The organism is Pseudomonas sp. LBUM1641, assembly GCF_059716235.1.
On the sequence record NZ_CP166815.1, the window covers coordinates 6,869,367 to 6,925,442 of the forward strand.

At 61.4% G+C, this 56,076-nt stretch carries 54 protein-coding genes and 1 pseudogene (2 of these 55 running past the window's edge); 33 read left to right on the top strand and 22 right to left on the bottom strand.

Features of this window, described 5'->3' with window-relative positions; all coding sequences use genetic code 11:
• Positions 1–216, bottom strand: partial view of a cyclopropane fatty acyl phospholipid synthase gene (gene cfa, locus ACA046_RS31780; protein ID WP_497675598.1) — the 5' end (the start) only. It extends 897 nt beyond the left edge of the window; 216 of the gene's 1,113 nt are visible here — the first part of the coding sequence; it begins with the start codon at positions 214–216; its stop codon lies beyond the left edge, outside the window.
• Positions 217–450: 234 nt separating this feature from the next.
• Between cfa and ACA046_RS31785 the strand changes: the two genes are divergently transcribed.
• Positions 451–1,359, top strand: coding sequence for a LysR family transcriptional regulator (locus ACA046_RS31785; RefSeq protein ID WP_076013130.1), 909 nt, complete (start codon positions 451–453; stop codon positions 1,357–1,359).
• Between the two features lie 97 nt (positions 1,360–1,456).
• On the top strand, positions 1,457–2,953 hold the full coding sequence (locus ACA046_RS31790; RefSeq protein ID WP_497675599.1) for a YifB family Mg chelatase-like AAA ATPase: 1,497 nt from the start codon (positions 1,457–1,459) through the stop codon (positions 2,951–2,953).
• On the opposite strand, the gene ACA046_RS31795 is transcribed toward ACA046_RS31790, so the two are convergent.
• Complete coding sequence (locus ACA046_RS31795) at positions 2,940–3,524, bottom strand: TetR/AcrR family transcriptional regulator (RefSeq protein WP_459024705.1); 585 nt, start codon at positions 3,522–3,524, stop codon at positions 2,940–2,942. The two genes, ACA046_RS31790 and ACA046_RS31795, sit on opposite strands and share 14 nt — an antisense overlap.
• 114 nt (positions 3,525–3,638) lie before the next feature.
• Between ACA046_RS31795 and ACA046_RS31800 the strand changes: the two genes are divergently transcribed.
• Positions 3,639–4,562 carry an ABC transporter six-transmembrane domain-containing protein gene (locus ACA046_RS31800; protein ID WP_497675600.1) on the top strand — a complete coding sequence of 308 codons (924 nt, stop codon included), beginning with the start codon at positions 3,639–3,641 and terminating at the stop codon, positions 4,560–4,562.
• 117 nt (positions 4,563–4,679) lie between these two features.
• Here the strand turns inward: ACA046_RS31800 and ACA046_RS31805 are convergent, their stop codons facing one another.
• A complete protein-coding gene (locus tag ACA046_RS31805; RefSeq protein WP_497675601.1) occupies positions 4,680–6,656 on the bottom strand; it encodes a methyl-accepting chemotaxis protein in 1,977 nt (658 codons plus the stop codon).
• A gap of 178 nt (positions 6,657–6,834) precedes the next feature.
• Positions 6,835–7,755, bottom strand: coding sequence for a LysR substrate-binding domain-containing protein (locus ACA046_RS31810; RefSeq protein ID WP_459024710.1), 921 nt, complete (start codon positions 7,753–7,755; stop codon positions 6,835–6,837).
• A 152-nt stretch (positions 7,756–7,907) separates the two neighbouring features.
• On the opposite strand from ACA046_RS31810, the gene ACA046_RS31815 reads away from it, so the two are divergent.
• A complete protein-coding gene (locus ACA046_RS31815; protein WP_459024712.1) occupies positions 7,908–9,311 on the top strand; it encodes a NorM family multidrug efflux MATE transporter in 1,404 nt (467 codons plus the stop codon).
• Between the two features lie 128 nt (positions 9,312–9,439).
• On the opposite strand, the gene ACA046_RS31820 is transcribed toward ACA046_RS31815, so the two are convergent.
• Positions 9,440–11,110 (bottom strand): putative bifunctional diguanylate cyclase/phosphodiesterase, encoded by a 1,671-nt coding sequence (locus tag ACA046_RS31820; RefSeq protein ID WP_076013137.1) that lies wholly within the window; start codon positions 11,108–11,110, stop codon positions 9,440–9,442.
• 267 nt (positions 11,111–11,377) lie between these two features.
• On the opposite strand from ACA046_RS31820, the gene rep reads away from it, so the two are divergent.
• Both rep and ACA046_RS31830 read left to right on the top strand, forming a co-directional pair.
• Positions 11,378–13,387 carry a DNA helicase Rep gene (gene rep / locus ACA046_RS31825; protein WP_431035740.1) on the top strand — a complete coding sequence of 670 codons (2,010 nt, stop codon included), beginning with the start codon at positions 11,378–11,380 and terminating at the stop codon, positions 13,385–13,387.
• Positions 13,388–13,444: 57 nt separating this feature from the next.
• On the top strand, positions 13,445–14,017 hold the full coding sequence (locus ACA046_RS31830) for a xanthine phosphoribosyltransferase (RefSeq protein WP_008439415.1): 573 nt from the start codon (positions 13,445–13,447) through the stop codon (positions 14,015–14,017).
• A 110-nt stretch (positions 14,018–14,127) separates the two neighbouring features.
• On the opposite strand, the gene ACA046_RS31835 is transcribed toward ACA046_RS31830, so the two are convergent.
• The 6 genes from ACA046_RS31835 to dadA all read right to left on the bottom strand — a co-directional run bounded on the left by ACA046_RS31835 (position 14,128) and on the right by dadA (position 20,232).
• Entirely contained in the window at positions 14,128–16,050 is a 1,923-nt protein-coding gene (locus ACA046_RS31835) for an acetyl-CoA hydrolase/transferase C-terminal domain-containing protein (protein WP_497675602.1), read from the bottom strand.
• Between the two features lie 135 nt (positions 16,051–16,185).
• Positions 16,186–16,602, bottom strand: coding sequence for a c-type cytochrome (locus ACA046_RS31840; protein WP_076013140.1), 417 nt, complete (start codon positions 16,600–16,602; stop codon positions 16,186–16,188).
• A gap of 182 nt (positions 16,603–16,784) precedes the next feature.
• A complete protein-coding gene (locus ACA046_RS31845) occupies positions 16,785–17,333 on the bottom strand; it encodes a cupin domain-containing protein (RefSeq protein WP_003208755.1) in 549 nt (182 codons plus the stop codon).
• A 116-nt stretch (positions 17,334–17,449) separates the two neighbouring features.
• Positions 17,450–18,526, bottom strand: a complete 1,077-nt coding sequence (gene alr / locus ACA046_RS31850; protein ID WP_307521875.1) for an alanine racemase — start codon at positions 18,524–18,526, stop codon at positions 17,450–17,452.
• Positions 18,527–18,605: 79 nt separating this feature from the next.
• Positions 18,606–18,959, bottom strand: coding sequence for a RidA family protein (locus ACA046_RS31855; RefSeq protein ID WP_497675603.1), 354 nt, complete (start codon positions 18,957–18,959; stop codon positions 18,606–18,608).
• Complete coding sequence (gene dadA / locus ACA046_RS31860) at positions 18,931–20,232, bottom strand: D-amino acid dehydrogenase (RefSeq protein WP_497675604.1); 1,302 nt, start codon at positions 20,230–20,232, stop codon at positions 18,931–18,933. Before dadA ends, ACA046_RS31855 begins: the two co-directional genes overlap by 29 nt.
• Before the next feature lie 156 nt (positions 20,233–20,388).
• On the opposite strand from dadA, the gene ACA046_RS31865 reads away from it, so the two are divergent.
• Positions 20,389–20,877, top strand: a complete 489-nt coding sequence (locus tag ACA046_RS31865; protein WP_003206849.1) for an Lrp/AsnC ligand binding domain-containing protein — start codon at positions 20,389–20,391, stop codon at positions 20,875–20,877.
• 3 nt (positions 20,878–20,880) lie between these two features.
• On the opposite strand, the gene ACA046_RS31870 is transcribed toward ACA046_RS31865, so the two are convergent.
• A complete protein-coding gene (locus ACA046_RS31870) occupies positions 20,881–21,234 on the bottom strand; it encodes a YkgJ family cysteine cluster protein (protein ID WP_008439419.1) in 354 nt (117 codons plus the stop codon).
• Between the two features lie 115 nt (positions 21,235–21,349).
• Here ACA046_RS31870 and ACA046_RS31875 point away from each other — a divergent pair, with 115 nt between their 5' ends.
• Positions 21,350–22,642, top strand: a complete 1,293-nt coding sequence (locus ACA046_RS31875; RefSeq protein WP_497675605.1) for an NAD(P)/FAD-dependent oxidoreductase — start codon at positions 21,350–21,352, stop codon at positions 22,640–22,642.
• Position 22,643: 1 nt separating this feature from the next.
• On the opposite strand, the gene ACA046_RS31880 is transcribed toward ACA046_RS31875, so the two are convergent.
• A complete protein-coding gene (locus tag ACA046_RS31880; protein WP_459024723.1) occupies positions 22,644–22,880 on the bottom strand; it encodes a DUF1127 domain-containing protein in 237 nt (78 codons plus the stop codon).
• 165 nt (positions 22,881–23,045) lie between these two features.
• Between ACA046_RS31880 and ACA046_RS31885 the strand changes: the two genes are divergently transcribed.
• A complete protein-coding gene (locus ACA046_RS31885) occupies positions 23,046–24,470 on the top strand; it encodes an aminotransferase-like domain-containing protein (protein WP_497675606.1) in 1,425 nt (474 codons plus the stop codon).
• A gap of 62 nt (positions 24,471–24,532) precedes the next feature.
• Entirely contained in the window at positions 24,533–26,095 is a 1,563-nt protein-coding gene (locus tag ACA046_RS31890) for a phospholipase D family protein (protein WP_459024725.1), read from the top strand.
• 90 nt (positions 26,096–26,185) lie between these two features.
• Here ACA046_RS31890 and ACA046_RS31895 read toward each other — a convergent pair whose 3' ends face one another.
• The gene (locus tag ACA046_RS31895; protein ID WP_497675607.1) at positions 26,186–27,328 is read right to left on the bottom strand and encodes an MFS transporter; all 1,143 of its coding nucleotides are present in this window, start codon (positions 27,326–27,328) and stop codon (positions 26,186–26,188) included.
• A gap of 163 nt (positions 27,329–27,491) precedes the next feature.
• Entirely contained in the window at positions 27,492–28,985 is a 1,494-nt protein-coding gene (locus tag ACA046_RS31900; protein WP_497675608.1) for an aldehyde dehydrogenase, read from the bottom strand.
• A gap of 230 nt (positions 28,986–29,215) precedes the next feature.
• On the opposite strand from ACA046_RS31900, the gene ACA046_RS31905 reads away from it, so the two are divergent.
• A complete protein-coding gene (locus ACA046_RS31905) occupies positions 29,216–29,578 on the top strand; it encodes a cupin domain-containing protein (RefSeq protein ID WP_003213261.1) in 363 nt (120 codons plus the stop codon).
• A 71-nt stretch (positions 29,579–29,649) separates the two neighbouring features.
• Here the strand turns inward: ACA046_RS31905 and rpmG are convergent, their stop codons facing one another.
• Complete coding sequence (gene rpmG / locus ACA046_RS31910) at positions 29,650–29,805, bottom strand: 50S ribosomal protein L33 (RefSeq protein ID WP_003176906.1); 156 nt, start codon at positions 29,803–29,805, stop codon at positions 29,650–29,652.
• Positions 29,806–29,816: 11 nt separating this feature from the next.
• Positions 29,817–30,050, bottom strand: coding sequence for a 50S ribosomal protein L28 (gene rpmB / locus ACA046_RS31915; protein WP_003213263.1), 234 nt, complete (start codon positions 30,048–30,050; stop codon positions 29,817–29,819).
• A 458-nt stretch (positions 30,051–30,508) separates the two neighbouring features.
• Here rpmB and ACA046_RS31920 point away from each other — a divergent pair, with 458 nt between their 5' ends.
• Positions 30,509–32,101: an ABC transporter substrate-binding protein gene (locus ACA046_RS31920; protein ID WP_459024733.1), complete on the top strand. Its 1,593-nt coding sequence runs from the start codon at positions 30,509–30,511 to the stop codon at positions 32,099–32,101.
• A 27-nt stretch (positions 32,102–32,128) separates the two neighbouring features.
• On the opposite strand, the gene radC is transcribed toward ACA046_RS31920, so the two are convergent.
• On the bottom strand, positions 32,129–32,803 hold the full coding sequence (gene radC, locus ACA046_RS31925; RefSeq protein WP_459024735.1) for a RadC family protein: 675 nt from the start codon (positions 32,801–32,803) through the stop codon (positions 32,129–32,131).
• A gap of 130 nt (positions 32,804–32,933) precedes the next feature.
• On the opposite strand from radC, the gene coaBC reads away from it, so the two are divergent.
• The 4 genes and pseudogenes from coaBC to argB all read left to right on the top strand — a co-directional run bounded on the left by coaBC (position 32,934) and on the right by argB (position 37,204).
• Complete coding sequence (gene coaBC / locus ACA046_RS31930) at positions 32,934–34,142, top strand: bifunctional phosphopantothenoylcysteine decarboxylase/phosphopantothenate--cysteine ligase CoaBC (RefSeq protein WP_010168193.1); 1,209 nt, start codon at positions 32,934–32,936, stop codon at positions 34,140–34,142.
• Positions 34,143–34,147: 5 nt separating this feature from the next.
• The gene (gene dut, locus ACA046_RS31935; RefSeq protein WP_459024738.1) at positions 34,148–34,603 is read left to right on the top strand and encodes a dUTP diphosphatase; all 456 of its coding nucleotides are present in this window, start codon (positions 34,148–34,150) and stop codon (positions 34,601–34,603) included.
• A gap of 258 nt (positions 34,604–34,861) precedes the next feature.
• A pseudogene (locus ACA046_RS31940) lies at positions 34,862–36,277 on the top strand (phosphomannomutase/phosphoglucomutase); the annotation flags it as partial.
• A 21-nt stretch (positions 36,278–36,298) separates the two neighbouring features.
• Positions 36,299–37,204: an acetylglutamate kinase gene (argB, locus tag ACA046_RS31945; protein WP_003213275.1), complete on the top strand. Its 906-nt coding sequence runs from the start codon at positions 36,299–36,301 to the stop codon at positions 37,202–37,204.
• A 63-nt stretch (positions 37,205–37,267) separates the two neighbouring features.
• On the opposite strand, the gene pyrE is transcribed toward argB, so the two are convergent.
• Positions 37,268–37,915 carry an orotate phosphoribosyltransferase gene (gene pyrE / locus ACA046_RS31950; RefSeq protein ID WP_497675609.1) on the bottom strand — a complete coding sequence of 216 codons (648 nt, stop codon included), beginning with the start codon at positions 37,913–37,915 and terminating at the stop codon, positions 37,268–37,270.
• A gap of 82 nt (positions 37,916–37,997) precedes the next feature.
• Between pyrE and crc the strand changes: the two genes are divergently transcribed.
• Positions 37,998–38,777, top strand: a complete 780-nt coding sequence (gene crc, locus ACA046_RS31955) for a catabolite repression control protein Crc (RefSeq protein WP_003176915.1) — start codon at positions 37,998–38,000, stop codon at positions 38,775–38,777.
• A gap of 58 nt (positions 38,778–38,835) precedes the next feature.
• On the opposite strand, the gene ACA046_RS31960 is transcribed toward crc, so the two are convergent.
• Entirely contained in the window at positions 38,836–39,204 is a 369-nt protein-coding gene (locus ACA046_RS31960) for a DUF4870 domain-containing protein (protein WP_497675610.1), read from the bottom strand.
• A 22-nt stretch (positions 39,205–39,226) separates the two neighbouring features.
• Positions 39,227–39,949, bottom strand: coding sequence for a ribonuclease PH (gene rph, locus ACA046_RS31965; RefSeq protein WP_003213280.1), 723 nt, complete (start codon positions 39,947–39,949; stop codon positions 39,227–39,229).
• 217 nt (positions 39,950–40,166) lie between these two features.
• On the opposite strand from rph, the gene ACA046_RS31970 reads away from it, so the two are divergent.
• From ACA046_RS31970 to ACA046_RS32000, 7 genes are all read left to right on the top strand, one after another.
• Entirely contained in the window at positions 40,167–41,030 is an 864-nt protein-coding gene (locus tag ACA046_RS31970; RefSeq protein ID WP_093203689.1) for a YicC/YloC family endoribonuclease, read from the top strand.
• An 11-nt stretch (positions 41,031–41,041) separates the two neighbouring features.
• Positions 41,042–41,662: a guanylate kinase gene (gene gmk, locus ACA046_RS31975; protein ID WP_010168203.1), complete on the top strand. Its 621-nt coding sequence runs from the start codon at positions 41,042–41,044 to the stop codon at positions 41,660–41,662.
• Positions 41,663–41,829: 167 nt separating this feature from the next.
• Complete coding sequence (gene rpoZ / locus ACA046_RS31980; RefSeq protein WP_003176920.1) at positions 41,830–42,093, top strand: DNA-directed RNA polymerase subunit omega; 264 nt, start codon at positions 41,830–41,832, stop codon at positions 42,091–42,093.
• Positions 42,094–42,153: 60 nt separating this feature from the next.
• On the top strand, positions 42,154–44,259 hold the full coding sequence (gene spoT / locus ACA046_RS31985) for a bifunctional GTP diphosphokinase/guanosine-3',5'-bis pyrophosphate 3'-pyrophosphohydrolase (protein ID WP_076013153.1): 2,106 nt from the start codon (positions 42,154–42,156) through the stop codon (positions 44,257–44,259).
• 24 nt (positions 44,260–44,283) lie between these two features.
• On the top strand, positions 44,284–44,664 hold the full coding sequence (locus tag ACA046_RS31990; RefSeq protein ID WP_003213288.1) for a RidA family protein: 381 nt from the start codon (positions 44,284–44,286) through the stop codon (positions 44,662–44,664).
• A 63-nt stretch (positions 44,665–44,727) separates the two neighbouring features.
• Complete coding sequence (locus tag ACA046_RS31995; protein ID WP_459024744.1) at positions 44,728–45,471, top strand: hypothetical protein; 744 nt, start codon at positions 44,728–44,730, stop codon at positions 45,469–45,471.
• A gap of 171 nt (positions 45,472–45,642) precedes the next feature.
• Positions 45,643–46,377: a hypothetical protein gene (locus ACA046_RS32000; protein ID WP_497675611.1), complete on the top strand. Its 735-nt coding sequence runs from the start codon at positions 45,643–45,645 to the stop codon at positions 46,375–46,377.
• A 43-nt stretch (positions 46,378–46,420) separates the two neighbouring features.
• Here ACA046_RS32000 and ACA046_RS32005 read toward each other — a convergent pair whose 3' ends face one another.
• On the bottom strand, positions 46,421–47,272 hold the full coding sequence (locus tag ACA046_RS32005; RefSeq protein ID WP_497675612.1) for an SDR family oxidoreductase: 852 nt from the start codon (positions 47,270–47,272) through the stop codon (positions 46,421–46,423).
• Positions 47,273–47,460: 188 nt separating this feature from the next.
• Between ACA046_RS32005 and exbB the strand changes: the two genes are divergently transcribed.
• The 9 genes from exbB to ACA046_RS32050 all read left to right on the top strand — a co-directional run.
• The gene (gene exbB, locus ACA046_RS32010; protein WP_076013157.1) at positions 47,461–48,447 is read left to right on the top strand and encodes a tonB-system energizer ExbB; all 987 of its coding nucleotides are present in this window, start codon (positions 47,461–47,463) and stop codon (positions 48,445–48,447) included.
• Between the two features lie 6 nt (positions 48,448–48,453).
• On the top strand, positions 48,454–48,879 hold the full coding sequence (gene exbD / locus ACA046_RS32015; RefSeq protein ID WP_017476711.1) for a TonB system transport protein ExbD: 426 nt from the start codon (positions 48,454–48,456) through the stop codon (positions 48,877–48,879).
• Positions 48,876–49,625: an energy transducer TonB family protein gene (locus tag ACA046_RS32020; RefSeq protein WP_076013158.1), complete on the top strand. Its 750-nt coding sequence runs from the start codon at positions 48,876–48,878 to the stop codon at positions 49,623–49,625. Before exbD ends, ACA046_RS32020 begins: the two co-directional genes overlap by 4 nt.
• A gap of 167 nt (positions 49,626–49,792) precedes the next feature.
• A complete protein-coding gene (locus tag ACA046_RS32025; RefSeq protein WP_076013159.1) occupies positions 49,793–50,128 on the top strand; it encodes a cupredoxin domain-containing protein in 336 nt (111 codons plus the stop codon).
• 3 nt (positions 50,129–50,131) lie between these two features.
• A complete protein-coding gene (locus tag ACA046_RS32030) occupies positions 50,132–50,950 on the top strand; it encodes an FTR1 family iron permease (RefSeq protein WP_459024751.1) in 819 nt (272 codons plus the stop codon).
• A gap of 19 nt (positions 50,951–50,969) precedes the next feature.
• Positions 50,970–51,500 carry an iron transporter gene (locus ACA046_RS32035; RefSeq protein ID WP_459024753.1) on the top strand — a complete coding sequence of 177 codons (531 nt, stop codon included), beginning with the start codon at positions 50,970–50,972 and terminating at the stop codon, positions 51,498–51,500.
• 114 nt (positions 51,501–51,614) lie between these two features.
• On the top strand, positions 51,615–52,535 hold the full coding sequence (locus tag ACA046_RS32040) for a hydrogen peroxide-inducible genes activator (RefSeq protein ID WP_003213305.1): 921 nt from the start codon (positions 51,615–51,617) through the stop codon (positions 52,533–52,535).
• An 8-nt stretch (positions 52,536–52,543) separates the two neighbouring features.
• Positions 52,544–54,619 carry an ATP-dependent DNA helicase RecG gene (gene recG / locus ACA046_RS32045; protein ID WP_088422055.1) on the top strand — a complete coding sequence of 692 codons (2,076 nt, stop codon included), beginning with the start codon at positions 52,544–52,546 and terminating at the stop codon, positions 54,617–54,619.
• A gap of 213 nt (positions 54,620–54,832) precedes the next feature.
• Positions 54,833–56,076 carry the 5' portion of an aminoacyl-tRNA deacylase and HDOD domain-containing protein gene (locus ACA046_RS32050; protein ID WP_076013163.1) on the top strand. The gene runs 157 nt beyond the window's last position, so 1,244 of the gene's 1,401 nt are visible here — the first part of the coding sequence; the start codon lies at positions 54,833–54,835; the stop codon falls past the right edge of the window.

The window sequence follows — 56,076 nt, forward strand, 5'->3', positions numbered from 1 at the left end:
CACCCCGGAACGCATAAGCCGGTAGAAAAACTCATCCAGCGCCTCTGCGTCCCAACCGCCATCCATGTAATCCTCGCCAAGGCCAAGGTTGCCTTTGGCCAGGGCCAGGTCGAACGTGCCACCGTGGTACAGCTGCATATCCGCAGCCGACGGCCCGTTGACCTCGATCTGCGCCTGCGCCAGCAACTCCTTAACGAAGCGCGCTCCCTGAGACATCTCATCAGAACCGGAAAAAGAATGACGCGTTTTGTTAAGCACAATTGCTCTCCAGAAATAGCGTTGCCTTTGATTCATACACTGCGAGAAATCTGGCCATGGAAGCGTCTGGAAAGGCCCTTACGGCATCACCGGGAACGCTGGCTGGGAACAGATGTAACAAATCTTATCCAGCCATTTTTTAAAGATATAATGAATTAATCTTATGAAAACCATGCGAAATTGGAATGCAAGATGGACATCAGGGCGCTTCGTTATTTCGTAGAAGTCGTGGACCAGCAGAGTTTCACCAAAGCCGCAGTGAAGCTGCACCTGACCCAGCCAACGGTCAGCAAAATGGTGCAGCAACTGGAGGCGAGCCTTGGGCTGAAGCTGCTGGACCGTATGGGAAAACGCTTCACCCTGACGGACGCCGGGGAAATTGTGCTCAAGCGCGCCAGGGAAATGATCGCGCTGCACGATGAGATGAACGTGGAGTTGCAAGACCTCCAGCAGGTCGAGCGCGGCGCCCTGCGCATGGGGCTTTCGCCTTCCACCCACCTCGCATTGGCGCCGATCTTTGCGGCGTATCACGCCCGTTATCCGAAGATCGAACTGAAACTGTTCGAAAGCGGCGGCAACATCACCATCCAGGACCTGCGCCAAGGCACCCTGGAGTTCGGCACCATCCTCGACTCGCCGCGCGTGGCGGACATCTGGTCCGAATTTGAATCCATGCCCTTGTTCGAATCGCCACTGTGCCTGCTCGCACCCCATGATTCGCCCTGGCAGGGACGCAGCTCGGTGGAGCTGAGCGAACTGCAAGCCTGCGAATTCATCTTTTACGATGACACCTTCACCCTGAACCAATTCGTACTCGATGCCTGCGCCCTGGCCGGTTTTGAGCCGCGTATCAGTGGCCGCAGCAGCCAATGGGACTTTATCGCCTCCCTGGTGCGCCTGGGCGTGGGCATCACCCTGCTGCCCCGGGCGTTCTGCGACACCCTTGACGCCAGCCAATTCAGCATCGCGGAAATACAATCGCCGGCCCTGAACTGGCGGCTGATGCTGGCGTGGCGTAGGCAGTGCAAGCTGTCGTTTGCGGCGCAGGCGTGGTTGACGTTGGCGAAGGAGTTCTTGTGTGTGCCACCGCCCAGCCAGTAGCCCGATACGTTCTGTAAAACCTCGCCGCTGCGTTGCACCAGCGCTGAACTACCCTTGAAAAACCGCAGGAAGCAGCCACTCATTTCAAGGAACGAGCATGTCCCTCGCCATCGTCCACAGTCGCGCCCAGATTGGCGTTGAAGCCCCCGCCGTCACCGTCGAGGTGCACATGGCCAACGGCTTGCCCTCGCTGACGCTGGTAGGCCTGCCGGAGACCGCCGTCAAGGAAAGCAAAGACCGCGTGCGCAGCGCCATTCTCAACTCTGCGCTGCAATACCCGTCCCGCCGCATTACCCTCAACCTCGCGCCCGCCGACCTGCCCAAGGACGGCGGGCGTTTTGATTTGGCGATTGCCTTGGGGATTCTTGCCGCCAGTGTACAGGTGCCGACGCTGACCCTCGACAACGTGGAATGCCTGGGCGAGCTCGCGCTGTCCGGCGAGGTGCGGGCGGTGAAAGGTGTGTTGCCGGCAGCCCTGGCGGCGCGCAAGGCCGGGCGCACCTTGATCGTGCCGCGGGCCAATGCGGAAGAGGCGTGCCTGGCCTCGGGATTGAAGGTGATTGCGGTGGATCATCTGCTGCAAGTGGTGGCGCACCTGAACGGTCACGTGCCGATCGAGCCCTTCGTTTCCAGCGGCCTGATGTACTTGAACAAGCCCTACCCGGACTTGAGTGAAGTGCAGGGCCAGCTCGCAGCAAAACGTGCGCTGCTGATTGCCGCCGCGGGCGCCCACAACCTGTTGCTCAGCGGGCCACCGGGCACCGGCAAAACCTTGCTGGCCAGCCGTCTGCCGGGGTTGTTGCCGCCCTTGAGTGAGCAGGAAGCGCTGGAGGTGGCGGCGATTCAGTCGGTGGTCAGCCTGGCGCCGCTGAGCCATTGGCCGCACCGGCCGTTTCGCCAGCCGCATCATTCGGCATCCGGTCCGGCGCTGGTGGGCGGTGGCTCGAAACCGCAGCCAGGGGAAATTACTCTGGCCCATCACGGTGTGTTGTTTCTCGACGAGCTGCCGGAGTTTGATCGCAAGGTACTAGAGGTGCTGCGGGAGCCGCTGGAATCCGGGCATATCGTGATTGCCCGCGCCCGCGACCGGGTGAGTTTCCCGGCGCGCTTTCAGTTGGTGGCGGCCATGAATCCATGCCCTTGCGGCTATGTGGGCGAGCCGAGCGGGCGCTGTCGCTGCACGCCGGAGCAGATCCAGCGCTATCGCAACAAGCTCTCGGGTCCGCTGTTGGACCGGATCGACCTGCACGTAACCGTCGCCCGGGAAAGCACTGCGCTGAATCCCGGCAAACAGTCAGGTGACGATACCGCCAGCGCTTCCATGCTCGTCGCCGAGGCCCGGGAACGCCAACAACGGCGCCAGGGCTGCGCCAATGCCTTTCTGGACCTGCCCGGGCTACGCCAGCACTGCAAGCTGGCGAAGGCCGATGAAGGCTGGCTGGAGAGCGCGTGCGAACGACTGACACTGTCATTGCGGGCAGCCCATCGCTTGCTCAAGGTTGCCCGGACCCTAGCCGACCTGGAACAGGTGGAGGCCATCGCTCGCCATCATCTGGCGGAAGCCTTGCAGTACCGGCCGGCTAGCGCTTCTTAGGCAACGCTAGGAGCAGCCCTGCCACTTCCATCACCTCATCCATTACCGCTTCAGCGGATTCAACGGAGGGTTTGAGCATCAAGTCATCGGCATAGCCCATGGCGACGGCGAACAGCTGCCGCGCCGCGCGTTTGGGCGACTCACAGCGGAACACCTGGGCCGCCACACCTTGCTCGATGATCTCGGCGAGCATGGCCTGCCATTGGGCGTTGATCACCAGGTAAGCCTGGGCCAGTGGCTCGTCATGCATGGCTTCGTCCCAGGCATCCAGCCACAGCGCCCAGCCGGCGTCTGCCGTGGAGGGCAAGCAGTCACGCAGGAACCCTTCGAGCGCTTGCAGCGGCGGCAGACCTTCCAACGGCACCCGCACCTCGTCCAGTTGCTCGTTGGCAAACCGCACAAAGGCTTCGCGGCGCAAGTCTTTCCAGTCGCTGAAGTAGTGATAGACATGGCTGCGGGACAGCCCGGCATGCTCCGCCAGATCGCGGGTGGAGACATCGGCGAAGCCTTTGCTGCGAAACAGCTCCAGGGCGGCGGCGATAATCTGGTCTTTACGGTCGATACGCGACATGAGGCTTTTCCTTCAGGCACCGGCAGATCGACGGCGCTTGCTTTTTGAGCGGTCGCTCAAGGATACTTGAGCAGTCGCTCAATGCTAGCGTTTATCTCACCCTTGGTGCACCCCATGTCATCCGTAACACCGCAGATTCTGATCGAAGAAAGCAAAAAGATCGGGCAACAATCCGCCAGCCAAACCCTCAAGGCGATCGCCAGGGCCTATCCCGGGAAACTGTTCTGCACCTTGTCGCTGGTGGCGCTGGAGAACGCGTTGCTGCTGGCCTACCCGCTGTTTGCCGGGTTCGCGGTGGACTCAATTATCCGCGGCGACGCCGGCAGTGCGCTGTTCTACGCCGCCGTGGTACTGGCGTTCTGGGTGGTCGGGGCGGCGCGAAGGGCGCTGGATACGCGCACCTTCACCCGTATCTACGAAGACCTGGCGGTGCCGGTGATTCTCAACCAGCGCCTGCAAAACCACAGCACCTCACGGGCGGCGGCGCGGGTGGTGTTGGCGCGGGACTTTGTGGATTTTTTCGAAAAACACGTGCCAATCATCGCGACGGCGCTGGTGTCGATCGTCGGTGCGGCACTGATGCTTTTGGTGATCGAGCCGTGGATCGGCCTGGCCTGCCTGACGGCGCTGGTGCTGTGCACAACCTTGTTGCCACGTTTCGCCCGGCGCAATCAGGAGCTGCATGAGCGCTTGAATGACCGCCTGGAAAAGGAAATCGGCCTGGTGGAAAAGGTCGGCGCGCTGACCTTGCGGCGCCACTACCAGGTGTTGTCACGCCTGCGGATCTGGCTGTCGGACCGCGAGGCTGCCGCGTTCCTGTTTATCGGTACGCTGGCGGCACTGCTGTTTGTGGTTGCGATCAGCCAGTTGGCGCTGTCGCCGGCGGTCAAGGCCGGCCACGTGTATGCGGTGATGACCTACCTGTGGACCTTTGTCAGCAGCCTGGATGAAGCGCCAGGAATGGTCGACCAACTGGCGCGACTCAAGGACATTGGCAAGCGTGTGGACCCGGGGCTGGGCGACCGATCCGAAGCTTGAGGCGTCGAATCGTCCGTCATCGCGGGCAAGCCCGGCTCCCACGTTGAACCGGTTTCTTCAATTGAACACGGTCAACTGTGGGAGCGGGCTTGCCCGCGATGAGGCCCGAACAGTCAATCAACGAAAACGGTCAACCTCATGCCGCAATCCCGCAGCCAGGGTCTCCAGTTCCTTGGCGGTAATCGCCAGGTTCGACACCACTTCACGCTGCTCGCTGTTGGCCAGGGCGATGCTCTGCAAGTTGCTGCTAAGCAAGGTCGCGGTGCTGCTCTGCTCTTGGGTAGCGGTGGTAATCGCCGCAAACTGCTGGCCTGCCGAGCGGCTTTGCTCGTCGATCCGCGCCAAGGCTGATGCTACGTCAGCATTGCGTGCCAGGCCTTCCTGCATCAGCACGTTGCCTTGTTCCATGGTGCTGATGGCGTTGCCGGTTTCCTGCTGGATGCTCTGGATCATTCCGGATATCTCATCCGTGGCCTGACGGGTGCGCGACGCGAGGTTGCGCACTTCATCGGCCACCACCGCGAACCCGCGCCCTTGCTCACCGGCCCGCGCCGCTTCGATAGCGGCGTTGAGCGCCAGCAGGTTGGTCTGTTCGGCAATCGCGGTGATCACACCGACGATCCCGCCGATTTCCTGGGAGCGCTGGCCCAAGGTATTGATCACCGTGGCCGTGCTGTTCAGCGCGGTGGCGATGTGTTCCAGGGACGAAGACGCTTCTTGCATCGAGGTGCGGCCGATCTTGGTTTGCTGGGCGTTGTCCTGGGCCAGGCGCTCGGTGTTACCCATGTTGTCGGCGATGTTCAGCGAGGTGGCGCTGAACTCTTCTACCGCGCCGGCCATGCTGGTGATTTCGCCGGACTGTTGCTCCATACCTTCGTACGCACCGCCGGACAAACCCGACAGCGCCTGGGCGCGGCTGTTCACGTCTTCTGCCGCCTTGCGGATATGCGACACCATGGTCGACAGGGCTTCGCCCATCTGGTTGAAACTGCGGGCTAGCTGGCCGATTTCATCATGGCTGGAAACGTTCAAGCGCACGCTCAAATCACCGGCGCCCAGGGCTTCAGCCTGACGCACCAGGTCGCCCAACGGCTGCAATTTGCTGCGCAGCAGCCAGACCGCCGCGCCCACCGCCAGCAGCATCGCGAGCAAACTGCCGATCGCCAGGCGAATCCCCACCGACCAGGTCACCGCGCGAATTTCGGCTTTCGGCATGCTCGCCACCACCGACCACGGGCCGCCTTCAAACGGCACCGCGACGCTGTAGAAGTCTTCGTTCTTGTCGCTCCAGAAACGGCCTTTTCCAGGCTTGGCGGCCAGGTCGAGCATGACCGGAATCGACTGATCCAGCGCCTGCACCCCAGCTGGCGGGACCAGCCAGTGCTTCTGTTCGTCCAGCAGCGCCAGGGAACCGGTCTGGCCGATGCGGAAGCGCTTGAGGTTGTCGAACTGGGCGTTCTGCGCGTCGGTGTAGTCGAAGCCGACAAACAGCACCGCAATCACTTTGCCGCTGGCATCACGCACCGGGCTGTACTGGGTCATGTAGAAGCGATCAAACAACACCGCGCGGCCGACATAGCCCTGCCCGCCGAGCAAGCGTTGATAGGCCGGGTGCTGATGATCCAGCGCCGTACCGATGGCGCGGCTGCCGTCCTGCTTGGTCAGGGACGTGCTGACGCGGATAAAGTCCTCCCCGCTGCGTACGAATACGGTCGCCACGCCGCCGGACATCTGCTTGAACTCATCAACTTCAGCGAAATTGTTGTTGAGCACTTCCTCGCCCAGGTACAGGCCCGGCGTCTGCACGCCCGCCACCGTCACCGGTTGCTCGGGGCGCGTACTCAAGCCAGCGCTGAAGCGCTTTTCAAACAGCCCGCTCAAACGCTGAGTGCTCTCGCGCAAGGTGCTGTGGAAGGTATTGAGTTGGTCAGCCAGCAAGCGAGCCTCGCTGGCCAGATGCTCCTCGCGGGTGTCGAGGTTGGCTGAGTCCAGCGAACGCAAGGCGAACACCGTGCTGCCGCTGATGACGACAGCCAGTATCACGGCGAGGGCAAGCCCCAGTTGAGAGGCGATCCGGGCGCGAGGTTGAGACATGAAGGCTCCTGGCCGAGGCCAGGATCATCCTGATCTCATAGCGCTGCTCGGCAAAATTCTAATAGGGGAAACGTTGTAGAACGGTGGTTCCAACAACCCTACTTCGGCGGGCAGGCTCAATACTTGAGCGAATCACAGGGGTATCACGCAAACGATTGCTCGCCAATGCGCAATCCGCTCAATCCAGCCGCTCTACCTCGGGCAATTCCATCGCCTGGACCTCGCTCTGAAGAAAGTCCGCCAGCCGGCGCAAACGCTCACCACCGGGCCGGGTTTTCGGCCACACCAGATAGTAATTTTCCCCACTGGCCACGGCGGTTGGCCATGGCAGGCTCAGGCGGCCTTGAGCAACGTCTTCAGCCACCATCAGCAAGTCGCCCATGGAAACGCCGTAACCCCGGGCGGCCGCGATCATGCCCAATTCCAATGTGTCGAACACCTGCCCGCCCTTGAGCGAGACCTGGGATGACAACCCCATGCGCTCCAGCCAATAGCGCCAGTCACGCCGGTCGGGTGTCGGATGCAGCAACTCGGCGGTAGCCAGCCGTGTGACATCCCAGGGCCCGTCGCTCAACAGGTTGGGGGCGCCCACCGGAATCAACAGCTCAGGAAACAGGTAACTGGCTTCCCAGTCCGGCGGGAAATGGCCATTGCTCAGTAACACGGCGCAATCGAACGGCTCCTGGTTGAAGTCCACTTCATCGATGCTCATCCAGGCGCTGGTCAGTTGCACTTCATTGCCCGGCTGCAAATGCCGGAAGCGACTGAGCCGCGCCAGCAGCCAGCGCATGGTCAGGGTGGACGGCGCCTTCATGCGCAGGATGTCGTCCTCTGCGTTCAACGTGTGACAGGCGCGCTCCAGGGCCGCGAAGCCTTCGCGCACGCCCGGCAGCAACAGGCGCGCCGCCTCGGTGAGCTGCAAGGTGCGGCCGCTGCGCTGGAACAGGCGGCAGGCGAAATGCTCTTCCAGGGTACGAATGTGCCGGCTCACCGCGCTTTGGGTGATCGACAACTCTTCCGCCGCCCGGGTGAACGAGTTGTAGCGGGATGCGGCTTCAAACGCGCGCAAGGCGTAAAGAGGAGGAAGACGACGAGACATGGCGAAAGCTCCGACGGCGCAATCTCGAAACCCTACCAGAATCATTCAGGCATGAGTTTTAATCATGCGTGCCATCGGATTTATCCCTTTGTGCAACGCGCTGTGAGCGCCGAGAATCAACCCTTCCACCCTTCCCTGACTTTTTGAGCGTGATGATCATGCAGCATCCGGCACGTACCGAACTCTGGGCCATTCTGCGGCTGTCAGGGCCGCTGATTGCCTCACAGTTGGCCCACATGCTGATGGTGCTAACCGACACCCTGATGATGGCACGCCTGAGCCCCGAGGCCCTGGCCGGCGGTGGCCTGGGTGCCGCAAGCTATTCGTTCGTGTCGATTTTCTGCATCGGCGTGATCGCCGCCGTGGGCACGCTGGTCGCGATCCGCCAGGGCGCGGGCGACATTGAAGGCGCCACCCGCCTGACTCAGGCCGGGCTGTGGCTGGCCTGGTTGATGGCGCTGGTGGCCGGCTTGTTGCTGTGGAACCTCAAGCCAGTGCTGCTGATGTTCGGCCAGACCGAAACCAACGTCGCGTCCGCCGGCCAGTTCCTGACCATCCTGCCGTTCGCCCTGCCCGGCTACCTGACGTTCATGGCCCTGCGCGGCTTCACCAGCGCCATCGGCAAGGCAACGCCGGTGATGGTTATCAGCCTGGGCGGCACGGTGATCAACTACCTGCTCAACCACGCGTTGATCGAAGGCATGTTCGGCCTGCCGAAACTTGGGCTGGTGGGCATTGGCCTGGTCACGGCCATCGTCGCCAACTGCATGGCCCTGGCGCTGATCTGGTACATCAAATACAACCGCGCCTACGACGCCTACCCGCTGCGCAAGGGCCTGCTGCGCCCCAACCTGCATTACCTGCGGGAACTGTGGCGCCTTGGCCTGCCGATTGGTGGCACCTATGCGGTGGAAGTCGGGCTGTTTGCTTTCGCGGCGCTGTGCATGGGCACCATGGGCAGCACGCAATTGGCCTCGCACCAGATTGCCCTGCAGATTGTGTCGGTGGCGTTCATGGTTCCGGCGGGCATGTCTTACGCGATCACCATGCGCATCGGCCAGCATTACGGGGCCGGGAACCTGCTGGACGCACGGCTGGCCGGACGGGTTGGCATCGGCTTTGGCGCATTGGTGATGCTGGGCTTTGCAGCGGTGTTGTGGTTGTTCTCGCACCAGTTGATCAGCTTGTTCCTCGACCAGAATGACCCGGCGTTTCGCGACGTGATCAACCTCGCGGTCAGCCTGCTGGCGGTGGCCGCTTGGTTTGAGCTGTTCGACGGCGTGCAGACCATCGCCATGGGCTGCATTCGCGGGCTCAAGGATGCCAAGACCACGTTCCTGGTCGGGTTGGGTTGCTATTGGCTGATCGGCGCACCGGCCGCCTGGCTGATGGCGTTCAACCTCGGCTGGGGGCCGACCGGCGTGTGGTGGGGCCTGGCTTTGGGCCTGGCGTGCGCGGCAGTCAGCCTGACCTGGGCGTTTGAACGGAAGATGAAGCGGATGATTCGCCAGGAGCCTGAAGCCCACCTCGGATTTCAAGCCCCGCAGCCTGAGTAACGGCTGTACTCGGTCAAATGTGGGAGCGGGCTTGCTCGCGAATGCGGTGGGTCAGCTATGAATTGGTTGCCTGAAATACCGCATTCGCGAGCAAGCCCGCTCCCACATTTTTGATCGGGTTCACAATATTAGATCACGCCGCCCACCAACTCCTGGCTGTCACCAAACGTCAGGTAGTCCACCAGTTCCGACAGCGGCAACGGTTTGCTGATCAGGTAACCCTGGGCCTGGTCGCAGCCGAACAACCGCAGCAACGCCAGTTGCTCTGCGGTTTCCACGCCCTCGGCCACCACTTCCAGATTCAGGTTGTGGGCCAGGTTGATCATCGCGTGGACCAGTTTGCGGTTCTCTTCGCGCTCTTCCATACCGCCGACGAAGCTCTTGTCGATCTTCAGCAAGGCAATCGGCAGGCTGTTGAGGTGCACGAACGACGAGAAGCCGGTGCCAAAGTCATCCAGGGAAAAGCGCACGCCCAGGCGGCCAAGGGCGTCCATGGTCTGCTTGACCAGGTCGCTGCGGCGCATCACCGCAGTTTCCGTCAATTCAAATTCCAGCCACTGGGCTTCCACGCCACGCTCGGCAATCAGCCGGCTAAGGGTGCTGAGTAATTGGCTGTCCTGGAACTGGCGGAACGACAGGTTGACCGCCATGTGCAACGGCGCAATCCCGCGTTCGCGCAGGTCCTGCATGTCGCGCAGGGCCCGGGAAATCACCCAGTAGCCCAGCGGCACGATCAAGCCGCTCTGCTCGGCCAGGGGCACGAACTCGCTCGGCGGCAACAGCCCGCGCTCACCGTGGCGCCAGCGCACCAACGCTTCAAGGCCGACGATATGCCCGTCGTCGAGGTCCAGCCGCGGTTGGTAATGCAGTTCCAGCTCGTCACGGCGCAACGCCCGGCGAAGTTCACTTTCCAGGTCGGCGAGGCTGCGGGCGTTGCGGTTGATGCGTTCGTTGAAGATATGAAAGGTGCAGCCCTGGGTGCTCTTGGCTTGCTGCATGGCGATATGGGCGTGCCACATCAGCGGGTCGGCGCCGGCCCTGGCCCGGGCATGTGCCACGCCGAGGCTGCAACCGATCAGCAGGCTTTCGCCATCGACCCAATACGGTTCGGCCATGGCTTCGATGATGCGTTCAGCCATCCATTCGGCGCGCTGGGGCGCGCGGCGGGTGTCGATCAGCAGGGCGAATTCATCGCTGCCCAGGCGCGCCAGTTGATCACCCGCCTCCAGCTGGCTCTTGAGCCGCGAGACTACTTGCAGGATCAGCCGGTCGCCGGCCTGGTGGCCGAGGGCGTCGTTGGCGTGGCGGAAGTTGTCCAGGTCGAGGTGACCGAGGGCGACGCCACGGCCTTCGTTTTCCGCCAGGCGGGCGGTCAGCAGGGTCTGGAAACCCTGGCGGTTGGCGATACCGGTCAGCGGGTCCTGCTCGGCCAGGCGTTGCAGGGTGTTTTCCAGCACACCGCGCTCGCGCACATGCCGCAGGCAACGGCGCAATGTATCGACATCCAATGCATTCAGGATCAGCCAGTCGCTGACGCCAAGGGGCGAAACCAGAGGTTCCTCTTCCAACAGCAATACCGTTGGCAAGCTGCAACGACCGGGGCCGGGCTGAAGGCTGGCCGTGGTCAACAACACCGCACTGTGATCGTCGTCGAACAGATTGCTCACAGACTCCCAGTTTGGCGCGCTGATCAGCACAGCTCCGTCGCCCATCGGCGCCAGGCACTCGCGCAATAACGCTGCCCACGCTGGCTCATCGGCCAGTAGCAGCAAACGCAAGGGTTCGACAGGCGTAGACAAGCTAGCTCCCTAGACTCTGCAAAATTTCGTTGGCGGCGGGCATTATGACGTGCGGCCAGATAATGACCAATGATATGGGTTATCAAATACGCACTGCGCGGCTCTAGACCGAACAATAGTCCTAAATACCCTATACATCCTGCGGCAAAGTAACAAAACCGGCAAATTTAGATCGAGTGGTACGTCACACTGTCGTTCAGAGGCAGCAGAATCTTGCCAGCCTGTTAAAATGCCCGCCCTTTTGATCAATGACTCCCTGAATTCTGTATGTCCCGACTCAATCCCCGGCAGCAAGAAGCCGTGAACTACGTCGGCGGCCCTCTATTGGTGCTCGCCGGTGCCGGTTCCGGCAAGACCAGCGTGATCACCCGCAAGATCGCGCACCTGATCCAGAGCTGCGGCATCCGCGCCCAGTACATCGTCGCCATGACCTTTACCAACAAGGCGGCGCGGGAAATGAAAGAGCGCGTCGGCACCCTGCTCAAGGGTGGCGAAGGCCGTGGCCTCACTGTGTGTACCTTCCACAACCTGGGGCTGAACATCATCCGCAAGGAGCATGTGCGGTTGGGCTACAAGCCGGGCTTCTCGATCTTTGACGAGACTGACGTCAAGGCGCTGATGACCGACATCATGCAAAAGGAATACGCGGGCGACGACGGCGTCGACGAAATCAAGAACATGATCGGCTCGTGGAAAAACGACCTGATCCTGCCCGCCGAAGCCCTGGAAAATGCGCGCAACCCCAAGGAACAGACCGCCGCCATCGTCTACACCCACTATCAGCGCACGCTCAAGGCGTTCAACGCGGTGGACTTCGACGACCTGATCCTGCTGCCGGTGAAGCTGTTCCAGGAACACGCCGACATCCTCGAAAAGTGGCAGAACAAGGTCCGCTACCTGCTGGTGGACGAATACCAGGACACCAACGCCAGCCAGTACCTGCTGGTGAAGCTGCTGATCGGCACGCGCAACCAGTTCACCGTGGTGGGCGACGACGACCAGTCGATCTACGCCTGGCGCGGCGCCCGCCCGGAAAACCTGATGCTGCTCAAGGACGACTACCCGTCCCTGAAAGTGGTGATGCTGGAGCAGAACTACCGCTCCACCAGCCGCATCCTGCGTTGCGCCAACGTGCTGATCTCCAACAACCCCCACGAGTTTGAAAAACAACTGTGGAGCGAGATGGGCCACGGCGACGAGATCCGCGTGATCCGCTGCCGCAACGAAGACGCCGAAGCCGAACGCGTGGCCGTCGAACTGCTCACCCTGCACCTGCGTACCGACCGGCCCTACAGCGATTTTGCGATCCTGTACCGCGGCAACTACCAGGCCAAGCTGATCGAGCTGAAGCTGCAGCACCACCAGATTCCTTATCGTCTGTCGGGCGGCAACAGCTTTTTCGGACGCCAGGAAGTGAAAGACCTGATGGCCTACTTCCGGCTGATCGTGAACCCGGACGACGACAACGCCTTCCTGCGGGTGATCAACGTCCCACGCCGGGAAATCGGTTCGACCACCCTGGAAAAGCTCGGCAACTACGCCACTGAACGCAAGATCTCGATGTACGCCGCCACCGACGAAATCGGCCTGGGCGAACACCTCGACACCCGCTTCACCGATCGCCTGGCGCGCTTCAAGCGTTTCATGGACAAGGTGCGCGAGCAGTGCGCCGGCGAAGACCCGATCAGCGCCCTGCGCAGCATGGTCATGGACATCGACTACGAGAACTGGCTGCGCACCAACAGCTCCAGCGACAAGGCCGCCGATTACCGCATGGGCAACGTGTGGTTCCTGATCGAGGCGTTGAAAAACACCCTCGAGAAGGACGAAGAAGGCGAGATGACCGTCGAGGACGCCATCGGCAAGCTGGTCCTGCGGGACATGCTTGAACGCCAGCAGGAAGAGGAAGACGGCGCCGAAGGCGTGCAGATGATGACCTTGCATGCGTCCAAGGGCCTGGAATTCCCCTACGTGTTCATCATGGGCATGGAAGAGGAAATCCTCCCGCACCGCTCCAGTATCGAAGCCGACACCATCGAAGAAGAACGGCGCCTGGCCTACGTGGGCATTACCCGCGCGCGTCAGACCCTGGCCTTCACCTTTGCCGCGAAACGCAAGCAGTACGGCGAGATCATTGATTGTGCACCGAGCCGGTTCCTCGACGAGCTGCCGCCAGATGACCTGGCGTGGGAAGGCAACGACGACACACCAACCGAAGTCAAAGCCGTTCGCGGCAATACCGCACTGGCGGATATACGCGCGATGTTAAAGCGCTAGAATCGACTACTTTTTAATCTACTTTCGGCGCGTGTTGCGCCAACAGAGGAAGCTTTCGTGGAAGCACTGCACAAGAAAATTCGCGAAGAAGGCATCGTGCTTTCCGATCAGGTACTCAAGGTCGACGCCTTTCTGAACCACCAGATCGACCCGGCGCTGATGAAACTGATCGGTGACGAATTCGCTGCGTTGTTCAAGGATTCGGGCATTACCAAGATCGTCACCATCGAAGCCTCGGGCATTGCGCCGGCGATCATGACCGGCCTGAACCTCGGCGTACCGGTGATTTTCGCGCGCAAGCAACAGTCCCTGACCCTGACTGAAAACCTGCTGTCGGCGACGGTGTATTCCTTCACCAAGAAAACCGAAAGCACCGTGGCGATTTCCCCGCGCCACCTGACCAGCAGCGACCGCGTGCTGATCATCGATGACTTCCTGGCCAACGGTAAGGCGTCCCAGGCGCTGATTTCGATCATCAAACAAGCCGGCGCGACCGTTGCAGGTTTGGGGATTGTGATCGAGAAGTCGTTCCAGGGTGGCCGTGCAGAGCTGGATGCGCAGGGTTATCGGGTTGAGTCGCTGGCGCGAGTACAGTCGTTGGCGGGTGGTGTGGTTACCTTCATCGAGTAACCGACACCCACATACTGTAGGAGCGAGCTTGCTCGCGAAGAACGTTAACGATAACGCTGGCATTCTGGATGAACGCGTTGTCTGGACGTTTTTCGCGAGCAAGCTCGCTCCTACAGTGACGTCGCCCGAAGCCCTGCCAGCAGCAGCCGCTGATACAAGTCCTCTTTCAACCCCTCCGGCTTATCCAGCCGCATCCGCACCAAATGCTCGGGAAACGCCTCCGGCTCCGGTGCATCCAGCGCCGCCTTGCCCAGTTCCAGAATCTCCGTTAGCTTGAATTTGCTCTTGAGCCAGTTCAACGCCCGCAACAAATCCCGCTCTTCATCGGTGAAGTCACAGCCCAACGGATACTCCGGGAACAACCGGGGATGCCGCGCCTGAATCGCCTGCAAACGCTCCGGCGTATTGTCGGCAAACCGCGGATCCAGCTGGAAATCCTTCGGCAACTTCCCAGCCTTCTGCGCCTGTTCGATCAAGTCTTCCTGGAATCGTGAGTCGGTGATATTCAGCAGCCGCTCAATCACCTTGGCATCCGTCTGCCCACGCAAATCCGCGATCCCGTATTCGGTGATGACGATGTCCCGCAGGTGCCGGGGAATCGTGCAGTGGCCGTATTCCCAGACGATATTGGAGCTGACATCACCCCCCGATTCGCGCCAGCTGCGCAGGATAAGGATCGAGCGCGCGCCTTCCAGCGCATGGCCCTGGGCGACAAAGTTGTATTGCCCGCCGACACCGCTGAGCACCCGGCCGTCTTCCAACTGGTCGGCCACGCCCGCGCCCAACAGGGTCACGGTAAACGCGCTGTTGATAAACCGCGCATCCAGGCGCTGCAAGCGCTTGAGTTCTTCCTGGCCGTACAGCTCGTTGATGTAGCTGATGCGGGTCATGTTGAATTCCAGGCGCTTGCTCTGGGGCAAATCCCGCAGGCGCTCGTAGAAACTTTGCGGGCCGAGGAAGAAGCCGCCGTGCACCGAAATGCCGTCGGTCTGCGCTGCTTCGTCCAGGGTGCCGGCGTTGGCCCGCTCCTGGGTCGCCACGTCCGGGTACACCTTGCGCCGCACAATCCCGGCGTCGGCCAGCACCAGCAGGCCGTTGACGAACATTTCGCTGCAACCGTACAGGCCACGGGCGAAGGGCGCGACGCCGCCTTCATGGCTGATCAGCGGCGCCCATTGGTACACATCCAGGTCGGTGAGCAACAGGCGATACGCCTCGTTGTCCGCCTGGCGCGCCAGCAAGGCGGCGGTCAGCGCGTCGCCCATGGAGCCGATGCCGATCTGCAAGGTGCCACCGTCGCGCACCAGGGTGCTGGCGTGCAAACCGATAAAGTGGTCCTGGAAACCTACAGGCATGTTCGGGGTGGAGAACAGCGTAGTGCTGTCCTTCTCGTCGATCAGGAAGTCGAATTCGTCCATGCCCAGTTCGGCGTCGCCGGGCATGTAGGGCAAATCACTGTGAACCTGGCCCACCACCAGAATGGTCTCGCCGGCCTCGCGGCGCTTGGCGATCATCGGCAACAGGTCGAGGGTGATGTCGGGGTTGCAGCTCAGGCTCAGGCGGTCCGGATGTTCGGCGTTGCTGGCCACCAGTTGCGCGACGAGGTTCAGGCCGGCGGCATTGATGTCGCGGGCGGCGTGGCTGTAGTTGCTGCTGACGTAATCCTGCTGGGCCGAGGCGCTGTGCAATAAACTGCCGGGCTGCATGAAAAACTGCTGCACATGAATGTTGGCCGGCAGATTGTCCTTGTGCAGGGCGGCGAGGAAATCCAGCTCGGGATAGTCACCGAAGACCCGTTCGATAAAGGGTTCGAGGAAGCGCTTCTGCAAACCATCGCCCAAGGTGGGCCGACCCAGGGCCAGGGCGGTGTAGATGGTCAGCGCCCGGTCCGGCAGCTTGGCGATACGCCGGTACAGCGCGTTGACGAACAGGTTGGGTTTGCCCAGGCCCAAGGGCATGCCCATGTGAATATGCGCCGGCAGCCGTGCTAGTACGTCGTCGACCGCTTGCTCAATTGAACACAACTGCACCATCCGACTTCTCCCGAACATTCCATGAATTGGGGTTGGACCGAGCTTGCCGGGTCTTTGCTGCAAAGAACAGCCTCAAAAGGCAAATTTCAGGCACAAAAAAGCCGCTGGTCAGCGGCTTTTTTGGCGAAGATCGGTTTATTTAAGACCCGACATCTTCTCGATCGCACCTTTAAGCTCGTCATCCGAGCAGTCGGCACAGGTGCCTTTTGGCGGCATGGCGTTCAGGCCGGTGATGGCCTTCGCCAGCAGGCCGTCGAGGCCACCCTGGTGATCCGCACGGTCTTTCCAGGCAGCGGTGTCGCCAATTTTCGGTGCGCCCAACAGGCCGGTACCGTGGCAAGCGTTGCAGTGCTTGGCGATTACGTCATCCGGCGATTTAGCACCGCCGCCGCCGCCCGCAGCCACTGCTACTTCCATCCCCTTGCACTCTTGGCCCTGGACGCACACCTGGCCGACAGGCTCCAGGCGTTTGGCAATTTCATCATTGGTCGCAGCTTGAGCGCTGACAGCCCATAGGGCCAGTACGGTTGCTGGTGCAGCCAGCATTTTCATAATTAGGTTCACGCGTTCACCCTCAATGGTGGCTATTCACGCCTGCGGCCACGGTTTCGCAGGCGGCGAAAGTATAACGGTTAGCCCGCCCGGCCGAAACAACCCTATTAACCAAGGGGAGATTCAGCAGGGCGGAATGCTGCTACGGGAGTCTCTGCGACATAGGCAGGACGCCTCTTTTCTTAAAAGTTCGCGGGTGTGGCTGCGCTGATTAGTCGCGCCGGCACTTCGAACGGATTACGAAAACGGTGCGGCTTGGTGCTTTCAAAGTAGTAGCTATCGCCGGCTTCGAGCACAAAAGTTTCAAGGCCGACTACAAGCTCCAGGCGGCCTTCCACCAGAATCCCGGTTTCCTCGCCCTCATGGGTGAGCATCTCTTCGCCGGTATCAGCACCGGGCGGGTAGATCTCGTTGAGGAACGCAATCGCCCGGCTCGGGTGCGCGCGGCCCACCAGTTTCATGGTGACCGCGCCGTCGGAGATATCAATCAGCTCATTGGCTTTATAGACGATCTGGGTCGGTTTTTCCTGGAGGATCTCCTCGGAAAAGAACTCCACCATCGACATGGGAATGCCGCCCAGCACCTTGCGCAAGGAGCTGATGGAGGGGCTGACACTGTTTTTTTCGATCATCGAAATGGTGCTGTTGGTGACGCCCGCGCGTTTGGCTAGCTCACGCTGGGAAAGACCTTTCAGTTTACGGATGGATTGCAGTCGTTCGCCGACGTCCAATGCAGGAGCCTCCTAGGATTCAGGCGTTGTTGTAATTGAGCGTTATCATGGCGACAGCGTTCAGTATTTACAACACTTTGGCCTAAATCCCGGGATCTGCCATTCGTGGGTGCCGCTCAAGCGCCGGAATAGAGCCGTGGCACCCTGCGCAGGTTGCAGAAGATCTGGTACGGAATGGTGTCGGCGGCGGTGGCAACGTCACTGGCGAGAATGTTTTTGCCCCACAACTCGACGGTGGAACCGAGCCCGGCCTGGGGCACGTCGGTCAGGTCAATACACAGCATGTCCATCGACACACGGCCCAGTAGTTGGCTGCGCTGACCGGCCACCAGCACTGGCGTGCCGGTAGGGGCGTGGCGCGGGTAGCCGTCGGCATAACCCATGGCAACCACGCCGACGCGCATCGGTTTCGGGGTGATGAACCTGGCGCCGTAACCCACCGGCTCGCCGGCCGGCAGTTCACGTACGCAGATGACTTTCGACTCCAGGGTCATCACCGGCTGCAAACGCGCGGCGATGGCCTGGTCTTCGCCAAATGGCGTAGCGCCGTAGAGCATGATGCCCGGGCGCACCCAGTCACTGGAAACGTTCGGCCAGCCCAGCACCGACGGCGAGTTGCGCAGGCTGACCTGAGCCGACAAGCCCTGGCGCGCAGCTTCAAATACCGCCACTTGCTCTTCGCTGCTGGTGCTGTCGAGCTCATCGGCACGGGCGAAGTGGCTCATCAGCACGATCTTTGCGACTTTGCCGCTGGCCAGCAGACGCTGGTAAGCGTCGTGATAATCCTTGGGGTGCAAGCCGACACGGTGCATGCCCGAATCAAGCTTGAGCCACACGGTCAGCGGCTTGCTGAGCTGCGCCTGTTCAATTGCATCCAGCTGCCACAGCGAATGCACCACGCACCAGAAATCATGCTCGATGATCAGCGGCAGCTCGTCGGCTTCGAAAAAACCTTCCAGCAACAGCACCGGCCCGCGAATCCCGGCGGCCCGCAGTTCCAGCGCTTCCTCGATGCAGGCCACGGCAAAGCCGTCCGCCTCGGCTTCCAGCGCCTGGGCAACGCGCACGGCACCGTGGCCGTAGGCATCAGCCTTGATCACGGCGAGGGCCTTGGCCCCACCCGTGACTTCACGGGCCAGTTGGTAGTTGTGGCGCAGGGCTTGGAGGTCGATCAGGGCACGGGCAGGACGCATGGCGGCGGGCTTCTAGGCGGCAGTGAGAAGAAAAAACCGGCACCCACTGACTGCGCGGGCACCGGGAGAGGAGTTTTGCTTAAGGCAGAGCGGCCACAACCGACAGCTCCACCAGGATTTCCGGTTCGCAGAGTTTCGCTTCAACCGTGGCACGGGCCGGCGCGACGCCTTTTGGCAGCCACTTGTCCCATACCGCGTTCATCCCGGCGAAATCAGCGTCGATGTCTTTCAGGTAGATGGTCACCGACAGCAGCTTGGTCTTGTCGGTACCGGCCAGGTCCAGCAAACGCTCGATATTGACGAGGGTTTCGCGGGTCTGCTGTTCAATCCCGGCACTCATGTCGTCGCCGACCTGCCCTGCCAGATACACGGTACCGCTGTGAACAACGATCTGGCTCATGCGCTCATTGATGAGCTGGCGCTGGATTGACATGTTTTGCGGACTCCTGGTGGTTGCCATAACGGGAAATATCGAGGCCTTCGGCACTGATTTGCGGGGTTTTCTGCGCCATCAAATCGGCCAGCAAACGACCAGAGCCACAGGCCATGGTCCAGCCGAGGGTGCCGTGGCCGGTGTTCAGGAACAGGTTCTTGAACGGGGTTGCACCCACGATCGGCGTGCCGTCCGGGGTGGTCGGGCGCAGGCCGGTCCAGAAACTGGCCTGGCTCAAATCACCGCCCTGAGGATAAAGGTCGTTGACGATCATCTCCAGGGTTTCCCGCCGGCGAGGGTTCAGCGACAGGTCAAAACCGGCTATCTCAGCCATGCCACCGACGCGGATGCGGTTGTCGAAACGGGTGATCGCGACCTTGTAGGTCTCGTCGAGAATGGTCGAAGTCGGGGCCATCGCCGCGTTGGTGATCGGCACGGTCATCGAGTAACCCTTGAGCGGGTACACCGGCGCCTTGATCCCCAGTGGCTTGAGCAGTTTCGGCGAGTAGCTGCCGAGAGCCAGCACGTAGCGATCGGCGGTTTCCAGCTTGCCGTCGATCCATACGCCGTTGATCCGGTCACCGGCGTAGTCCAGGCGCTGGATATCTTGCTCGAAGCGGAATTCGACACCCAGTTGCTTGCACATGTCGGCAAGGCGGGTGGTAAACATCTGGCAGTCGCCGGTCTGGTCGTTCGGCAGGCGCAGGGCACCGGCGAGGATATCCGTAACGCTGGCCAGGGCCGGCTCGACGCGGGCAATGCCGGCGCGGTCCAGCAGCTCGTAAGGCACGCCAGACTCTTTCAACACGGCGATGTCCTTGGCGGCACCGTCCAGCTGGGCCTGGGTACGGAACAACTGCGTGGTCCCCAAGGTGCGGCCTTCGTAGGCAATGCCCGTCTCGGCGCGCAGCTCATCGATGCAGTCGCGGCTGTACTCAGACAGGCGCACCATGCGCTCCTTGTTCACCGCATAGCGGCTGGCGGTACAGTTGCGCAGCATCTGCGCCATCCACAGGTACTGATCAATATCGGCGGTGGCCTTGATCGCGAGGGGTGCGTGGCGCTCCAGCAGCCATTTGATGGCCTTGAGCGGCACACCTGGTGCAGCCCATGGCGAGGCGTAGCCCGGCGAGATTTGCCCGGCGTTGGCGAAACTGGTCTCCATGGCCACAGCCGGCTGACGGTCGACCACGACCACTTCAAAACCAGCTCGTGCCAAATAGTAGGCACTGGCCACGCCAATGACACCGCTACCCAAGACCAGAACGCGCATTTTTATTCCCTCATCACGGCTAGACCGCTGACGTTTGTTGTTCAGCACAAAGATGTGGGCAGTATAAAAAGCAATCACCAGTGCATTTCACTATATAACTGCCTATATTTGGCGACAATTCTCGGCAAAAACCCTTTTCACGGAGGAGCATCCCCTATGCGGACCAACACTCAGACCAAGCGGGAGCTGGACAAGATCGACCGTAACATCCTGCGCATCCTGCAGGCCGACGGGCGAATTTCGTTTACTGAGCTGGGGGAAAAGGTCGGCCTGTCGACCACACCGTGCACCGAGCGGGTCCGGCGCCTGGAGCGCGAAGGGATCATCATGGGCTACAACGCCCGGCTCAATCCGCAGCATTTGAAGGGCAGCCTGCTGGTGTTTGTCGAGATCAGCCTCGACTACAAGTCCGGCGACACCTTTGAAGAATTCCGACGCGCCGTGCTGAAACTGCCCCACGTGCTGGAGTGCCATCTGGTGTCAGGGGACTTCGACTACCTGGTGAAGGCGCGCATCTCGGAGATGGCGTCCTACCGCAAATTGCTCGGCGATATCCTGCTCAAGCTGCCCCACGTACGGGAATCCAAGAGCTATATAGTGATGGAAGAGGTGAAGGAGAGTTTGAACCTGCCGATCCCGGACTGAGGACTAGACCAGCACTTGCCGCGTGCTCGCCATGTACGCGTGAATCTGCTTTTCCACCCGTGGGTGGATCAACTCCACCGGGCGGCGGTCGTTGGGGCATGGCAAGGTCGGCGTGGTGCCGAACAGCCGGCAAATCAGCGGGCGCTCGTCGTACACGGTGCAGCCATTGGGGCCCAGGTGCACGCAGTTGAGCTCGTCCATCGCCGCTTCCTGCTCGGCAGCGGTCTTGCGCGGCAGGCGCGACATTTCCTCGGTGGACGTGGTTACCGGCCCACAGCAGTCGTGGCAACCCGGGACGCACTCGAACGAGGGAATCTGCCGGCGCAGCGCGTTGACTTTCTGACTGTTGCAACTCATCGACATAGGGACCGAACGGCGAATAGGCGTGGATTCTGCCCTAAAAGCCCCCGGTGAGACAGCTTCGCCCGACCGCTGTATCCTGCGTCAAATTTTCCAAACAGGGATGCTCCCCATGACCGCCAGCGCCCGGCACGCCAATTCCTACTACGCCGCCAGCAGTTTCCCGCAGCCTGATTATCCAGTGCTGACAGGTGAAGTCGTGGCCGATGTGTGCGTGGTCGGCGGCGGCTTTTCGGGGCTTAACACCGCCCTGGAACTGGCTGAGCGTGGTTTCAGCGTGGTGTTGCTGGAAGCCCGCAAGATCGCCTGGGGCGCCAGCGGGCGCAATGGCGGGCAGCTGATTCGTGGCGTCGGCCATGGACTGGACCAGTTCACCAACGTCATCGGCGCCGAGGGCGTGCGCCAGATGAAACTGATGGGCCTGGAAGCCGTGGAAATCGTGCGCCAGCGGGTTGAGCGTTCGCAGATCGCCTGCGACCTGACCTGGGGTTACTGCGACCTGGCCAACAAACCCCGCGACCTGGAACACCTGGCCGCCGACGCCGAAGAGCTGCAAGGCCTTGGCTATCGCCATGAAGTGCGTCTGCTGCAAGCGGGTGAGATGCGCAGTGTGATCGGCTCCAACCGCTATGTTGGCGGCATGATCGACATGGGCTCCGGCCACCTGCACCCGCTGAACCTGGCCCTCGGCGAGGCAGCAGCTGCCCAGCAGTTGGGCGTCCAGTTGTTCGAGCATTCCGAGGCGGTGCGGATCGATTACGGCCTGGAGGTCAACGTTCACACCGCCCTGGGCAACGTGCGCGCCAAGACCCTGGTGCTGGGCTGCAATGCTTATTTGAACGGCCTTAACCCGCACCTGAGCGGCAAGGTGCTGCCCGCCGGCAGCTACATCATCGCCACCGAGCCGTTGAGCGAAGCCCAGGCGGCCGAGCTGCTGCCGCAGAACATGGCGGTGTGTGATCAGCGAGTGACAGTGGACTACTTCCGCTTGTCCGCCGACCGACGCTTGCTGTTCGGGGGTGCCTGCCATTATTCCGGACGCGATCCACAGGACATCGGCGCCTACATGCGCCCCAAGATGCTTCAGGTGTTCCCGCAGTTGGCCAACGTAAAAATCGATTACCAGTGGGGCGGCATGATCGGCATCGGCGCCAACCGCCTGCCGCAGATTGGCCGGCTGGCCGACCAACCCAACGTGTATTTCGCCCAGGCCTATGCCGGCCACGGCCTCAATGCCACCCACCTGGCGGGCAAACTGCTGGGCGAAGCCATCAGCGGCCAGCAAAGCGGGCGTTTTGATCTGTTTGCCAAGGTGCCGCACATCACCTTCCCGGGCGGCAAGCATTTGCGCTCGCCGCTGCTGGCCCTGGGAATGCTCTGGCACCGGTTGAAAGAACTGGTCTGAATCAACCACGCCAGAAGGGTTTCAAACCTTCCTGGCGCGCCTGTTCGACACTCAGGCCCACGTCACGCAGTTGCTCCGGGGTCAGTTCCAGCAAGGTCTTGCGCGTGTGCATGCGGTGCCAGAACAACGCCCAAGAGCGGAGTGCCGGGGCCTTGTGACGCGCCGCCATGCGCCACTCCTGCCCGGCTTCCAGTTCCTGACTGTGTAACGCCAACCGCACATCGCTCAAACCACTCATTTTCCTGCCCCTCATTTGCGTATTGCCATGAGTAGGTAGGATGAGCCGGCGGGCGAAACCATGACAGATTCAAACGCACAGTATTAAATCCATACAGATACTGCCTATTGGTGGCTGAATCCTGTATTTTCAGCCTATCTGTACTGGTAACCGGGAAGCATCGCCATGACCCTATACGTCAACCTCGCCGAACTGTTGGGCACGCGAATCGAGCAGGGCTTTTATCGTCCGGGCGATCGATTGCCGTCGGTGCGGGCCTTGAGCGTGGAGCACGGGGTGAGCCTGAGCACCGTACAGCAGGCCTACCGGATGCTGGAAGACAACGGCCTGGCGATGCCCAAACCCAAATCCGGCTACTTCGTACCGGCAGGCCGCGACTTACCGGCACTGCCGGCAGTAGGCCGCCCGGCCCAGCGCCCGGTGGAGATTTCCCAATGGGACCAGGTGCTGGAACTGATCCGCGCGGTGCCACGCAAAGACACCATACAGTTGGGTCGTGGCATGCCGGATGTATTGTCTCCGACCATGAAACCGCTGCTGCGCAGCCTCGCCCGGATCAGTCGGCGCCAGGACATGCCGGGACTGTATTACGACACCATCCACGGCAACCTGGAGCTGCGCGAACAGATCGCGCGCCTGATGCTCGATTCAGGCTGCCAACTGACGCCCCAGGACCTGGTGATCACCACCGGTTGCCACGAAGCGCTGTCCGCCAGTATCCACGCCATCTGCGAGCCGGGCGACATCGTTGCCGTCGACTCGCCAAGCTTCCACGGCGCCATGCAGACCCTCAAAGGCCTGGGCATGAAAGCCCTGGAAATCCCCACCGACCCGCTCACCGGTATCAGCCTGGATGCGCTGGAGCTGGCGCTGGAACAGTGGCCGATCAAAGTCATACAGCTGACCCCCAACTGCAACAACCCGCTGGGCTACATCATGCCGGAGTCGCGCAAACGCGCGCTGCTGACCCTGGCCCAGCGCTTTGACGTGGCAATCATCGAAGACGATGTGTATGGCGAACTGGCCTACAGCTACCCGCGCCCACGCACCATCAAGTCCTTCGACGAAGATGGCCGCGTCGTCCTGTGCAGCTCCTTCTCGAAGACCCTGGCGCCGGGCCTGCGGATCGGCTGGGTAGCACCCGGTCGGTACCTGGAGCGCGTGCTGCACATGAAATATATCAGCACCGGCTCCACCGCGACCCAGCCGCAGATTGCGATTGCCGAATTCCTGAAAGACGGGCATTTCGAACCGCATTTGCGGCGGATGCGCACGCAATACCAGCGTAATCGCGACCTGATGCTCGATTGGGTCAGCCGTTACTTCCCGGCCGGCACCCGCGCCAGCCGTCCACAGGGCAGTTTCATGCTGTGGGTGGAATTACCGGAAGGCTTCGACACCCTGAAGCTCAACCGGTTGTTGTTGGATGAAGGTGTACAGATTGCTGTGGGAAGTATCTTTTCCGCCTCCGGCAAGTACAGGAATTGCCTGCGCATGAACTACGCTGCCAAACCAACGCCGCAGATTGAAGAGGCCGTGCGCAAGGTCGGCGCAACGGCCATCAAGTTGCTGGCCGAAGCCGCGGACTGACCTTTCTCGGGAAATAGCCGTCATATGCCGACAACCGCCCTGATTCGGAACCCACGTCATTGATGACCCAACGGCTATTACCGTTTTTCCTGCTGGGCATCCTGGCCCTGGGCGGCTGCGCCACCATCGACGCGCCACGCACGCCCAGCGAGGCGCTGCCGGCCAACGAGTCGTCCTTCGGCCGCTCGATCCAGGCCCAGGCCGCACCGTACAAAGGCCGCTCCGGGTTCCGCCTGCTGCCCAACAGCAGCGAAGCCTTCATGGCCCGTGCCGAACTGATCCGCAACGCCCAGACCAGCCTCGACTTGCAGTACTACATCGTCCACGACGGCATCAGTACGCGAATGCTGGTGGATGAATTGCTCAAGGCTGCCGACCGTGGGGTGCGCGTGCGTATCCTGCTGGACGACACCACCAGCGACGGCCTGGACCAGATCATCGCCACCCTCGCCGCCCACCCGCAGATCCAGATTCGCCTGTTCAACCCCCTGCACCTGGGCCGCAGCACCGGCGTCACCCGGGCCATGGCACGGCTGTTCGACCTGTCGCTGCAACATCGGCGCATGCATAACAAGCTGTGGCTGGCGGACAACAGCGTCGCCATCGTCGGCGGGCGCAACCTGGGGGATGAGTATTTCGACGCCGAACCCAACCTCAACTTCACCGATATCGACATGCTCAGCGTGGGGCCGGTGGCCGAGCAACTGGGCCACAGTTTCGATCAGTACTGGAACAGCGCCCTGAGCAAACCCATCGGTGACTTCGTCAGCAGCGCCACCAAAGGCGACCTGGCCAGTGCCCGCGTACGCCTCGAGGAATCCCTCGCCGAATCGCGCCAGCAAAATCATGCGCTGTACAACCGCCTGCGCACTTACAAGACTCAGCCGCGCATGGACATCTGGCGCCGCGAGCTGATCTGGGCCTGGAACCAGGCGCTGTGGGATGCGCCGAGCAAGGTACTGGCCAAGGCCGATCCGGATCCGCGACTGCTCCTGACCACCCAATTGGCGCCGGAGCTGGAAGGTGTCAGCCATGAGCTGATGATGATTTCGGCTTACTTCGTGCCCGGGCAGCCCGGGCTGGTGTACCTGACCGGGCGCGCGGACGCCGGGGTATCGGTGAGTCTGCTGACCAACTCCCTGGAAGCTACCGACGTGCCGGCCGTGCACGGTGGTTATGCGCCCTATCGCAAGGCGTTGCTGGAACACGGAGTAAAACTGTACGAATTGCGCCGCCAGCCGGGAGACGGTGGCGGCAGCGGCCCTCATCTGTTCCGCAAAGGCAGCTTCCATGGCTCGGATTCCAGCCTGCACAGCAAGGCGATCATCTTTGACCGGGAGAAATCCTTCATCGGCTCATTCAACTTCGACCCGCGCTCGGTGTTGTGGAACACCGAAGTCGGGGTACTGGTGGACAGCCCCGAGCTGGCGGAGCACGTGCGCAACCTGGCACTGGAGGGCATGGCGCCCCCGTTGAGCTATCAGGCGAAACTGCAGGACGGCCAGGTGGTGTGGGTGACCGAAGACAACGGTCAGTTGCACACCCTGACCCGTGAACCCGGCAGTTGGTGGCGCCGCTTCAATGCCTGGTTTGCTACCAGCGTCGGCCTGGAGCGCATGTTGTAGGAGCAAGCTTGCTCGCGAAAAACCCGAGAACACCGCGTTCTTTCAGGCAGCAAACGTTATCGTTGACGACCATCGCGAGCAAGCTTGCTCCTACACGGGCTGTTTCGCGCCGAATGCACCTTGGCGAAGCAGCAGAATTACCAATCCCAGCGCCCCCGCCGCCATCAGCAGCGGCAACGCATGCCCGCTGACCCACTGGCTGCCGGCACCGGCCACCAGTGGCCCGATCAGGCAGCCAATGCCCCACAGCTGCGCGATATGCGCATTAGCACGCACCAAAGCGTCGTCACGGTAGCGCTCGCCAATCAGGATCAGCGACAAGGTGAACAACCCGCCGGCGCTGGCCCCGAACAGCACCCACACCGGCCAGATCATCAGCGTATCGAGCAACAGCGGAATCGCCAGGCTCGTCGCCAGCAGCATCAGCGCGCAGCCGAGAAACAGCGTGCGCCGAGGCAGGTAGTCCGCCAGCGCACCAATCGGCAGTTGCAGCAACGCATCACCGACCACCACGGTGCTGACCATCGCCAAGGCAATCTCGGCGGTGAAACCCTGTTGCAGGCAGTACACCGGCAACAGCGTAAGAATCATCGCCTCGAACGCGGCGAATAACGCCACCGCCCAGGCAATCGCCGGCAAGCCCTGGCAGAAGCGCAGCAAGTCGCCGAAGGTCACGCTGAAGGACTCGGCAGTCGGCGCACCGGAACGGCCCAGCAGCAGGATCGGCGAGAACGTCAGCAGACCAACGCCCACCCAGAAGCCAATGTCGTTATCCGTACCCAGCGCGCCCAGCAGCAACGGGCCTGACAGTTGGCTCAACGCATAGCTGCAGCCATACAGCGCCACCAGACGGCCGCGCCAGCGCTCGATTACCAGTTGGTTGATCCAGCTTTCGCCGAGGATAAACACGATGGTCAGGATCACCCCGATCATCAGCCGCAGCACCAGCCACACCGGGTAGCTGGGCAATACCGCCAGCAAACCGATGGAAATCGCCCCGGCCCACAGGCACAGGCGCATCAGGTTTGCCGTGCCCAGGCGCGAAGCCAGGCCGCTGGAGACCTTGGCACCGAGCAGCACACCGAAGGCCGGCATCGCCGCCATGACGCCGATGGCGAAGCTGCCGTAGCCCCAGCTTTCCAGGCGCAGGGACACCAGCGGCATGCTCACGCCCAAGGCCAGGCCCACGCTCAAGACCGACGCCAACACGGCGAAATAGGTCGCCCAACGCATTTCCACGCTCCTGTGGATCATTATTTTTCAGGGCCGCAAACGAACTGTAGGAGCGAGCTTGCTCGCGAAAAACTTGAGAGTACCGCGTGCATTCAGAATGCCCGCGTCATCGTTCAAGTCCTTCGCGAGCAAGCTCGCTCCTACAGGGAGTCGCCGGGATTACTTACAACTTGATCCAGGTCGCCTTCAGCTCGGTGTACTTGTCGAACGCGTGCAGCGATTTGTCGCGGCCGTTACCCGACTGCTTGAAACCACCGAACGGTGCAGTCATGTCGCCGCCATCGTACTGGTTGACCCACACGCTACCGGCACGCAGTGCCTTGGCAGTCAGGTGCGCCTTGGAGATGTTCGACGTCCACACCGCAGCGGCCAGGCCGTATTGGGTGTCGTTGGCGATCGCGATGGCTTCTTCCACGCTGTCGAAGGCAATCACCGACAGCACGGGGCCGAAGATTTCTTCCTGGGCGATCTTCATGGCGTTGGTCACGCCGTCGAAGATCGTTGGCTCGACATAGGTGCCACCGCTTTCCTGCAGCGTGCGCTTGCCGCCGGCCACCAGCTTGGCGCCATCGGCATGCCCGGCTTCGATGTACGACAGCACGGTGTTCATCTGCTGGGTATCCACCAGCGCGCCAACCGTGGTGGCCGGGTCCAGCGGGTTGCCCGGCTTCCAGGCCTTGAGGGCCTCGATCACCAGCGGCAGGAATTTATCCTTGATGGAACGTTCCACCAGCAGGCGCGAACCGGCGGTGCACACTTCGCCCTGGTTGAAGGCGATGGCGCCGGCGGCGGATTCGGCAGCGGCTTGCAGGTCCGGAGCATCGGCGAACACGATGTTCGGGCTCTTGCCGCCAGCTTCCAGCCAGACGCGCTTCATGTTCGACTCACCGGAACGAATCAGCAGTTGCTTGGCGATCTTGGTCGAACCGGTGAACACCAGGGTGTCGACGTCCATGTGCAGCGCCAGGGCGTTACCCACGGTGTGGCCATAGCCCGGCAGAACGTTGAACACGCCTTTCGGGATGCCGGCTTCAACCGCCAGCTCGGCGATGCGGATGGCAGTCAGTGGCGACTTTTCAGACGGCTTGAGGATCACCGAGTTACCGGTGGACAGCGCCGGCCCAAGTTTCCAGCAGGCCATCATCAGCGGGAAGTTCCACGGCACGATGGCCGCGACAACGCCCACTGGCTCGCGGGTCACCAGGCCCAGTTGGTCGTGGGGCGTGGCAGCGACTTCATCGTAGATCTTGTCGATGGCCTCACCGCTCCAGCTCAGGGCTTGCGCCGCGCCTGGAACGTCGATGTTCAGGGAGTCACTGATCGGTTTACCCATGTCCAGGGTTTCAAGCAGTGCCAGCTCTTCGGCGTTGGCCTTGAGCAAGCTGGCGAAACGGATCATGGTGGCTTTGCGCTTTGCGGGCGCCAGGCGTGACCATGCACCGGAATTGAAGGTGGCGCGGGCGTTTTCAACAGCGCGCTGGGCGTCGGCTACGTCACAGCTGGCAACGGTGGCCAGCAGACGGCCATCGACCGGGCTGAGACATTCGAACGTGTTGCCGGAAACCGCGGCGGTGTATTCGCCATTGATGTAGGCGCGGCCTTCGATCTTCAGATCCTTGGCGCGTTGTTCCCAGTCGGCACGGGTCAGGGTGGTCATGCGAGTGTCCTCCTCTTATTGAATACAAGGGCCGGGCAATGTACCCAGGCACCTTCGAAGAATGCTTGCCCGGCCAGCCAGCTGTTCGGCTCAAGGCAGCTGCCACCCTAAACCAGCGGCGATGGATGTTTCAATATATTTGACATAACGGCAGCAAACGCCCTTGCGATGTTCATTTTAATAAACATAGACTTTGAGCTCTCCAACCGCAGGCCAGACGGGACACGCCCATGAACATCCAGAATATCGTCGACTTCAGCCAGGCCAGGACCGAGCCTGACCGCTACCGTCCGGCCGCGGAGAAAATCCTCAAGGGTGACCCTGAGCAAACCGTCTACAACCATTACAACAGTCCATGCGGCCAGATGAGCGCCGGGGTCTGGGAAGGTGAAGTCGGGCAGTGGAAGGTCAACTACACCGAGCATGAATACTGCGAGATCGTGCAGGGCGTCTCTGTATTGCGCGACGCCGATGGCAACGCCAAGACCTTGCGCGCCGGTGACCGCTTCGTCATTCCGGCGGGTTTCAGCGGCACCTGGGAAGTGCTGGAACCGTGCCGCAAAATCTACGTGGTGTTCGAAGAAAAGGCCTGATCAATTCTTCAGGCACAAAAAAAAGCCCGCATCGTGAGATACGGGCTTTTTTTCACAAGAAAGAAAACCAATTACTTGATTTTGCCTTCTTTGTAGATCACGTGCTTGCGAACGCGCGGGTCGAACATTTTCTTTTCGAGCTTGTCCGGGGTAGTACGCTTGTTCTTGTCGGTAGTGTAGAAGTGACCAGTACCGGCGCTAGAGATCATTCGAATCAATTCACGCATGATTTAGCTCCTTAGATTTTGCCGTCGCGGCGCAGTTCGGCCAGCACGACAGTGATGCCACGCTTGTCGATAACACGCATGCCTTTGGCAGATACGCGCAGACGGACAAAACGTTTCTCTTCTTCAACCCAAAAGCGATGATGCTGCAGGTTTGGCAGGAAACGACGACGGGTTTTGTTGTTTGCGTGGGAAATGTTATTCCCAGTCACCGGACCCTTACCGGTAACTTGACAGACTCTCGACATGCCTCAGCCCTCTAAAACCACATGCCCAACCCGGCATGGGTTGGCCGCTTAATCTCTCAGTCATTTGGCGCCAGGCGCCGCGTTTCTTTAGGGTCTTACCGGCTACACCTACTAGCGAAGGAACCGGGCCCCTAGAAAAGAGCGCTGCTTTATACCAGAAAGACCCCAGTGCAACAACAGGCCGTGTGTTTTTACACGCGTAAATCCAGGCTATGGACGCCTGAACCGTTGCCAGGGTGGGCCGCTATAGATGCTAACCGCTCGTCGCACAGAATGATTTACAGCGCCCGCGCGCACTGCAAAGTGCTCGGCAAAACGACCTGAGGCGCCATCAAAACAGTATTTGAGGCAAAAGCACAGGCAAAAATGGGCTAGTCATTTGTCAATCAGCCCACTACGGTAGGACTTTTCCAGACTGCACTCGCAGATGGGCCTTCGATCTGCAAAGGAAACTGAATATGCGCCTCGCTGCCCTACCGCTATTGCTAGCCCCTCTTTTTATTGCTGCACACGCCCAGGCGGCCACCACCTTGAGCGTCTGCACCGAAGCCAGCCCCGAAGGCTTCGACGTGGTCCAATACAACTCGCTGACCACCACCAATGCCTCGGCAGACGTATTGATGAACCGCCTGGTGGACTTTGACGCCACCAGCGGCAAGCTGGTCCGGAGCCTGGCGGACAGCTGGGACGTATCGCCGGACGGCCTGACCTACACCTTCAAGCTGCACCCGGATGTTAAATTCCATCGCACCGAATACTTCACTCCAAGCCGCACCCTGACCGCCGAAGACGTACGCTTCAGCTTCGAGCGCATGCTCGACCCGGCCAACCCGTGGCACAAGATTGCCCAGAGCGGCTTCCCCCACGCCCAGTCGCTGCAACTGCCAACGCTGATCAAGAAGATCGACGCCCTCGATCCGCTGACCGTGCGCTTTACCCTGGACCACGCCGATTCGACCTTCCTCGCCGCATTGAGCATGGGCTTCGCCTCGATCTACCCGGCGGAATACGCCGACAAACTGCTCAAGGCCGGCACACCCGAAAAACTCAACAGCCAGCCTATCGGGACCGGGCCGTTCATTTTCGGGCGCTTCCAGAAGGATGCAACGATTCGCTACAAGGCCAACCCGGACTACTTCGCCGGCAAGCCTGCGGTGGATAACCTGATCTTTGCGATCACCCCGGACGCCAACGTGCGCCTGCAAAGGTTGCGTCGCGATGAGTGCCAGATCGCCCTGTCTCCCAAGCCCCTGGATATCGATGCTGCACAGAAAGACGCCGACCTGAAGATCGAGAAAACAGCGGCCTTCATGACCGCGTTTGTCGCCATCAACAGCCAGCATCCGCCGCTGGACAAGCCGGAAGTTCGCCAGGCAATCAACCTGGCCTTCGACAAGGCCAGCTACCTCAAGGCGGTATTCGAAGGCACCGCCGAAGCCGCCAATGGCCCCTACCCGCCCAATACCTGGAGCTACGCCAAGGACTTGCCGGGCTACCCGCAGGACATTGCCAAGGCCAAGCAGCTACTGGATCGTGCAGGGCTCAAGGATGGCTTCAAGACCACCATCTGGACCCGACCTTCGGGCAGCCTGCTGAACCCCAACCCAAGCCTCGGCGCACAACTGCTGCAAGCGGACCTGGCCAAGGTCGGCATCCAGGCTGAAATCCGCGTGATCGAATGGGGTGAACTGATCCGTCGCGCCAAGGCCGGCGAGCACGACCTGCTGTTCATGGGCTGGGCCGGCGATAACGGTGACCCGGATAACTTCCTGACGCCGCAGTTCTCCTGCGCGGCCGTAAAGTCCGGGACCAACTTCGCCCGCTATTGCGACCCTGCGCTGGACAAGCTGATCAGCGCTGGCAAGACCACCAGCGAACAAGGCGTGCGCAGCAAGCTGTACCAGCAGGCCCAGGCGCAGATCCAGCAACAGGCGTTGTGGCTGCCACTGGCGCACCCGACGGCGTTTGCGCTGACGCGCAAGAATGTCGAGGGATACCAGGTGAGCCCGTTCGGTCGCCAGGACTATTCGAAGGTCAGCGTCAAACCCTGAACCTGCTCGGGGCTGGCATGCCGGCCCCTACATCCACCCATATTCCGCCATCGACAGCGGATCGCCCTCCCCCACAATGATGTGGTCCAGCACACGCACGTCCACCATCTCCAATGCCTTTTGCAGCACTCTGGTCAGTTTTCGATCAGCGATGCTGGGCTCGGCGCTGCCGGAAGGATGGTTGTGACACAGGATCAACGCTGCGGCGTTGTAGTCCAGGGCGCGCTTGACCACTTGCCGGGGATAGACCGTGGCGTTGTCGATGGTGCCTTGAAACAGCTTCTCGAAGCCCAGCACCCGATGTTTGGAGTCGAGAAACAGGCAGCCGAAAATCTCGTGAGGCTCATGGCGCAGCAGCGCCTTGAGGTAGTCGCGCACGGCCTCCGGACTTTCCAGCACAGAGTTGCTGCGTAGGCGCTCGGCCAAATGACGGCGGGCCATTTCCAGTACGGCTTGAAGCTGGGCGAACTTCGCTGGCCCCAGGCCCAGGTGCTGGCTGAACACCGTCTGCCGGGCCTCCATCAGCGCGCGCAGGCTGCCAAATTGCGCCAGCAGATGCCGCGCCAGGTCCACGGCACTTTTACCGGACACCCCGGTACGCAGGAAAATCGCCAGCAATTCAGCGTCGGAAAGGTTCTCCGCTCCCAGTTCCAGCAGCTTCTCCCGCGGACGCTCTGCCGCAGGCCAATCGCGAATACTCATGGCACCTCCGTGTGCATGTGCGCCGCTGTTGCATGGCGGACGCTGTGGTATCTTAGGCCATCTTTTTGCGTGCGATTTCACCTGGGGAGGGGGCATCGCAACGCCATCACTGAACTGGAAAGGCAAGCCAATGCAGCGTCTGTATCGGAAACGCATCGTTCTCGGCGTCGGCGGCGGCATTGCCGCCTACAAGAGCGCAGAGCTGGTTCGCAGGCTCCTCGACCAAGGCGCCGAAGTGCGCGTGGTGATGACCCGTGGCGGCAGTGAATTCATTACCCCACTGACCATGCAGGCCCTGTCCGGCCACCCGGTTCACCTCGACCTGCTGGACCCCGCGGCCGAAGCCGCCATGGGCCACATCGAGCTGGCCAAGTGGGCCGACCTGGTGCTGATCGCCCCGGCCACCGCCGACCTGATCGCCCGCCTCGCCCAAGGCATCGCCGACGACCTGCTGACCACCCTGGTGCTGGCCACCGACGCCACCGTCGCGATCGCCCCGGCCATGAACCAGGCCATGTGGCGCGACCCCGCCACCCAGGCCAACACCCAACTCTTGCAAAGCCGCGGCCTCAAGGTCTTCGGGCCGGCCTCCGGCAGCCAGGCCTGCGGCGACGTGGGCATGGGCCGCATGCTCGAAGCCACCGACCTCGCCCAATGCGCCGCCGACTGCTTCCAGCACCTGGCCCTGACCGGCAAGCACGTGCTGATTACCGCCGGCCCGACCCAGGAAAACATCGACCCGGTGCGCTACATCACCAACCATAGCTCAGGAAAAATGGGCTTTGCCCTGGCTGAAGCGGCGGTCGAGGCAGGCGCCCGCGTGACGTTGATCACCGGCCCGGTGCATTTGCCGACCCCGGATCGTGTCACCCGAATCGACGTAGTCAGCGCCCGCGACATGCTGGCGGCCTGTGAAGCGGCGATTCCCTGCGACCTGTTTATCGCTTCGGCTGCGGTAGCGGACTACCGCCCTGAAGTGGTTGCGCCGCAGAAACTCAAGAAAGACCCTACAAGCGGCGACGGCCTGCTCCTGCAAATGGTCCGCAACCCGGACATTCTGGCGACCATCGCCACCCGCGAGGACCGCCCGTTCAGCGTCGGCTTCGCTGCCGAAACCGAGCATTTACTGGACTACGCCGCACGCAAATTGAAAGACAAGAACCTCGACCTGATTGTCGCCAACGATGTCGCCAACCCGAGCATCGGCTTCAACAGCGAGGAAAATGCCATCAGCGTGATCGACCGCGAGTTGCACGCTACCGTTTTCGCCCAGACCAGCAAGGGCAAGATTGCCCGCCAACTGATCTCCTTTATCGCCCTACGGCTGAACCAGGTTTAATTTCCATGCACGCTTTGCAAGCCAAGATCCTCGACCCACGCATCGGCAACGAATTCCCGCTGCCGGCCTACGCCACTCCAGGCTCCGCCGGCCTCGACCTGCGCGCCATGCTCAAGCAGGACACCGTGCTTGAGCCGGGCCAGACCATTCTGATTCCGACCGGCCTGTCGATCTACGTGGGCGACCCTGGCCTGGCAGCGCTGATCCTGCCGCGCTCCGGCCTGGGCCACAAACACGGGATCGTCCTCGGCAACCTGGTGGGCCTGATCGATTCGGACTACCAGGGCGAGTTGATGGTGTCGTGCTGGAACCGTGGCCAGACCGCGTTCAACATCGCCGTCGGCGAGCGCATTGCCCAACTCGTGCTTGTGCCAGTGGTGCAGGCGCACTTCGAGCTAGTCGAAGAGTTCGACGAATCCCAGCGTGGTGCAGGCGGCTTCGGACATTCCGGCAGCCACTGACTAAGCTGAACTGACTTAGCCGGACAAGCCGGGTGCCTCACCCGGCCTGACGCCAACGCATGGCCTTTCAGGATGAAGAATGCGCGGAACTTATCAGCAAGATTTCCCCAGTGAAATCAAGGCATTAGGCGGGCGAAAGAGTGATGCTTGGGCGCCGATGGCACTTTTGCACCACGAACTCTATGCCAAAAACGCCGTCTTACCCTTCAGTTTGAGCCTGCCGGTCAGCACCCCTGAGGCCAGCCCCGCCCCTTTCAGATGGAGTTCCCCCCCGCAATGAGCAACGCAGCCCGAGTCGCCCCGACGTTTCCCGATAGCATTTTCCGCGCCTATGACATCCGTGGCGTGGTCCCCAAGACCCTGACCGCCGAGACCGCCTACTGGATTGGCCGTGCCATTGGCTCCCAGAGCCTGGCCCAGGGCGAGCCCAATGTTTCCGTTGGCCGTGATGGCCGCCTCTCCGGCCCCGAGCTGGTGGAGCAACTGATCCAGGGGCTGGCGGACAGCGGCTGCCATGTCAGCGACGTCGGCCTGGTGCCAACGCCTGCGCTGTACTACGCGGCCAACGTACTGGCCGGCAAGTCGGGCGTGATGCTCACCGGCAGCCACAACCCGTCGGACTACAACGGCTTCAAAATCGTCATCGCCGGCGATACCCTGGCCAACGAACAGATCCAGGCCCTGCACACCCGCCTGAAGACCAACGACCTGACCAGCGGCACCGGTAGCATTACCAAGGTTGAGATTCTCGATCGCTACTCGGACGAAATCACCCGCGACGTCAAACTCGCCCGCCGCCTGAAAGTGGTGGTGGACTGCGGCAACGGCGCGGCTGGCGTGATCGCCCCGCAACTGATCGAAGCCCTGAATTGCGAAGTGATCCCGCTGTTCTGCGAGGTCGACGGCAACTTCCCTAACCACCACCCGGACCCGGGCAAGCCTGAGAACCTGGTGGACCTGATCGCCAAGGTCAAGGAAACCGGCGCCGACCTCGGCCTGGCTTTCGACGGCGACGGCGACCGCGTCGGCGTAGTGACCAACACCGGCAATATCGTGTTCCCGGACCGCCTGCTGATGCTGTTTGCCCGCGACGTCGTGGCGCGCAACCCGGGCGCCGAGATCATCTTCGACGTCAAATGCACCCGCCGCCTGACGCCGCTGATCAAGGAATACGGTGGTCGTCCGCTAATGTGGAAGACCGGTCACTCGTTGATCAAAAAGAAAATGAAGGAAACCGGTGCGCTGTTGGCCGGTGAAATGAGCGGCCACGTGTTCTTCAAGGAGCGCTGGTTCGGTTTTGACGACGGCATTTACAGCGCCGCCCGTCTGCTGGAGATCCTCAGCAAGGAAAAATCCACTGCGGAAGACCTGTTTGAGACCTTCCCGAATGATATTTCTACGCCAGAGATCAATATCCATGTGACCGAAGAGAGCAAATTCAGCATCATTGACGCACTGCACGATGCGCAATGGGGCGAAGGCGCCAACCTGACCACCATTGACGGCGTGCGGGTCGATTACGCCAAAGGCTGGGGCCTGGTTCGCGCATCCAACACCACACCGGTGCTGGTGCTGCGTTTCGAGGCGGATTCCGAGGCTGAGTTGCAACGCATCAAGGACGTGTTTCACGTCCAGTTGAAACGTGTTGCCCCTGATCTCCAATTACCGTTCTGATTTTTTGTACCGGAGCCCTGAATGACCCTCGAACGCGAAGCCGCCGCCAATACCGCCAAGGTCCTTTCCGAAGCGTTGCCTTACATTCGACGCTACGTCGGCAAGACGCTGGTGATCAAGTACGGCGGCAATGCCATGGAAAGCGACGAGCTGAAAACCGGCTTTGCCCGCGACATCGTGTTGATGAAAGCCGTCGGGATCAACCCGGTGGTGGTACACGGTGGCGGCCCGCAAATCGGTGACTTGCTCAAACGCCTGTCTATCGAGAGTCACTTCATCGACGGCATGCGTGTGACCGACGCCCAGACCATGGACGTGGTGGAGATGGTCCTGGGTGGCCAGGTGAACAAAGACATCGTCAACCTGATCAACCGCCATGGCGGCAGCGCCATCGGCCTGACCGGCAAGGACGCCGAGCTGATCCGGGCGAAGAAGCTCACCGTGACCCGCAAGACCCCGGAGATGACCCAGCCGGAAATCATCGACATCGGCCAGGTGGGCGAAGTGATCGGCATCAACACCGATCTGCTGAACCTGCTGGTGAAAGGCGATTTCATCCCGGTGATCGCGCCTATCGGCGTTGGCGCCAACGGTGAGTCCTACAACATCAACGCCGACCTGGTGGCCGGCAAGGTGGCCGAGGCGCTGAAGGCCGAGAAGCTGATGCTGCTCACCAACATCGCCGGCTTGATGGACAAGGAAGGCAAGGTATTGACCGGCCTGACGACCCAGCAAGTGGACGACCTGATCGCCGACGGCACCATCTACGGCGGCATGCTGCCGAAGATCCGCTGCGCACTGGAAGCGGTGCAAGGTGGTGTCGGCAGCTCGTTGATCCTGGATGGCCGGGTTCCGAATGCGATCCTGCTGGAAATCTTCACCGACACCGGTGTGGGTACGCTGATCAGCAATCGCAAGCGCCCCTAAGCGCTGGTAAACAAAAAGGCCCTGTTCAATTCGATTGAACGGGGCCTTTTTATTGGACGGCGCTTATTGAACGCCAAACTGCTCGCGATAAGCCTTCACCGCCGGCAAGTGCTGCTTGAGCTGCGGGTCATCTTCCAGGAACTGCAACACTTGGTTCAGCGACACGATGCTCACCACCGGAATCGCGAAATCACGTTCCACTTCCTGGATCGCCGACAATTCACCGTTGCCGCGCTCCTGGCGGTTCAGCGCGATCAGCACGCCGGCTGCCTTGGCGCCGTCCTGGGAAGCGATGATCTGCATCACTTCGCGAATTGCCGTACCGGCAGTGATCACGTCGTCGATGATCAGCACGTCGCCCTTGAGCGGCGCGCCCACCAGGCTACCGCCTTCGCCATGGGCCTTGGCTTCCTTGCGGTTGAAGCACCAAGGCAAATCCAGCCCGTGATGTTCAGCCAACGCCACGGCGGTCGCGGCGGCCAGGGGAATGCCCTTGTAGGCCGGACCGAACAGCACGTCGAAGGAAATACCGCTTTCAACGATGGCGGCCGCATAGAAACGACCCAACTGCGCCAGGGCAGAACCCGAGTTGAAAAGGCCGGCATTGAAGAAGTAAGGACTGATGCGCCCGGACTTCAGGGTGAACTCACCGAAGCGCAATACGCCGCGATCGATGGCAAAACGAATGAAATCGCGTTGATACGCCTGCATGAAAAAAGCCTCAGATACCACGGATTTAGCTAATTAGGTAGACGGCGTGTATCATACACGCACGCGATTTTTGGGGCCATTTATGCGGATCATCAGTGTGAACGTCAATGGTATTCAGGCTGCAGTCGAGCGTGGTTTGCTCAGTTGGCTGCAAGCCCAGAATGCCGACGTCATCTGCCTGCAGGACACCCGCGCCTCCGCCTTTGAACTGGACGACCCAGCCTTCCAACTGGATGGCTACTTCCTTTATGCCTGTGATGCCGAAGTTCCCGCCCAAGGCGGCGTGGCTTTGTATTCGCGGTTGCAACCCAAGGCGGTCATCAGCGGCCTCGGCTTCGAGACAGCCGACCGCTACGGGCGCTACCTGCAAGCCGATTTCGATAAGGTCAGCATCGCGACCTTGCTGCTTCCATCAGGGCAGAATGGCGATGAAGACTTGAACCAGAAGTTCAAGCTAATGGACGACTTCGCCCGTTATCTGGATAAACAGCGGCGCAAACGTCGCGAGTACATTTACTGTGGCTCGCTGTACGTGGCGCAACAGAAGCTGGATATCAAGAACTGGCGCGACAGTCAGCAATCACCGGGCTTCCTGGCGCCGGAACGGGCCTGGATGGACGAGATTGTCGGCAACATGGGCTATGTCGATGCCCTGCGTGAAGTCAGCCGCGAAGGCGACCAGTACAGCTGGTGGCCGGATAACGAACAGGCCGAGATGCTCAACCTCGGCTGGCGTTTTGACTACCAGCTGCTGACGCCAGGCCTGCGCCGCTTCGTGCGCAGCGCACGCCTGCCACGCCAGCCGCGCTTCTCGCAACACGCGCCGCTGATCGTGGACTACGACTGGACCTTGACCATCTAAGGTCTCTTTCCAGGCACAAAAAAACCGACATCGCTGTCGGTTTTTTTGTGGGCGGTGGTTATTTGATCAACCGCAACGTCCACGGATAACGATAAGCCACACCCTTGTTGGCCTTGATGCCCGCAATGATCGTCATCACCACCGCGCCGATCACCAGGACGGTCATCAACACGAAGCCGATCACGATAAAGCCCAGCAGGAAGCAGACCGCCCAGGCGATGCCCACGGTGATCTGGAAACTCAGCGCCTCCTTGCCCTGATCATCAATGAACGGGTCCGTGTCCTTCTTCACCTGCCAGAGAATCAAAGGCCCCAGCAGGCTGCCGAACGGGAACATCAAGCCGAAAAACGCCGCGAAGTGACAGAGCATCGCCCACTGGCGAACTTCCTTGGACGGTGTCGGCAGCGGAAGTTGACTGTCACTCATGGCGTAGCTCCTTGGGGTTGGATCAGTCGGCCAGTGCGGCGTTCTGCAGTTCGAAGATCTCGGTCATGCCTTTCTGGGCCAATGCCAGCATGGCATTCAGGTCCGCCGGCTGGAATGGCGCGCCTTCGGCGGTGCCCTGCACTTCGATGAAACCACCGGTGCTGGTCATCACTACGTTCAGGTCGGTCTCGGCAGCCGAGTCTTCAAGATAGTCCAGATCCAGCACTGGCTCACCTTGATACATGCCTACCGATACAGCCGCGATCATCTGCTTGAGCGGATCGCCGCCTTTCAGGCCGCCACGCTTCTTGATGACTTTGAGCGCATCGACCAGGGCAACCATGGCGCCGGTGATGGATGCAGTGCGGGTGCCACCGTCGGCCTGGATCACGTCGCAGTCGACGTACAGGGTCACGTCGCCCAGCTTGGACATGTCCAGCGCGGCGCGCAGGGAACGACCGATCAGGCGCTGGATTTCCAGGGTGCGGCCGCCTTGCTTGCCACGGCTGGCTTCACGCTGGTTACGCTCGCCGGTGGCGCGGGGCAGCATGCCGTATTCGGCGGTCAACCAACCCTGGCCCTGGCCCTTGAGGAAACGCGGCACGCCGTTTTCGACGCTGACGGTGCAGATAACCTTGGTATCGCCAAACTCGACCAGTACAGATCCCTCGGCGTGTTTGGTGTAGTTGCGGGTGATGCGGATCGAGCGGAGCTGATCGGCAGCGCGACCACTTGGACGTTTCATAGGGGATACCTGTACGGAGGACGAAAAACTGCCGAGCATTATAGAGCCGCCAGCCCTGATCGGCACTTCTAAAAAATCCTGTTACAAACCCGGGGCCTGAAGCCACAGTTTGGGGCCGCCCGTCCCGTTGAGCTACAATCCTGCGCCTTCGCAGCCTGTCGGCTGCAATCTACCCATCAGCCCGCCTGTTTGCGGGACTGCATCGCGAGGTACCTCCATGGTGCACAGCATGACCGCCTTCGCCCGCGTCGAAAAAGCCGGCGTCCAAGGCACCCTGAGCTGGGAATTGCGCTCGGTCAACAGCCGCTACCTGGAGCCGCACCTGCGCCTGCCGGAATCGTTTCGCGACCTCGAAGGCGCGGTCCGAGAAGCACTGCGCCAGGGCATCTCCCGCGGCAAGCTGGAATGCACCCTGCGCTTCACCGAGGAAACCACCGGCAAGCCGTTGCAGGTGGATCGCGAGCGCGCCGCCCAATTGGTCGCCGCCGCCGAAACCATCGCCAGCCTGATCAAGCAGCCTGCCGCCATCAATCCGCTGGAAGTCCTGGCCTGGCCCGGCGTGCTGGTGGCCGATGCCACTGACCCGCAGGCGCTGAACGCCGAGGCCCTGGCCCTGTTCAATCAAGGCTTGAAAGAACTCAAGGCCGGCCGCGAGCGCGAAGGCGCCGAACTGGCCCGCCTGATCAGCGACCGCCTGACCTCCATCGAAGAAGACGTGGTCACCCTGCGCGAACTGGTGCCGCAGATGCTTGCCACCCAGCGCCAGAAGGTCCTGGATCGCTTCGCCGACATGCAGGCCGAGCTGGACCCGGTGCGCCTGGAGCAGGAAATGGTCCTGCTGGCACAAAAGAGCGACGTCGCCGAAGAGCTCGACCGCCTGAGCACCCACATCCTGGAAGTGCGCCGCGTGCTCAAGTCTGCCGGTGCCGCCGGTCGGCGCCTGGACTTCCTGATGCAGGAACTCAACCGCGAAGCCAATACACTGGGCTCCAAAGCCTTTGATCCGCGCAGCACCCAGGCTGCGGTCAACCTCAAAGTGTTGATCGAGCAAATGCGCGAACAAGTACAGAATATCGAGTAAGGCACCCTGACATGACCCACAGCACCGGCACCCTTTACATCATTTCTGCCCCATCGGGCGCGGGCAAAAGCAGCCTGGTCAAAGCCCTGACCGACGCTGACGAGCAGATCCGCATCTCGGTGTCCCACACCACCCGCGCCATGCGCCCGGGTGAAGTGAACGGCGTGCACTACCACTTCGTCGAGCGCACCGAGTTCGTCAAGATGATCGAGCACGGTGATTTCCTCGAGCGCGCCGAAGTCTTCGGCAACCTCTACGGCACCTCCCAAAGCCACCTGCAGCAGACCCTGGACGAAGGCCACGACCTGATCCTGGAAATCGACTGGCAGGGCGCCGAGCAAGTGCGTCAACTGATGCCCAAAGCCCGCTCGATCTTCATCCTGCCGCCGTCTTTGGAAGCGTTGCACCAGCGCCTGACCAATCGCGGCCAGGACAGCGACGAGATCATCGAAGGCCGCATGCGCGAAGCCGTCAGTGAAATGAGCCACTACGTCGACTACGACTACCTGATCATCAACGACGATTTCGCCCACGCACTGGACGACTTGAAGGCGATTTTCCGCACCAATCAGCTCCAGCAAAAGCGTCAGCAGCAGCGTTTCGGCAAATTATTGGCCGAACTGCTCGGCTGATTGGCTCTTCCCAAAACCGCTGCAAGGGCTTTACATTGGCACTTGTAGCGCGTTTGCGATGGCCTGCGAAAAATCAGCGCTTCCCTAAACGCTGGTGATTTTTTAAACTGTTCAGTCCGCTCGCCCAACCGGGCAGCGCGCATATTGCATTCGCTCCGAGGAATACCATGGCCCGCGTAACCGTTGAAGACTGCCTAGAACACGTGGATAACCGCTTTGAGCTGGTCATGCTCTCTACCAAGCGTGCCCGTCAACTGGCTACTGGCGGCAAAGAGCCTCTGGTCCAGTGGGAAAACGACAAGCCTACCGTTGTAGCCCTGCGTGAAATCGCTGAAGGCCTGATGAGCTACGAGTTCATCGCCAACGCCGAAATCGTTGAAGACGAACCGCTGTTTGCAGCGTTCGAGGACGAGTCCAACGAGGCCGTCTAAGCCTATGCCTGGTCGACGTAGCACGGCGCGGGGTCACAGCCAACGGCAGGAGTTAATACTTTGCCGAGCATAGACGCCCTCGCCGATCGCTTATCGACCTACCTCGGCCCAGACCAGGTCAACCTGGTCCGCCGAGCGTATTTCTACGCCGAACAAGCCCACGACGGCCAACGCCGCCGCAGTGGCGAGGCGTATGTCACGCATCCTCTTGCCGTGGCAAACATTCTTGCCGACATGCACATGGACCATCAGAGCTTGATGGCCGCGATGCTGCATGACGTGATCGAAGACACCGGCATTGCCAAGGAAGCGCTCAGCGCGCAATTTGGCGAAACCGTGGCCGAACTGGTCGACGGGGTCAGCAAACTGACCCAGATGAACTTCGAGACCAAGGCCGAAGCCCAGGCGGAAAACTTCCAGAAGATGGCCATGGCCATGGCCCGGGACATCCGCGTGATCCTGGTAAAGCTGGCCGACCGGCTGCACAACATGCGCACGCTGGAAGTGCTCTCCGGCGAAAAACGCCGGCGCATCGCCAAGGAAACCCTGGAAATCTACGCGCCCATCGCCAACCGGCTGGGCATGCACGCCATTCGTATCGAATTCGAAGACCTCGGCTTCAAAGCCATGCACCCGATGCGTTCCGCGCGCATTTATCAGGCGGTGAAACGCGCCCGGGGCAACCGCAAGGAAATCGTCAACAAGATCGAAGAGTCCCTGAGCCATTGCCTGGCGATCGATGAGATCGAGGGCGAGGTCAGCGGCCGGCAGAAACACATCTACGGCATCTACAAGAAGATGCGCGGCAAGCGTCGGGCCTTCAACGAGATCATGGACGTGTACGCGTTCCGGATCATCGTCGACAAGGTCGATACCTGCTACCGCGTGCTGGGCGCTGTGCATAATTTGTACAAACCCCTGCCGGGGCGCTTCAAGGACTACATCGCAATTCCCAAGGCCAACGGCTATCAGTCGCTGCACACCACGCTGTTTGGCATGCACGGGGTGCCAATCGAGATCCAGATTCGCACCCGCGAAATGGAAGAGATGGCCAACAACGGCATCGCCGCCCATTGGCTGTACAAATCCAGCGGCGACGAGCAGCCGAAAGGTACGCATGCCCGCGCCCGCCAGTGGGTCAAGGGCGTGCTGGAAATGCAGCAACGTGCCGGCAACTCCCTGGAATTTATCGAAAGCGTGAAGATCGACCTGTTCCCGGACGAGGTCTACGTGTTCACGCCCAAAGGCCGGATCATGGAGCTGCCCAAAGGCTCCACCGCGGTCGACTTTGCTTACGCGGTGCACACCGACGTGGGTAACAGCTGCATAGCCTGTCGGATCAATCGTCGACTGGCCCCGCTGTCGGAACCGCTGCAAAGCGGCTCCACGGTGGAGATCGTCAGCGCACCGGGCGCACGCCCGAACCCGGCCTGGCTGAACTTTGTGGTCACCGGCAAGGCCCGCACTCACATCCGTCACGCCCTGAAACTGCAGCGCCGCTCAGAGTCCATCAGCCTGGGCGAACGCCTGCTGAACAAGGTGCTCAACGGCTTCGACAGCTCCCTGGACAAGATCCCGACCGAGCGCGTGCAGGCGATGCTCCACGAGTACCGCCAGGAACTGATCGAAGACTTGCTGGAAGACATCGGCCTGGGCAACCGCATGGCCTATGTGGTCGCCCGCCGCCTGCTGGGCGAAGGCGAACAGTTGCCAAGCCCCGAAGGCCCGCTGGCGATTCGCGGCACCGAAGGCTTGGTGCTCAGCTACGCCAAGTGCTGCACGCCGATCCCGGGCGACCCGATTGTCGGCCATTTGTCCGCCGGCAAAGGCATGGTGGTGCACCTGGACAACTGCCGCAATATCAGTGAAATCCGCCACAACCCCGAGAAATGCATCCAGCTTTCGTGGGCCAAGGATGTCACCGGCGAATTCAACGTCGAGCTGCGGGTCGAGCTGGAACACCAGCGCGGCCTGATCGCCCTGCTGGCCAGCAGCGTCAATGCGGCCGACGGCAATATCGAGAAAATCAGCATGGACGAACGCGATGGTCGCATCAGCGTGGTCCAACTGGTGGTCAGCGTGCACGACCGCGTGCACCTGGCCCGCGTGATCAAGAAACTGCGCGCCCTGACCGGGGTCATCCGCATCACCCGCATGCGCGCCTAGCCCATCCATTACAAGGAGTCATTCATGACCAAGACTGTTATCACCAGCGACAAGGCACCAGCAGCAATCGGTACTTACTCCCAGGCGATCAAGGCGGGCAATACCGTCTACATGTCCGGCCAGATTCCACTGGACCCAAAAACCATGGAGCTGGTTGAAGGCTTTGAAGCCCAAACCATCCAGGTCTTCGAAAACCTGAAGTCGGTTGCCGAAGCTGCAGGCGGTTCGTTCAAGGACATCGTCAAACTGAACATCTTCCTCACCGACCTGAGCCACTTCGCCAAGGTCAACGAGATCATGGGCAAGTACTTCGAACAGCCGTACCCAGCCCGCGCCGCCATCGGCGTTGCCGCCCTGCCAAAGGGCGCACAGGTTGAGATGGACGCCATTCTGGTCATCGAGTAAAACATCCGGCGCAGCGCTTCCAAGGGAAGGCTGCGCCGAATTGGTTTTTGGAAGGATTTCGTAATGCGCAAAGCGCTCGTTGCCTCTTCGTTGCTCGCCCTGTTGCTCGGCGGCTGCGCCAGCAATCCCGCCGACCTGGATGTGAGCGGCACCTGGATCAACCAGGCCGCCATCGACGCGGCAGCCAAGGGCGGCCCTTTGCGTGAAGCCCTGCAGAGCTATGGTCCGAACCTCGAATGGGAGGTGAACACCAAAGCGTCTCAGGCCCGCTACTACAACGGTTTTGAAGTAGCGGAAGGCAAGTTGCTGGGTGAAAAATCCGGCGCCTGGAGCGTCGATTTCTACGGCGGCTCCGCCACTGAACTCAAGCGTAAAGGCAAACAACTGCTGCAAGGGGCCAATGATAACGAGCCCGAGCAACTGTTCGCCCGTGCCAAGGACCCTGCGCCCGAAGGCGCACCACTGGGTGCCAACTTCGAACGCACCCTGTACGCAGCCTATATGGGCGGCACCTGGAAAATCAGCAGCGGCACTGGCGAAGGCGCAACCGTACAATTCCAGGCCAATGGCCAAGTAACCGGCTTGCCCGGCGCTGATCAGTACTCGCTGTGCCTGGCGGGCGATTGCGCCTCCATGAGTGGCGGCTACGACAGCATCTGGCTGCAACTGAACGGCCAGGGCAACCCGTGGATCTTTGCGCGCAAGGGCAAGCAACTGGAGATCTTCCAGGCGATCAACACCGCCCAGGCCGACGAGGTACCCTCGTTTACCCCCGGGCCGCGGCAGTGGTTGCTCGAAAAACAGTGATACAGAACCAACGAGCCCACAGGCTCCTGCTTTCTGTAGGAGCTAGCTTGCTCGCGAAGGACGTCGACGGTAACGCTGGCATCCTGAATTACCGAGGTGTCTTGGCGTTTTTCGCGAGCAAGCTCGCTCCTACATTGGGCCTCATGGTTTTTACCGTCCAGGGATTGCCCCATGCGCACATTACTTGTCCTTAGCCTGATCCTGCTGGGCGGCTGCACCCATGCGCCGCAGCCAACCGACATCAGCGGGCTATGGATCAACCAGGCAGCCATCGATTCGGCTGCCCAAGGCAGGCCCTTGCTGCGAGCCATTGATGCGCATGGCTTAAATCTGGAATGGAACATCGACACCCGCAGCAAAAAGGCGCAATTCAGCAATGCGTTTGAGCTGGGCGAAGGCCAATTACAGCCGAAGGCGCCGGCTGCATGGACCGTCGACTACAACGGTCATGGCACCGATGAACTGCAATTGGATGGCAACCAACTGATTCAGCAGACCACAAAAAATTACCCGGCCCAACGCTTCACCCGCCCCGTCCAACCCGCCGCAGCACACGCCCAGTGGGGTACGACGTTCAGACGTGCGTTGAACTCGGCCTATATGGGCGGCCAGTGGAAAATCATTGAAGGCCAGGGCACCGGCAACATCGTAGTGTTCAACGCTGACGGCAGCGTATCCGGCCTGGCGCAAAACAACCGGTACGAGTTATGCCTGGGAGGCGATTGCGCCACTCAAGGCGCCGGCAATGACACCCTTTATCTAGGCAAGGGCGATGCGGGAGACAGCTGGATTTTTGTCCGCTACGGCAAACAGCTGGAGATACTCCAGGCGATCAACCAGTCCCAACCGGATGAAATCCCACAGCTCACTCCAGGCCCACGCCAATGGCTGCTGGAAAAACAGTGACACAAAAAAGGAGCCCTTGGGCTCCTTTTTCTTTAGGTCGTGATCAACCTTCAAGAATCGCTGCGTACCCTTCGCGATAACTTGGGTATCGCGGCACCCAGCCCAGCGCCTTGGCCCGGGCATTGCTGCACTGCTTGCTGCCAGCGCGTCGGACGCTGGCGTTCTCGGCCCATTCGGTCACGCCAAGGTACTCACGCAACCAGGCAACCACCTCGGCCAGCGGGGCCGGAGCATCGTCGACGCCGATGTAGCACTTATCCAGCACACCGCCCTGCTCCACGTGCTGCAGCAAAAACGCGAGCAAACCCGCCGCGTCATCGGCGTGAATCCGGTTGCCATATAAAGGCGGATCAATCGCCACGCGATAACCCTGGCGCACTTGGCTCAGCAGCCATTCCCGGCCCGGGCCATAGATACCGGTGAGGCGCACGACGCTCGAGGGAATGCCGCTATCCAACGCCACTTGCTCGGCTTCCAGCATCACTTGTCCGGAATAACCGCCCGCCTGGGTCGCGGAGCTTTCGTCGACCCACTCACCGTTCTGCTGCCCATACACACTGCTACTGGACACAAACAGCAAGTGCTTAGGTTCTTGGCCGTAGTCGTTCAACCATTCCAGCACATGCTGCAACCCTTGCACGTACGCGGCGCGATAGCCTGCTTCGTCGTGATCGGTGGCCGCCGCGCAATACACCAGGTAATCCACCCCGCCCACCGGCCAGGTATCGGGGCAATCTTCTTTGAACAGGTCGCCGGCAATCCCGATCACACCCTCGGGAAGGCGCGAGACATCCCGCCGCAGGCCATGAACCTCCCAGCCCTTGGCCAGCAATTGGGTGGCCAGACGGCTACCGACATCGCCGCAACCGGCAATCACCACAGAAGGCGCAGACATCACAAAACTCCATTCTTAAAGGTCAAGATTAGCCCCCACAGATGACCAGCGGCCAGCAAAACGACAAATAAAGTATCCGTATTGCTTCTGTTAACAAGAATTACTTGCAATAATAACCGCCCTTTTGTCCTCGACCCGATACGGTCTGGAAGGACACCCACTCATTCTTTCTCTCAGGTCCGGCCAGCATGACACGCAATAAATTCCCCGCTTCGCCAACCAAGCCTCACAGCCCATCCCGCGCCTGGCGTGCGATAGCTGCAGTGCTGTTCAGCGTTCTGCTGGCACCGACCGCCGCGTTCGCCGATAACACCGCACCAGCCACCCCGCCTGCTGCCACTGCGCCAGCCCCCGAGCAAAATGCTCCTGCGCCAGCCGCCGCACCCGCTGCCACCGACCCAGCCCTGGCCGCCGAAGGCGCACCGGCTGACGATTCCGGCGTCGTGCTGGAAGAAGACAACAGCCTGGGCATGGCCCACGACCTGTCGCCCTGGGGCATGTACCAGAACGCTGACATCATCGTGAAGATCGTGATGATCGGCCTGGCCATCGCCTCGATCATCACTTGGACCATCTGGATCGCCAAAGGCTTCGAGTTGCTGGGCGCCAAGCGTCGCCTGCGCACTGAAATCGTCCACCTGAAAAAAGCCACCACCCTTAAAGAAGCCAGCGAAAGCGCGGCGAAGAAGGGCACCCTGGCACACCTGCTGGTTCACGACGCACTCGAAGAGATGCGCCTGTCCGCCAACACCCGTGAAAAAGAAGGCATCAAGGAACGCGTCAGCTTCCGTCTTGAGCGCCTGGTTGCTGCCTGCGGTCGCAACATGAGCAACGGCACCGGCGTGCTGGCCACCATCGGTTCCACCGCGCCCTTCGTCGGCCTGTTCGGTACCGTGTGGGGCATCATGAACAGCTTCATCGGCATCGCCAAAACCCAGACCACCAACCTCGCCGTCGTGGCTCCCGGCATCGCCGAAGCCCTGCTGGCAACGGCGCTGGGCCTGGTTGCCGCGATTCCTGCGGTAGTCATCTACAACGTCTTCGCCCGTTCGATCGCCGGCTACAAGGCCCAGGTATCAGACGCTTCGGCAGAAGTCCTGTTGCTGGTCAGCCGTGACCTCGATCACCTGCCTACCGAGCGCAGCTCGCAACCGCATATGGTGAAAGTGGGGTAATCGGCCATGGGCCTGCATTTGAATCAAGGCGACGACGAGCTCGTCGAGAACCACGAAATCAACGTCACGCCGTTTATAGACGTGATGCTGGTGCTGCTGATCATCTTCATGGTGGCCGCACCACTGGCCACTGTGGACATCAAGGTCGACCTGCCCGCCTCCAGCGCGAAACCTGCGCCGCGGCCGGAGAAACCGATATTCCTCAGCGTCAAGGCGGACCAACGTCTGTTCCTGGGCGAAGAAGAAGTCAAATCCGAAACCCTGGGCGCGGTGCTCGACGCCAAGACCCAGGGAAAGAAAGACACGACGATCTTCTTCCAGGCCGACAAGGGCGTGGACTACGGCGACCTGATGAGCGTGATGGATGCCCTGCGGGCAGCCGGCTACCTCAAGGTAGGCCTGGTCGGACTTGAGACGGCAGCCAAGAAATGATCACGACGCGCCACAAACTGACGCGTTATGGCACCAGCCTCGCCGTCGTGCTGGGCGTCCACGCCGTCGCGATCATCATCGCGCTCCAGTGGTCGGCGCCACATATGGTCCAGCTGCCTCCGGCGGCCATGGTTATCGACCTGGCACCGATGCCGGCGCCTCCACCTCCGGCCCCGCCGAAGGTGGTAACGCCGCCGCAACCACCCGCGCCGGTGGAAGAGCTGCCATTGCCGAAACTGGCCGAGGCACCGAAGCCGACGATCCAGGTGCCAAAGCCGGTCAAACCCAAGCCGAAACCACAGCCGCCAAAACCTGTGGAGAAGAAGCCCGATCCGCCCAAGGAGAAACCTTCCGAGGAGCCACCGAGCGAAACTCCGCAGAACAACGCGCCTACGGAGAAGTCCGCCCAGCCACAACCGGGCCCTTCACCGCAGCAGATCGCGGCCAAGGCCACCTGGGAAAGTACCCTGCTGGGCCACCTGCAGAAGTACAAGAAGTACCCGCCGGGCGCCCAGGCGCGTGGCAAGGAAGGCCTGAACCGCTTGCGTTTCGTGGTGGATGCCGACGGTAACGTGCTGTCCTATGAACTGGTGGGCCGCTCTGGCAACGCCGACCTGGACCGCGCCACTCTCGACATGATCCGTCGTGCCCAGCCGCTGCCCAAGCCGCCGGCCGACATGTTGAAAGGCGGCAGCATCGAGATCGTTGCGCCGTTCGTTTACAACATCGAAAAACGTCGCCGGTAATCCTCACAGTGGGCACTCTCGGGTGCCCACGGCTGCTGCTTCTCCCCTGCCTATCGCCGCAAGCTGAACCAGAGTTGAACAGGCCTCAACCTAACTTTATCTTCACTTGTAACATTTAAAGACAAAGCTAATCATCCGAGAATAGTTCTCATTAGCGTACATTCGGCATGCCCAACCTTGCCCGGCTGGCTCTCCTCCTACTGGCTTTTCCCGTCGCAGCGCAGGCGGATCAGTTGGTCACCCTGGTCATTCAAAACCACACCTTCAGCCCCTCGACGTTCGAGGTGCCGGCTGGGGAACGCTTTCGTATTCAACTCACCAGCCATGACGAAAGCGTCGATGAGTTCGAAAGCTATGACATGAAATTCGAAAAAATCATCGTCCCCGGCAACACCGTTACGGTGTTTGCCGGCCCGCTGCATCCCGGCACCTACACCTTCTTCGATGACTACCACCCGGACCAGGCCAAAGGCACGGTCACTGCTGTCGCGGCCAAGGAGTAAGCCATGCTGGCCTGTCTGTTGATCGTGTTTCGAGAAGTACTGGAAGCCGGGATCGTGGTGGGGATTGTGATGGCCGCCACCCAAGGCCTGGCCAGACGCGGGCTGTTCATTGGTGGTGGAATCGCGGCCGGCGTACTCGGTGCCGGCGTCCTCGCGCTCTTTACCGGCGCAATCACCCAGGCGCTGCAAGGCTTCGGCCAGGAAATTTTCAACGCGGCGATTCTGGTGGTCGCCGTGGTGATGCTGGGCTGGCACAACCTGTGGATGGCCAGCCACGGTCGCGAGCTGGCGACCCAACTGCGCAGCGCCGGCAATGCCGTACTCAACGGCGAAAAATCACTCTGGGCCCTGGCCGTAGTGATTACCGTGGCCGTGCTGCGCGAAGGTTCGGAAATCGTGCTGTTCCTCTACGGCATCGCCGCGTCGAGCCAGGCAGACCCGCTCTCGATGCTGACCGGCGGCGTGCTCGGCATCGCTGCCGGGGCCGCGTTGTCCTGGCTGATGTACCGCGGCCTGGTCGCCATCAGCCTCAAGCGTCTGTTCTCGATTACCGGCTGGATGATCGCCTTGCTCGCCGCCGGCATGGCCGGCCGGGCCGCCGCGATCCTTGCCGGTATCGACCTGATTCCCGCCTGGGGCTACCAGCTCTGGGACACCTCCTGGCTGGTCTCCGATGGCAGCCTCACCGGCCGGGCACTGACCGCGCTGGTGGGCTACACCGACCGGCCACTGGGCGTCCAGTTGGTTGCCTGGTCCGTCACCCTCGCGCTCCTGGTGCTGGGTAACCGCCTACTGCATTCACGCCCGACACAATCACCTTAACCGCCCCAGGAGCCCCACCATGAAACCTCTGCGCAATCCCTTGGCCGCCGCACTGCTACTTGTCAGCGCCGTGGCCGTTTCCTCCCTGGCCCATGCCCGCGAATACCCGATCGGTGGGCCAGTCCAGATCAACGATATGGAAATCGCCTCTTCCTATCTGGTGGGCATCGAAATGGCGCCGATGCCGCCGGGCATGGTGATGAGCAAGGACTCGGTGCACCTTGAAACGGACGTGCACGCCACCGCCGACAACAAGTACGGCCTGTCCAACGGTGAGTGGGTGCCCTACCTGACCATCAGCTACTCGCTGGTCAAGCAAGGTTCGCCCGACTACAAGGAAATCGGTACGTTGCTGCCGATGGTGGCCAAAGACGGCGCCCACTACGCCAACAACGTGAAGATGGACGGCCCCGGCACCTACACCGTGGTATTGCGCTATGAAAGCCCGCAAATCAAAGGTTTCTTCCACCATGTGGACAAGGAAACGGGCGTGCCTGACTGGTGGGCTCCCTTCACCGAAACCTTCACCTTCAAGTACCCGCAAAAGTGAAATACCGGGCCGTGATACTCGATTAACCAGTGTCGTGGCCCCTACGCTGTCTGATAACGTGCGTCTATCGATTGCAGCCGGTATGCTTGGCCCGCAACCTCATGGACGCCCGCTATGACTCTTACAGAATTACGCTACATCGTTACCCTCGCCCAAGAGCAGCACTTCGGCCACGCGGCCGAGCGTTGCCACGTCAGCCAGCCGACGCTGTCGGTGGGTGTGAAGAAGCTTGAAGACGAACTCGGTGTGCTGATTTTCGAGCGCAGCAAAAGCGCCGTGCGCCTCACGCCCGTCGGCGAAGGCATCGTCGCCCAGGCCCAGAAGGTTCTGGAACAGGCCCAAAGCATTCGCGAGTTGGCCCAGGCCGGTAAAAACCAGCTGACCGCCCCGCTGAAAGTCGGCGCCATCTACACCGTCGGCCCGTACCTGTTTCCGCACTTGATTCCGCAACTGCACCGCGTCGCGCCGCAGATGCCGCTGTATATCGAAGAAAACTTCACCCACGTGCTGCGCGACAAACTGCGCAACGGCGAGCTGGACGCGATCATCATCGCCCTGCCGTTCAACGAGGCAGACGTGCTGACCCTGCCGCTCTACGATGAGCCGTTCTACGTGCTGATGCCGGCGTCCCACCCATGGACACAGAAGGACACCATCGACGCGGGCCTGCTCAACGACAAGAGCCTGCTGTTGCTGGGCGAAGGCCACTGCTTCCGCGACCAGGTGCTGGAAGCCTGCCCGACCCTGACCAAGGGCAATGACGGCGCCAAGCACACCACCGTGGAATCCAGCTCCCTGGAAACCATTCGCCATATGGTTGCTTCCGGCCTGGGTATTTCGATCCTGCCGCTGTCGGCGGTGGACAGCCATCACTACGCCCCCGGCGTGATCGCCGTGCGCCCACTGACGCCGCCGGTGCCGTTCCGAACCGTGGCGATCGCCTGGCGCGCCAGCTTTCCGCGACCGAAAGCGATTGAAATCCTCGCCGACTCGATCCGCCTGTGTTCGGTGGCCAAGCCGCCTGCTGCGAGCTAAGTAACGGTATGACTGAGCTGTCGCAGGTGTCGGTGACGGCACTCAAGGGTGTCGGGGAAGCCATGGCCGAGAAATTGGCCAAGGTCGGCCTGGAAAATCTCCAGGACGTGTTGTTCCACCTGCCCCTGCGTTACCAGGACCGCACCCGCGTGGTGCCCATCGGCCAACTGCGCCCGGGGCAAGATGCCGTGGTTGAAGGCACCGTCAGCGGCGCCGATGTGGTGATGGGCAAGCGCCGCAGCTTGGTCGTGCGCCTGCAAGACGGCACCGGCGGCCTGAGCCTGCGCTTCTACCATTTCAGCAACGCCCAGAAGGAAGGCCTCAAGCGTGGCACCCGCGTGCGTTGCTACGGCGAAGCCCGGCCCGGCGCTTCGGGACTGGAAATCTACCACCCGGAATACCGCGCCATTACCGGCGACGAACCGCCGCCAGTGGACACCACCCTCACACCGATCTACCCGCTCACCGAAGGCCTGACCCAACAGCGCCTGCGCCAGCTGTGCATGCAAACCCTGACGATGCTCGGGCCAAAAAGCCTGCCCGACTGGCTGCCTCAGGAACTGGCGCGCGACTATCAACTCGCACCGCTGGATGATGCGATTCGCTACCTGCATCACCCACCTGCCGACGCCGATGTCGACGAGCTGGCCCTCGGTCATCACTGGGCCCAGCATCGCCTGGCGTTCGAAGAGCTGCTGACCCACCAACTGTCCCAGCAACGCCTGCGCGAGAGCATGCGTTCCCTGCGCGCGCCGGCGATGCCCAAGGCCACACGTCTTCCGGCTCAATATCTGGCCAACCTGGGGTTTGCACCGACGGGCGCCCAGCAACGGGTCGGCAACGAAATCGCCTACGACCTGAGCCAGAAAGAACCCATGCTGCGGCTGATCCAGGGCGACGTAGGCGCGGGTAAAACCGTGGTCGCCGCACTCGCCGCGTTGCAGGCCCTCGAAGCTGGTTATCAGGTTGCACTGATGGCGCCTACCGAGATTCTTGCCGAACAGCACTTCATCACCTTCAAGCGCTGGCTCGAACCACTGGGCCTGGAAGTTGCGTGGCTGGCGGGTAAGCTCAAGGGCAAGAACCGCGTATCGGCCCTGGAGCAAATCGCCGCCGGCGCTCCGATGGTGGTGGGCACCCACGCGCTGTTCCAGGACGAAGTGAAGTTCAAGAACCTCGCGCTGGTGATCATCGACGAACAGCACCGCTTCGGCGTGCAGCAGCGCCTGGCCCTGCGCCAGAAAGGCGTGGGCGGCCGCATGAGCCCGCACCAGTTGATCATGACCGCCACACCGATCCCGCGCACCCTGGCCATGAGCGCCTACGCCGACCTCGACACTTCGATCCTCGACGAACTGCCGCCGGGCCGAACGCCGGTCAACACGGTGCTGGTCACCGACACTCGCCGGGTCGAAGTGATCGAACGGGTACGCGGTGCCTGTGCCGAAGGCCGTCAGGCGTATTGGGTGTGCACCCTGATCGAAGAGTCCGAAGAACTGACCTGCCAGGCTGCCGAAACCACCTATGAAGACCTCACCAGCGCCTTGGGCGAACTCAAGGTCGGGCTGATCCACGGCCGCATGAAGCCGGTGGAAAAGGCCGCGGTGATGGCCGAGTTCAAGGCCGGCAATTTGCAATTGCTGGTGGCGACCACCGTCATCGAAGTCGGCGTCGACGTGCCCAACGCCAGCCTGATGATCATCGAGAACCCCGAGCGCCTCGGTCTGGCCCAACTGCACCAATTACGTGGCCGTGTCGGCCGGGGCAGCGCTGCCAGCCATTGTGTGCTGCTGTACCACCCGCCGCTGTCGCAGATTGGCCGCCAGCGCCTGGGCATCATGCGTGAGACCAACGACGGTTTCGTGATCGCCGAAAAAGACCTCGAACTGCGCGGCCCCGGCGAAATGCTCGGCACCCGCCAGACCGGCCTGCTGCAATTCAAGGTCGCCGACCTGATGCGCGACGCCGACCTGTTGCCCGCCGTGCGCGATGCTGCCCAGGCGTTGATCGAGCGCTGGCCGGAGCATGTCAGCCCGTTACTGGATCGCTGGCTCAGGCATGGGCAGCAATACGGCCAAGTGTGACGCTGGCCCACCGTAGGAGCGAGCTTGCTCGCGAAAAACCTGAGGGCGCCGCGTTGAATCAGGATGCCCGCATCATCGTTAACGACCTTCGCGAGCAAGCTCGCTCCTACACATGCCTGCAATAGCCGACAGTGTCACAAACCGCACTTAGACGACCCTCACTTGTATCAAGCTGGTTATACTCCAATGACTGTAGGAAATTGGATTCAGGCCATGTCAGAAGTTGCCCTCGCCACAGCCCCGCCGACCGCACCCTCGGTGATTCGGACGCTGCTTGCAAAGCTCGCTATCAGCTACACGGAAGTTGCCGAACGCCCTGGCCTGAACCCGGCACAAAAGGTTCAGGCAGTGTTGCTCGATGATGCCGTGGGTGCACTCATGGTGCTGTTTCCACAGAGTCAGCTGCTGGACCTCAATCGCCTGGCCGAACTTACCGGCCGCCGCCTCACGGCCGTGTCGCCGGAGCGCCTCGAGCGCATGCTCGGCAAACACAGCCTGAGCCTGCTGCCTGGCCTGCCGCCGCTGACCAGTTCGCCGTGCCTGTACGAAGAAAGCCTGTTGCGTGAGCCAACCGTGCTGGTGCACTCGGGCGAGGCCGGGCTGCTGCTGGAGATTTCCAGCGACGCCTTCAAGAGCATGCTGACCAAAGCCAGCGCCGCGCATTTCGGCGAGCCGCTGAGCAGCATCCGGCCGAACCTGGATCGCCCCAACGACGACCGCGAGGAAATCACCCAGGCAATGCAGGCGTTCACCGCCCGCCGTATCCAGCAGCGCCTGGAAGCGACCATCGAGATTCCACCGCTGGCCGACACGGCGCAGAAGATCATCAAGCTGCGGGTCGACCCCAACGCCACCATCGACGACATCACCGGCGTGGTGGAAACCGACCCGGCCCTGGCCGCCCAAGTGGTGAGCTGGGCCGCATCGCCCTACTACGCCTCGCCGGGCAAGATCCGTTCGGTGGAAGACGCCATCGTGCGCGTGCTGGGCTTTGACCTGGTGATCAACCTTGCGCTGGGCCTGGCCCTGGGCAAGACCTTGAGCCTGCCCAAGGACCATCCGCAACAGGCCACGCCGTACTGGCACCAGTCGATCTACACCGCCGCGGTGATCGAAGGCCTGACCCGCGCCATGCCCCGCGCCCAGCGCCCGGAAGCCGGCCTGACCTACCTGGCCGGCCTGCTGCACAACTTCGGCTACCTGTTGCTGGCCCACGTCTTCCCGCCGCATTTCTCGCTGATCTGCCGGCACCTGGAGGTCAACCCGCACCTGTGCCACAGCTACATCGAACAGCACCTGCTCGGTATCAGCCGCGAGCAGATTGGTGCGTGGTTGATGCGTTACTGGGACATGCCGGACGAACTGTCCACGGCCCTGCGCTTCCAGCACGACCCGACCTACGACGGGCAATATGCGGAATACCCGAACCTGGTGTGCCTGGCCGTGCGCTTGTTGCG

Bases quoted from the DNA above. Each gene is read 5' to 3' on its own strand.
- ACA046_RS31785 (WP_076013130.1), top strand. From the start codon at position 451: ATGGACATCAGGGCGCTTCGTTATTTCGTAGAAGTCGTGGACCAGCAG.
- ACA046_RS31790 (WP_497675599.1), top strand. From the start codon at position 1,457: ATGTCCCTCGCCATCGTCCACAGTCGCGCCCAGATTGGCGTTGAAGCC.
- ACA046_RS31795 (WP_459024705.1), bottom strand. From the start codon at position 3,524: ATGTCGCGTATCGACCGTAAAGACCAGATTATCGCCGCCGCCCTGGAG.
- ACA046_RS31800 (WP_497675600.1), top strand. From the start codon at position 3,639: ATGTCATCCGTAACACCGCAGATTCTGATCGAAGAAAGCAAAAAGATC.
- ACA046_RS31805 (WP_497675601.1), bottom strand. From the start codon at position 6,656: ATGTCTCAACCTCGCGCCCGGATCGCCTCTCAACTGGGGCTTGCCCTC.
- ACA046_RS31810 (WP_459024710.1), bottom strand. From the start codon at position 7,755: ATGTCTCGTCGTCTTCCTCCTCTTTACGCCTTGCGCGCGTTTGAAGCC.
- ACA046_RS31815 (WP_459024712.1), top strand. From the start codon at position 7,908: ATGATCATGCAGCATCCGGCACGTACCGAACTCTGGGCCATTCTGCGG.
- rep (WP_431035740.1), top strand. From the start codon at position 11,378: ATGTCCCGACTCAATCCCCGGCAGCAAGAAGCCGTGAACTACGTCGGC.
- ACA046_RS31835 (WP_497675602.1), bottom strand. From the start codon at position 16,050: ATGGTGCAGTTGTGTTCAATTGAGCAAGCGGTCGACGACGTACTAGCA.
- ACA046_RS31840 (WP_076013140.1), bottom strand. From the start codon at position 16,602: ATGAAAATGCTGGCTGCACCAGCAACCGTACTGGCCCTATGGGCTGTC.
- alr (WP_307521875.1), bottom strand. From the start codon at position 18,526: ATGCGTCCTGCCCGTGCCCTGATCGACCTCCAAGCCCTGCGCCACAAC.
- ACA046_RS31855 (WP_497675603.1), bottom strand. From the start codon at position 18,959: ATGTCAATCCAGCGCCAGCTCATCAATGAGCGCATGAGCCAGATCGTT.
- dadA (WP_497675604.1), bottom strand. From the start codon at position 20,232: ATGCGCGTTCTGGTCTTGGGTAGCGGTGTCATTGGCGTGGCCAGTGCC.
- ACA046_RS31865 (WP_003206849.1), top strand. From the start codon at position 20,389: ATGCGGACCAACACTCAGACCAAGCGGGAGCTGGACAAGATCGACCGT.
- ACA046_RS31870 (WP_008439419.1), bottom strand. From the start codon at position 21,234: ATGAGTTGCAACAGTCAGAAAGTCAACGCGCTGCGCCGGCAGATTCCC.
- ACA046_RS31875 (WP_497675605.1), top strand. From the start codon at position 21,350: ATGACCGCCAGCGCCCGGCACGCCAATTCCTACTACGCCGCCAGCAGT.
- ACA046_RS31880 (WP_459024723.1), bottom strand. From the start codon at position 22,880: ATGAGTGGTTTGAGCGATGTGCGGTTGGCGTTACACAGTCAGGAACTG.
- ACA046_RS31885 (WP_497675606.1), top strand. From the start codon at position 23,046: ATGACCCTATACGTCAACCTCGCCGAACTGTTGGGCACGCGAATCGAG.
- ACA046_RS31890 (WP_459024725.1), top strand. From the start codon at position 24,533: ATGACCCAACGGCTATTACCGTTTTTCCTGCTGGGCATCCTGGCCCTG.
- ACA046_RS31895 (WP_497675607.1), bottom strand. From the start codon at position 27,328: ATGCGTTGGGCGACCTATTTCGCCGTGTTGGCGTCGGTCTTGAGCGTG.
- ACA046_RS31900 (WP_497675608.1), bottom strand. From the start codon at position 28,985: ATGACCACCCTGACCCGTGCCGACTGGGAACAACGCGCCAAGGATCTG.
- ACA046_RS31905 (WP_003213261.1), top strand. From the start codon at position 29,216: ATGAACATCCAGAATATCGTCGACTTCAGCCAGGCCAGGACCGAGCCT.
- rpmG (WP_003176906.1), bottom strand. From the start codon at position 29,805: ATGCGTGAATTGATTCGAATGATCTCTAGCGCCGGTACTGGTCACTTC.
- rpmB (WP_003213263.1), bottom strand. From the start codon at position 30,050: ATGTCGAGAGTCTGTCAAGTTACCGGTAAGGGTCCGGTGACTGGGAAT.
- ACA046_RS31920 (WP_459024733.1), top strand. From the start codon at position 30,509: ATGCGCCTCGCTGCCCTACCGCTATTGCTAGCCCCTCTTTTTATTGCT.
- radC (WP_459024735.1), bottom strand. From the start codon at position 32,803: ATGAGTATTCGCGATTGGCCTGCGGCAGAGCGTCCGCGGGAGAAGCTG.
- coaBC (WP_010168193.1), top strand. From the start codon at position 32,934: ATGCAGCGTCTGTATCGGAAACGCATCGTTCTCGGCGTCGGCGGCGGC.
- dut (WP_459024738.1), top strand. From the start codon at position 34,148: ATGCACGCTTTGCAAGCCAAGATCCTCGACCCACGCATCGGCAACGAA.
- argB (WP_003213275.1), top strand. From the start codon at position 36,299: ATGACCCTCGAACGCGAAGCCGCCGCCAATACCGCCAAGGTCCTTTCC.
- pyrE (WP_497675609.1), bottom strand. From the start codon at position 37,915: ATGCAGGCGTATCAACGCGATTTCATTCGTTTTGCCATCGATCGCGGC.
- crc (WP_003176915.1), top strand. From the start codon at position 37,998: ATGCGGATCATCAGTGTGAACGTCAATGGTATTCAGGCTGCAGTCGAG.
- ACA046_RS31960 (WP_497675610.1), bottom strand. From the start codon at position 39,204: ATGAGTGACAGTCAACTTCCGCTGCCGACACCGTCCAAGGAAGTTCGC.
- rph (WP_003213280.1), bottom strand. From the start codon at position 39,949: ATGAAACGTCCAAGTGGTCGCGCTGCCGATCAGCTCCGCTCGATCCGC.
- ACA046_RS31970 (WP_093203689.1), top strand. From the start codon at position 40,167: ATGGTGCACAGCATGACCGCCTTCGCCCGCGTCGAAAAAGCCGGCGTC.
- gmk (WP_010168203.1), top strand. From the start codon at position 41,042: ATGACCCACAGCACCGGCACCCTTTACATCATTTCTGCCCCATCGGGC.
- rpoZ (WP_003176920.1), top strand. From the start codon at position 41,830: ATGGCCCGCGTAACCGTTGAAGACTGCCTAGAACACGTGGATAACCGC.
- ACA046_RS31990 (WP_003213288.1), top strand. From the start codon at position 44,284: ATGACCAAGACTGTTATCACCAGCGACAAGGCACCAGCAGCAATCGGT.
- ACA046_RS31995 (WP_459024744.1), top strand. From the start codon at position 44,728: ATGCGCAAAGCGCTCGTTGCCTCTTCGTTGCTCGCCCTGTTGCTCGGC.
- ACA046_RS32000 (WP_497675611.1), top strand. From the start codon at position 45,643: ATGCGCACATTACTTGTCCTTAGCCTGATCCTGCTGGGCGGCTGCACC.
- ACA046_RS32005 (WP_497675612.1), bottom strand. From the start codon at position 47,272: ATGTCTGCGCCTTCTGTGGTGATTGCCGGTTGCGGCGATGTCGGTAGC.
- exbB (WP_076013157.1), top strand. From the start codon at position 47,461: ATGACACGCAATAAATTCCCCGCTTCGCCAACCAAGCCTCACAGCCCA.
- exbD (WP_017476711.1), top strand. From the start codon at position 48,454: ATGGGCCTGCATTTGAATCAAGGCGACGACGAGCTCGTCGAGAACCAC.
- ACA046_RS32020 (WP_076013158.1), top strand. From the start codon at position 48,876: ATGATCACGACGCGCCACAAACTGACGCGTTATGGCACCAGCCTCGCC.
- ACA046_RS32025 (WP_076013159.1), top strand. From the start codon at position 49,793: ATGCCCAACCTTGCCCGGCTGGCTCTCCTCCTACTGGCTTTTCCCGTC.
- ACA046_RS32030 (WP_459024751.1), top strand. From the start codon at position 50,132: ATGCTGGCCTGTCTGTTGATCGTGTTTCGAGAAGTACTGGAAGCCGGG.
- ACA046_RS32035 (WP_459024753.1), top strand. From the start codon at position 50,970: ATGAAACCTCTGCGCAATCCCTTGGCCGCCGCACTGCTACTTGTCAGC.
- ACA046_RS32040 (WP_003213305.1), top strand. From the start codon at position 51,615: ATGACTCTTACAGAATTACGCTACATCGTTACCCTCGCCCAAGAGCAG.
- recG (WP_088422055.1), top strand. From the start codon at position 52,544: ATGACTGAGCTGTCGCAGGTGTCGGTGACGGCACTCAAGGGTGTCGGG.